Annotated in this window: 54 protein-coding genes and 4 pseudogenes (2 of these 58 cut by a window edge); 34 read left to right on the top strand and 24 right to left on the bottom strand. The window is 70.6% G+C overall.

The features are described 5' to 3' along the window. The 4 genes in view from ATK36_RS05930 to mrf are tightly spaced (each overlapping or abutting the next) and all read right to left on the bottom strand, a layout consistent with a single transcriptional unit that may run on beyond the window. Window positions 1-562, bottom strand: partial view of a GTP-binding protein gene (locus ATK36_RS05930; RefSeq protein ID WP_098510173.1) — the 5' portion only. It extends 533 nt beyond the left edge of the window; the window shows 562 of its 1095 coding nt (coding positions 1-562); it begins with the start codon at window positions 560-562; the stop codon falls past the left edge of the window. After that, a complete protein-coding gene (gene rpmF / locus ATK36_RS05925; RefSeq protein ID WP_098510172.1) occupies window positions 559-717 on the bottom strand; it encodes a 50S ribosomal protein L32 in 159 nt (52 codons plus the stop codon). The genes ATK36_RS05930 and rpmF overlap by 4 nt, the downstream gene beginning before the upstream one ends. Next, on the bottom strand, window positions 717-971 hold the full coding sequence (locus tag ATK36_RS05920; RefSeq protein ID WP_098510171.1) for a type B 50S ribosomal protein L31: 255 nt from the start codon (window positions 969-971) through the stop codon (window positions 717-719). The genes rpmF and ATK36_RS05920 overlap by 1 nt, the downstream gene beginning before the upstream one ends. Further along, window positions 968-2221, bottom strand: a complete 1254-nt coding sequence (mrf, locus tag ATK36_RS05915; protein WP_098510170.1) for a ribosome hibernation factor-recruiting GTPase MRF — start codon at window positions 2219-2221, stop codon at window positions 968-970. Before mrf ends, ATK36_RS05920 begins: the two co-directional genes overlap by 4 nt. 77 nt (window positions 2222-2298) lie before the next feature. On the opposite strand from mrf, the gene rpmB reads away from it, so the two are divergent. The 5 genes from rpmB to cobA all read left to right on the top strand — a co-directional run bounded on the left by rpmB (window position 2299) and on the right by cobA (window position 4601). Then, window positions 2299-2535 (top strand): 50S ribosomal protein L28, encoded by a 237-nt coding sequence (gene rpmB / locus ATK36_RS05910; protein WP_098510169.1) that lies wholly within the window; start codon window positions 2299-2301, stop codon window positions 2533-2535. Next, complete coding sequence (rpmG, locus tag ATK36_RS05905; protein ID WP_037805699.1) at window positions 2536-2703, top strand: 50S ribosomal protein L33; 168 nt, start codon at window positions 2536-2538, stop codon at window positions 2701-2703. It abuts the gene before it with no gap. Continuing rightward, complete coding sequence (gene rpsN, locus ATK36_RS05900; RefSeq protein ID WP_098510168.1) at window positions 2703-3008, top strand: 30S ribosomal protein S14; 306 nt, start codon at window positions 2703-2705, stop codon at window positions 3006-3008. Before rpmG ends, rpsN begins: the two co-directional genes overlap by 1 nt. After that, window positions 3005-3259 (top strand): 30S ribosomal protein S18, encoded by a 255-nt coding sequence (gene rpsR, locus ATK36_RS05895; RefSeq protein WP_098510167.1) that lies wholly within the window; start codon window positions 3005-3007, stop codon window positions 3257-3259. Before rpsN ends, rpsR begins: the two co-directional genes overlap by 4 nt. Window positions 3260-3371: 112 nt before the next feature. Continuing rightward, entirely contained in the window at window positions 3372-4601 is a 1230-nt protein-coding gene (gene cobA / locus ATK36_RS05890) for a uroporphyrinogen-III C-methyltransferase (protein ID WP_098510166.1), read from the top strand. Between the two features lie 460 nt (window positions 4602-5061). Here the strand turns inward: cobA and ATK36_RS05885 are convergent, their stop codons facing one another. Further along, complete coding sequence (locus tag ATK36_RS05885; protein WP_098510165.1) at window positions 5062-5937, bottom strand: alpha/beta fold hydrolase; 876 nt, start codon at window positions 5935-5937, stop codon at window positions 5062-5064. Window positions 5938-6076: 139 nt separating this feature from the next. Between ATK36_RS05885 and ATK36_RS05880 the strand changes: the two genes are divergently transcribed. Both ATK36_RS05880 and ATK36_RS05875 read left to right on the top strand, forming a co-directional pair. Further along, window positions 6077-6919, top strand: a complete 843-nt coding sequence (locus ATK36_RS05880) for a crotonase/enoyl-CoA hydratase family protein (protein ID WP_098510164.1) — start codon at window positions 6077-6079, stop codon at window positions 6917-6919. Between the two features lie 36 nt (window positions 6920-6955). Further along, window positions 6956-8662, top strand: a complete 1707-nt coding sequence (locus tag ATK36_RS05875) for an AMP-binding protein (protein WP_098510163.1) — start codon at window positions 6956-6958, stop codon at window positions 8660-8662. 10 nt (window positions 8663-8672) lie between these two features. Here ATK36_RS05875 and ATK36_RS31290 read toward each other — a convergent pair whose 3' ends face one another. Then, on the bottom strand, window positions 8673-9194 hold the full coding sequence (locus ATK36_RS31290) for a hypothetical protein (protein WP_245914357.1): 522 nt from the start codon (window positions 9192-9194) through the stop codon (window positions 8673-8675). 296 nt (window positions 9195-9490) lie between these two features. Here ATK36_RS31290 and ATK36_RS05865 point away from each other — a divergent pair, with 296 nt between their 5' ends. The 6 genes from ATK36_RS05865 to ATK36_RS05840 all read left to right on the top strand — a co-directional run bounded on the left by ATK36_RS05865 (window position 9491) and on the right by ATK36_RS05840 (window position 14151). Next, the gene (locus tag ATK36_RS05865) at window positions 9491-9697 is read left to right on the top strand and encodes a hypothetical protein (protein WP_098510162.1); all 207 of its coding nucleotides are present in this window, start codon (window positions 9491-9493) and stop codon (window positions 9695-9697) included. A 1395-nt stretch (window positions 9698-11092) separates the two neighbouring features. After that, window positions 11093-11680, top strand: coding sequence for a cardiolipin synthase ClsA (gene clsA, locus ATK36_RS05860; RefSeq protein ID WP_098510161.1), 588 nt, complete (start codon window positions 11093-11095; stop codon window positions 11678-11680). A 48-nt stretch (window positions 11681-11728) separates the two neighbouring features. Continuing rightward, window positions 11729-12112, top strand: a complete 384-nt coding sequence (gene gcvH / locus ATK36_RS05855; RefSeq protein ID WP_098510160.1) for a glycine cleavage system protein GcvH — start codon at window positions 11729-11731, stop codon at window positions 12110-12112. Between the two features lie 102 nt (window positions 12113-12214). Next, the gene (gene garA / locus ATK36_RS05850; protein WP_098510159.1) at window positions 12215-12682 is read left to right on the top strand and encodes a glycogen accumulation regulator GarA; all 468 of its coding nucleotides are present in this window, start codon (window positions 12215-12217) and stop codon (window positions 12680-12682) included. Further along, on the top strand, window positions 12679-13446 hold the full coding sequence (gene ftsR / locus ATK36_RS05845) for a transcriptional regulator FtsR (protein ID WP_170069610.1): 768 nt from the start codon (window positions 12679-12681) through the stop codon (window positions 13444-13446). The genes garA and ftsR overlap by 4 nt, the downstream gene beginning before the upstream one ends. Before the next feature lie 231 nt (window positions 13447-13677). Further along, window positions 13678-14151: a bifunctional nuclease family protein gene (locus tag ATK36_RS05840; RefSeq protein WP_098510157.1), complete on the top strand. Its 474-nt coding sequence runs from the start codon at window positions 13678-13680 to the stop codon at window positions 14149-14151. A 58-nt stretch (window positions 14152-14209) separates the two neighbouring features. Here ATK36_RS05840 and ATK36_RS05835 read toward each other — a convergent pair whose 3' ends face one another. Next, on the bottom strand, window positions 14210-14842 hold the full coding sequence (locus tag ATK36_RS05835) for a TetR/AcrR family transcriptional regulator (RefSeq protein ID WP_098510156.1): 633 nt from the start codon (window positions 14840-14842) through the stop codon (window positions 14210-14212). A gap of 287 nt (window positions 14843-15129) precedes the next feature. Between ATK36_RS05835 and ATK36_RS05830 the strand changes: the two genes are divergently transcribed. From ATK36_RS05830 to ATK36_RS33290, 3 genes and pseudogenes are all read left to right on the top strand, one after another. Continuing rightward, window positions 15130-15711: a MerR family transcriptional regulator gene (locus ATK36_RS05830; RefSeq protein ID WP_098510155.1), complete on the top strand. Its 582-nt coding sequence runs from the start codon at window positions 15130-15132 to the stop codon at window positions 15709-15711. Window positions 15712-15843: 132 nt separating this feature from the next. Further along, the gene (locus ATK36_RS05825; RefSeq protein ID WP_098510154.1) at window positions 15844-16350 is read left to right on the top strand and encodes a DUF4190 domain-containing protein; all 507 of its coding nucleotides are present in this window, start codon (window positions 15844-15846) and stop codon (window positions 16348-16350) included. A gap of 82 nt (window positions 16351-16432) precedes the next feature. Next, window positions 16433-16870 (top strand): annotated as a pseudogene (locus tag ATK36_RS33290) (MmyB family transcriptional regulator); the annotation flags it as partial. Between the two features lie 205 nt (window positions 16871-17075). Here the strand turns inward: ATK36_RS33290 and ATK36_RS05815 are convergent. Genes ATK36_RS05815 through ATK36_RS05800 form a run of 4 tightly spaced genes read right to left on the bottom strand, consistent with a single transcriptional unit; the run spans window position 17076 to window position 21612 of the window. Next, complete coding sequence (locus ATK36_RS05815; protein WP_098510153.1) at window positions 17076-18515, bottom strand: glycoside hydrolase family 3 protein; 1440 nt, start codon at window positions 18513-18515, stop codon at window positions 17076-17078. Between the two features lie 3 nt (window positions 18516-18518). Next, window positions 18519-19349 (bottom strand): carbohydrate ABC transporter permease, encoded by an 831-nt coding sequence (locus ATK36_RS05810; protein WP_098510152.1) that lies wholly within the window; start codon window positions 19347-19349, stop codon window positions 18519-18521. After that, on the bottom strand, window positions 19346-20323 hold the full coding sequence (locus ATK36_RS05805) for a carbohydrate ABC transporter permease (protein ID WP_098510151.1): 978 nt from the start codon (window positions 20321-20323) through the stop codon (window positions 19346-19348). The genes ATK36_RS05810 and ATK36_RS05805 overlap by 4 nt, the downstream gene beginning before the upstream one ends. Beyond that, window positions 20320-21612, bottom strand: a complete 1293-nt coding sequence (locus ATK36_RS05800) for a sugar ABC transporter substrate-binding protein (RefSeq protein WP_098510150.1) — start codon at window positions 21610-21612, stop codon at window positions 20320-20322. Before ATK36_RS05800 ends, ATK36_RS05805 begins: the two co-directional genes overlap by 4 nt. Window positions 21613-22158: 546 nt before the next feature. Between ATK36_RS05800 and ATK36_RS05795 the strand changes: the two genes are divergently transcribed. The 6 genes from ATK36_RS05795 (at window position 22159) to ATK36_RS05770 (ending at window position 28063) form a co-directional block, all read left to right on the top strand. Then, complete coding sequence (locus tag ATK36_RS05795) at window positions 22159-22524, top strand: YrdB family protein (RefSeq protein WP_098510149.1); 366 nt, start codon at window positions 22159-22161, stop codon at window positions 22522-22524. 92 nt (window positions 22525-22616) lie between these two features. Then, entirely contained in the window at window positions 22617-24206 is a 1590-nt protein-coding gene (locus tag ATK36_RS05790; protein WP_098510148.1) for a fatty acyl-CoA synthetase, read from the top strand. Window positions 24207-24407: 201 nt separating this feature from the next. Then, on the top strand, window positions 24408-25058 hold the full coding sequence (locus ATK36_RS05785) for a hypothetical protein (RefSeq protein WP_141544378.1): 651 nt from the start codon (window positions 24408-24410) through the stop codon (window positions 25056-25058). A 103-nt stretch (window positions 25059-25161) separates the two neighbouring features. Beyond that, window positions 25162-26070 (top strand): ABC transporter ATP-binding protein, encoded by a 909-nt coding sequence (locus ATK36_RS05780; RefSeq protein WP_098510146.1) that lies wholly within the window; start codon window positions 25162-25164, stop codon window positions 26068-26070. Between the two features lie 10 nt (window positions 26071-26080). Then, a complete protein-coding gene (locus ATK36_RS05775; RefSeq protein WP_098510145.1) occupies window positions 26081-26821 on the top strand; it encodes an ABC transporter permease in 741 nt (246 codons plus the stop codon). A gap of 3 nt (window positions 26822-26824) precedes the next feature. After that, a complete protein-coding gene (locus tag ATK36_RS05770) occupies window positions 26825-28063 on the top strand; it encodes a sensor histidine kinase (protein WP_098510144.1) in 1239 nt (412 codons plus the stop codon). A gap of 25 nt (window positions 28064-28088) precedes the next feature. Here the strand turns inward: ATK36_RS05770 and ATK36_RS05765 are convergent. Next, window positions 28089-28520: pseudogene (locus ATK36_RS05765) on the bottom strand (4Fe-4S dicluster domain-containing protein); the annotation flags it as partial. 29 nt (window positions 28521-28549) lie between these two features. Between ATK36_RS05765 and ATK36_RS05760 the strand changes: the two are divergent. From ATK36_RS05760 to ATK36_RS05730, 7 genes are all read left to right on the top strand, one after another. Next, a complete protein-coding gene (locus ATK36_RS05760) occupies window positions 28550-28861 on the top strand; it encodes a LysR family transcriptional regulator substrate-binding protein (protein ID WP_245914355.1) in 312 nt (103 codons plus the stop codon). A 145-nt stretch (window positions 28862-29006) separates the two neighbouring features. Beyond that, window positions 29007-30047, top strand: coding sequence for a dipeptidase (locus tag ATK36_RS05755; protein ID WP_098510143.1), 1041 nt, complete (start codon window positions 29007-29009; stop codon window positions 30045-30047). A 126-nt stretch (window positions 30048-30173) separates the two neighbouring features. Further along, complete coding sequence (locus ATK36_RS05750) at window positions 30174-30578, top strand: hotdog domain-containing protein (RefSeq protein ID WP_170069609.1); 405 nt, start codon at window positions 30174-30176, stop codon at window positions 30576-30578. Between the two features lies 1 nt (window position 30579). Then, window positions 30580-32055: a class I adenylate-forming enzyme family protein gene (locus tag ATK36_RS05745; RefSeq protein ID WP_098510141.1), complete on the top strand. Its 1476-nt coding sequence runs from the start codon at window positions 30580-30582 to the stop codon at window positions 32053-32055. Then, a complete protein-coding gene (locus ATK36_RS05740) occupies window positions 32042-32947 on the top strand; it encodes an ArgK/MeaB family GTPase (protein WP_098510140.1) in 906 nt (301 codons plus the stop codon). Before ATK36_RS05745 ends, ATK36_RS05740 begins: the two co-directional genes overlap by 14 nt. Continuing rightward, complete coding sequence (locus tag ATK36_RS05735; protein WP_211291795.1) at window positions 32935-34626, top strand: acyl-CoA mutase large subunit family protein; 1692 nt, start codon at window positions 32935-32937, stop codon at window positions 34624-34626. Before ATK36_RS05740 ends, ATK36_RS05735 begins: the two co-directional genes overlap by 13 nt. A 17-nt stretch (window positions 34627-34643) precedes the next feature. Beyond that, window positions 34644-35063, top strand: a complete 420-nt coding sequence (locus tag ATK36_RS05730) for a cobalamin B12-binding domain-containing protein (protein WP_211291794.1) — start codon at window positions 34644-34646, stop codon at window positions 35061-35063. A gap of 90 nt (window positions 35064-35153) precedes the next feature. Here ATK36_RS05730 and ATK36_RS05725 read toward each other — a convergent pair whose 3' ends face one another. From ATK36_RS05725 to ATK36_RS05715, 3 genes are all read right to left on the bottom strand, one after another. Further along, window positions 35154-36092, bottom strand: a complete 939-nt coding sequence (locus tag ATK36_RS05725; protein ID WP_211291793.1) for a GntR family transcriptional regulator — start codon at window positions 36090-36092, stop codon at window positions 35154-35156. A 159-nt stretch (window positions 36093-36251) separates the two neighbouring features. Continuing rightward, window positions 36252-38246, bottom strand: coding sequence for a S9 family peptidase (locus ATK36_RS05720; protein ID WP_098510138.1), 1995 nt, complete (start codon window positions 38244-38246; stop codon window positions 36252-36254). A 475-nt stretch (window positions 38247-38721) separates the two neighbouring features. After that, complete coding sequence (locus tag ATK36_RS05715; protein ID WP_098510137.1) at window positions 38722-40386, bottom strand: DUF885 domain-containing protein; 1665 nt, start codon at window positions 40384-40386, stop codon at window positions 38722-38724. Window positions 40387-40568: 182 nt separating this feature from the next. Between ATK36_RS05715 and ATK36_RS05710 the strand changes: the two genes are divergently transcribed. Then, a complete protein-coding gene (locus ATK36_RS05710) occupies window positions 40569-42029 on the top strand; it encodes an alpha/beta hydrolase (RefSeq protein ID WP_098510136.1) in 1461 nt (486 codons plus the stop codon). Window positions 42030-42056: 27 nt separating this feature from the next. On the opposite strand, the gene ATK36_RS05705 is transcribed toward ATK36_RS05710, so the two are convergent. Both ATK36_RS05705 and ATK36_RS05700 read right to left on the bottom strand, forming a co-directional pair. Further along, the gene (locus tag ATK36_RS05705) at window positions 42057-42731 is read right to left on the bottom strand and encodes a response regulator (protein ID WP_098510135.1); all 675 of its coding nucleotides are present in this window, start codon (window positions 42729-42731) and stop codon (window positions 42057-42059) included. Then, a complete protein-coding gene (locus ATK36_RS05700; RefSeq protein WP_245914353.1) occupies window positions 42728-43888 on the bottom strand; it encodes a sensor histidine kinase in 1161 nt (386 codons plus the stop codon). Before ATK36_RS05700 ends, ATK36_RS05705 begins: the two co-directional genes overlap by 4 nt. A 641-nt stretch (window positions 43889-44529) precedes the next feature. Here ATK36_RS05700 and ATK36_RS05695 point away from each other — a divergent pair. Continuing rightward, window positions 44530-44952 carry an SRPBCC family protein gene (locus tag ATK36_RS05695; protein ID WP_098510134.1) on the top strand — a complete coding sequence of 141 codons (423 nt, stop codon included), beginning with the start codon at window positions 44530-44532 and terminating at the stop codon, window positions 44950-44952. 54 nt (window positions 44953-45006) lie between these two features. Here ATK36_RS05695 and ATK36_RS05690 read toward each other — a convergent pair whose 3' ends face one another. Continuing rightward, window positions 45007-45597 (bottom strand): TetR/AcrR family transcriptional regulator, encoded by a 591-nt coding sequence (locus ATK36_RS05690; RefSeq protein ID WP_098510133.1) that lies wholly within the window; start codon window positions 45595-45597, stop codon window positions 45007-45009. Window positions 45598-45706: 109 nt separating this feature from the next. On the opposite strand from ATK36_RS05690, the gene ATK36_RS05685 reads away from it, so the two are divergent. Beyond that, window positions 45707-46825: an FAD-dependent oxidoreductase gene (locus ATK36_RS05685; protein ID WP_098510132.1), complete on the top strand. Its 1119-nt coding sequence runs from the start codon at window positions 45707-45709 to the stop codon at window positions 46823-46825. A 149-nt stretch (window positions 46826-46974) separates the two neighbouring features. Further along, window positions 46975-47679 (top strand): FadR/GntR family transcriptional regulator, encoded by a 705-nt coding sequence (locus ATK36_RS05680; protein WP_098510131.1) that lies wholly within the window; start codon window positions 46975-46977, stop codon window positions 47677-47679. 628 nt (window positions 47680-48307) lie between these two features. Here the strand turns inward: ATK36_RS05680 and ATK36_RS05675 are convergent. The 5 genes and pseudogenes from ATK36_RS05675 to ATK36_RS05655 form a co-directional block, all read right to left on the bottom strand. Next, window positions 48308-49672: pseudogene (locus ATK36_RS05675) on the bottom strand (aldehyde dehydrogenase family protein); the annotation flags it as partial. Beyond that, window positions 49669-51135, bottom strand: a complete 1467-nt coding sequence (locus tag ATK36_RS05670; RefSeq protein WP_098510129.1) for an APC family permease — start codon at window positions 51133-51135, stop codon at window positions 49669-49671. The pseudogene ATK36_RS05675 and the gene ATK36_RS05670, both read right to left, overlap by 4 nt. Before the next feature lie 139 nt (window positions 51136-51274). Continuing rightward, a complete protein-coding gene (locus ATK36_RS05665) occupies window positions 51275-52630 on the bottom strand; it encodes a glutamine synthetase family protein (protein WP_098510369.1) in 1356 nt (451 codons plus the stop codon). Then, entirely contained in the window at window positions 52627-53409 is a 783-nt protein-coding gene (locus ATK36_RS05660; protein ID WP_098510128.1) for an SDR family NAD(P)-dependent oxidoreductase, read from the bottom strand. The genes ATK36_RS05665 and ATK36_RS05660 overlap by 4 nt, the downstream gene beginning before the upstream one ends. Then, window positions 53393-54151 (bottom strand): gamma-glutamyl-gamma-aminobutyrate hydrolase family protein, encoded by a 759-nt coding sequence (locus ATK36_RS05655; protein ID WP_098510127.1) that lies wholly within the window; start codon window positions 54149-54151, stop codon window positions 53393-53395. The genes ATK36_RS05660 and ATK36_RS05655 overlap by 17 nt, the downstream gene beginning before the upstream one ends. A 223-nt stretch (window positions 54152-54374) precedes the next feature. Between ATK36_RS05655 and ATK36_RS05650 the strand changes: the two are divergent. Then, window positions 54375-55067, top strand: a pseudogene (locus ATK36_RS05650) (hydroxypyruvate isomerase family protein); the annotation flags it as partial. 85 nt (window positions 55068-55152) lie between these two features. On the opposite strand, the gene ATK36_RS05645 reads toward ATK36_RS05650, so the two are convergent. Beyond that, window positions 55153-56234, bottom strand: partial view of an amino acid permease gene (locus tag ATK36_RS05645; protein WP_098510125.1) — the 3' portion only. Its footprint extends 343 nt past the window's final position; the window shows 1082 of its 1425 coding nt (coding positions 344-1425); its start codon lies off the right edge, out of view; the stop codon is at window positions 55153-55155.

Raw genomic sequence — 56234 nt, 5'->3', positions numbered from 1 at the left:
CGGCGGGGGAGACCAGGTCGGTTTTGTTCAGCAGCAGCACATCGGCGAACTCGACCTGGTCCATCAGCAGGTCGCTGACGGTGCGCTCGTCGCCCTCGTACTGATCGATCCGGCGGTCCGCAAGGGACTCGCCGGCGGCCAGTTCGCGGGCGAAGTTCACCGCGTCCACCACCGTCACCATGGTGTCCAGCCGGGCACCGGTGAGCACCGGTGCACCGTCCTCGCCGGGGAAGGAGAACGTGGCCGCGACCGGCATCGGCTCGGAAATCCCGCTCGACTCGATGAGCAGGTGGTCGAACCGGCCTTCGGCGCACAGCCGCGCCACCTCGTCCAGCAGATCCTCGCGCAGGGTGCAGCAGATGCACCCGTTGGTCATCTCGACCAGCCGCTCCTCGGTGCGGGAAACCCCGTCCCGCACGAGGGCGGCGTCGATGTTCACCTCGCTCATGTCGTTCACGATCACCGCGACGCGCAGTCCCTCGCGATTGCCGAGGATGTGGTTGAGCAGCGTGGTCTTCCCGGCACCGAGGAATCCGGAAAGGACGGTGACCGGCAGGCTCACCGGCCGAGCCGCTGGAAGTGCTTGATCAGCTTGCGCGGCACCAGTTTCCGCTCGCCGTCGACCACGATCGGCACCAGATCCGGCACCGCGGCCTTCCACTGCGCGCGGCGGCTGCGGGTGTTGCTGCGCGAGGTCTTCCGCTTCGGCACGGCCATCAGCGCGCACCCCGCTTCCCGTAGCGGCGGTGGAACTTCTCCACCTGGCCCGCCGAGTCGACGATCCGCTGGTTGCCCGTCCAGAACGGGTGCGACCAGGCGCTGATGTCCACCACGACCAGCGGGTAGGTGTGCCCGTCGGACCAGTCGACGGTGCGGTCCGAGGTCGCGGTGGAGCGGGTGAGGAACGCGTCGCCGGTCGACGAGTCCTTGAACACCACCGGGTGGTAGTCGGGATGGATGCCGGGTTTCACTGCGTTTCGTCCTTCCGGTTGGCGGCATTGGCATGCCGTTCGATCTCGTCGGTCTCGGCGAAGTCCTCGCACGGGTCCTCGTGCCATTCCCCGAACGGATCGGGGTACGCACGCCAGGCGTCTTCGCCCTCAGCCAGCTCGGCGTCGGTGAGCAGCGCGCCATGCAGCGCGGCCTCGATCTCGTCCGGGCTCGCCTGGTCGGTCACCACCACGAGTTCCTGCGCGCGATCGCCGTACACCGGGTCCCAGCGCAGCGAGGCGAGCGTGCGGCGCTCGGGGGAGACCTCGGCCCAGTCCGGACCGGACGGCGAGGCGAGCCACGGCCCGGCGTGGCCGATGCCGAGGCCGCCGCCCGCGGACTCGATCCAGAACGCCACGTCCGGCTGGCTGGCCACCCAGGCGCGACCGCGGGTGCGGACCACGCCGTCGAGCAGCACGTCGATCGCGTCATGCAGGCGTTCCGGGTGGAACGGCCGCTGTGCGGTGAAGGTGTGCAGCTCGATGCCGCAGTCCGCCTGCAGCGGCGGCGCGCCGCGCAGCAGCGCGCCGTGCATGTCGGTGACCTCGCCCCGGCGGGCGTCGGCCGGGATCGCGGCGAACAAGTCGGCCACGTCGGTGCGGCCGAGTTCCACGCGGGGCACGCCGGGCGCGACGCGGTCCAGGACCGCGGCGGCTTTGGCCGCACGCCAGGCGTCGGTGGCGGCGCCGGCAAGCACGAGCACGTCCGCGGATTCGACCTGGGCGAGCGCGACCTGCGCGACGGTCCGCTCGTCCTCGGGGCTGCCCTGCAGGCCACGCTCGGCGAGCAGTTCGTCGCCGGTCGCGTCGGCGAGCCAGGTCGCGCGGTCCAGCACAGCGAACACCGCCTCGGGCTGGACGTCGTCGAGCACCGGCCGGTCGTCGACCAGCACATTGCTGATCGCCCAGCTCACCGGCTCGGGCTCCATCGCCTCGTCGAGCCGCACGACGATCCGGTCCACCTCCGGCATCCGGGCGAGCCGGCGCAGCAGCGGCAGCAGATCCTCGCGCAGCGTGCAGTTGACGCAGCCGTGGGCCAGCTCCAGCACGGTCAGCTCGTCGCGGGCGCCGAGCCGCAGCCGGCGGCGCACCACGCCGGAGGAGATCTCACGCAGGTCGTGGTGGACGACGGCGGTGCCGGGGCCGCCGTGCAGGAGCGCGGCGAGTTCGTCGTTCGGGGCCGGGGCGAGGCCGCTCACGAGCACGAGCGGCACACGCGGGGGAAGGGGCACTGGGACTCCAGGGGACGGATCGGGGTACAGTCGCAGCCTAGATGAAAACGAATGTCACTACCAAATCGGGAGGGTCCGTGTCAGCCGTGTGCCAGGTCACCGGCCGCAAGCCGGGCTACGGCAAGCAGGTCTCGCATTCGCACCGCCGCACCTCGCGGCGCTGGGAGCCCAATCTGCAGACCCGCCGCTACTTCGTGCCGAGCCTCGGCCGGACGGTGCGGCTGAAGGTGTCCGTGAAGGGCATGAAGACGATCGACAAGCGCGGCATCGACGCCGTGGTCGCCGACCTCGTGGCGAAGGGGGTGAAGTTCTAGATGGCCAAGAGCACCGACATCCGGCCGATCGTCAAGCTGCGCTCGACCGCGGGCACCGGCTACACGTACGTGACGAAGAAGAACCGGCGCAACAACCCGGACCGCATGGTGTTGCGCAAGTACGACCCGGTCGCGCGCAAGCACGTGGAATTCAAGGAAGAACGCTGATGGCGAAGAAGTCGAAGATCGCGAAGAACGAGCAGCGCAAGGTGATCGCCGCGCGGTATGTCCAGCGGCGGCGTGAGCTGAAAGCGGTGATCGCTTCGCCCGGTTCGTCCCCGGAGGAGAAGGCCGACGCGGTGGTCGCGCTGCAGCGGATGCCGCGGGACGCGAGCCCGACCCGGATCCGGAACCGCGACACCGCCGACGGCCGCCCGCGTGGCTACCTGCGCAAGTTCGGCCTGTCCCGGGTCCGGATGCGGCAGATGGCGCACAACGGCGAGCTGCCCGGCGTCTCGAAGTCGAGCTGGTGACCGCGATGCCGAAGCCGAACCGTGACCGCGTCCTCCAGCGTCGCCGCGTCAACCCGCTGCACGCCGCGAGGGTCAAGACGGTCGACTGGAAGAACATCGATCTGCTGCGGAAGTTCATCTCCGACCGCGGCAAGATCCGGGCTCGCCGGGTGACCGGCCTGACCCCGCAGCAGCAGAAACAGGTCGCCGTCGCGATCAAGAACGCTCGCGAGATGGCGTTGCTGCCCTACCCCTCCGCCGCCCGCGGCTGAGATCAAAGCCGTGAAGGGGTCCTTCACGGACTCAGAGTCCGTGAAGGGCCCCTTCACGGCCTTCTGCCGACCTGGGCGCGCGGGGGAGGAGGCGGCCAGGCAGACTTCGGGCATGGACGACCCGCACTACCTCTCCGGACTGCAGCTCGCCGGCCGCCGCGTCGTGGTGGTGGGCGGTGGCTCCGTCGCTCAGCGTCGCCTGCCGCGGCTCTTGCGCGCGGGCGCGCGCGTGGAGCTGGTCTCGCCGCACACGACGCCTGCAGTCGGCGCGATGGCCGACGCAGGCGAACTGGTCTGGCACGAGCGTCGCTACGCCGAAGGCGACCTCACAGCGGCCTGGTACGCGCTCGCGTGCACCGACGACGCCGAGGTGAACGCCGCGGTGTGCGCGGAGGCCGAGAAGGAGCGCGTGTTCTGCGTACGCGCTGACGAAGGCGTGTCCGGAAGCGCAGTGACCCCGGCGACCGGGCGACACGGCGGGTTGCTCTTCGGTGTGCTGTCCGGTGGCGAGCCGCTGCGCTCGGCCGCCGTACGCGACAGCATCCTCGACGGCCTCCACTCCGGCACCGTCGACGACGACCGTGTCCATGCGGCCACGACAGAAGACCTCCCCGGCGTCGCGCTGGTCGGCGGTGGTCCCGGTGATCCCGACCTGATCACCGTACGAGCGCGTCGGCTGCTCTCGCGCGCCGACGTGGTTGTCGCAGACCGTCTCGCGCCACGAGAGCTACTCGACGATCTGGCGCCGGAAGTCGAAGTCGTCGACGCGGCGAAGATCCCGTACGGGCGTGCGGCGAGCCAGGCCTTCATCAACAGCACGCTGATCGAGAAGGCCCGCGAAGGGAAGTTCGTCGTCCGGCTGAAGGGCGGTGACCCGTACCTGTTCGGCCGTGGCTTCGAAGAAGTACAGGCATGCGCCGAAGCGGGCGTACCGGTGACCATGGTGCCGGGCATTACCAGCGCCTTCGCCGTACCCGCCGTCGCAGACGTACCGGTGACGCACCGCGGCGTCGCGCACGAGGTCGTCGTGGTGTCCGGCCATGTCGCGCCCGGTGACGACCGTTCCCTCGTCGACTGGTCCCTGCTCGCCCGGATGCGCGGCACCATCGTGCTGATGATGGGAGTGGAACGGCTGCCGTTGTTCGCGAAGGCGCTCTTGGAGGGCGGGCGTCCGGCAGACACCCCCGTGGCGGTCATCGAGGACGGCACCATGCGTACACAGCGCGCATTGCGTTCCACCCTGTCCGACATCGTCGACGACGCGGAGGCCGCGGGGGTCCGCCCGCCCGCGGTGATCGTCTTCGGCCCGGTGGCCGGTCTGACCCGCGGTCAGGACGGGTAGCAGCGGAACGCGAAGTCGCGGACTGCCGCGGCCAGTGGTCAGGGTGTCGGCAAAGTCGGCGTGAGGGGCCCTGCGCAGACTGCGGAGGTCTGTGAAGGGGCCCTTCACGGACTCTGAGTCTGTGAAGGGCCCCTTCACAGACCCGAGACAGGTCCGGCACACACCACGAGGTGGTCGCGCACCTCGAACACCACTGCTTCACCCCCGGGCCGGGCGCAACCGACGAACAGGGCAGGCACCACCGATGATGACGCGGCAGCCACGGCACTCTGCTGATCACGGGTCCTCGACCGACTTTGCCGGGACCCTGCGGCCAGTGGTTGGGGTCGACGGGGCTGCGGGCGTGCAGGAACTGCGCGTCCGCGGCCAGGCTGTCGGCTGATCGGCGTGGAACGCGCTGCCCTTGTCCGCCAAGGCGCCGCTGGAAGGCGGACACCCCGGTCGCCGGCCCGACTCGCGGTCAGGACGGGTAGCAGCGGAACGCGAAGTCGCGGATCGCCGTGGTGAGCCGCTTCGGGTCGAACCGGAGTTCGATCGGGCTGCGGGCGCGCAGGAACTCCGCGTTCGGCAGGTCCGCGGCCAGGCCGCCGGCATCGCCGAACGGGTGGATCGGGTCGCCCTCGTGCCCGATCACCAGCGTTGGCGCGGTGATCTCGTGCCGGACCGACTTCGGCGGCGCGATCCGGCCGAACAGCACGCCGTGCAGCAGCGCGGCCATCGGCTCCGGCTCTTGCGACAGCGTGTCGGTGACCACGTCGACCCACTGGTTGCCGTGCGGCACCAGCTGCGCCGCGACCGCCACCCCGCGCACCGCCAGCGGCAGGAACCGCGCGGCGAACAGCAGCGGCGCGAAGGTGAGCAATCCGCCCACGATCGCGTTGTCCAGCACCGGCATCTCCACCACCAGCCCGCGCGCCCGCTCGGGCGCCAGGACCCCGGCCTCCAGCGCCACGTTCGCGCCGAGCGAGGTGCCGCCGAGCACCGCGTCCGGCACGCCGAGGTGATCCAGCAGAGCGAGCGCCTGTTCGCCGAAAGCGGGCATCGAGTAGCGCCACGACTGGGTCGGCCGGTCCGAATCGCCGTGCCCGAGCAGATCGAGGGTGACCACGCGCAGCCCCGCCCCGGCGAGTTTCCGGGCCAGCGGCGCGTGCATCCGCCGCGTGAACATGATCCCGTGCATCAGCACCACGACGCGGTCGCCGCGGCCGAACTCGGTGTAGCAGAGCCGGTGCCCGTCGTACCGGAACGAACCGGCCAGCTCGATCGGGCGGGACCGCCGGGGTACGCCGGGCACCGCACCGGGCGCGTCCTCGGCGGGTGCGGAAGCCTGGGTCATGCTCACCTCCCTCGCACCGGCACGGGCGGCCCGCGTCCGGTGGATCTCCAGGAAAGCATCCCGCGACCGCGTTGGCACGCTGTCAACCGGATGTCAACCGGGATGGTCCGGGGCGCCGCGGATGCGCCAAGATGACCTTATGAGCGCACCCGAAGCCCCCTGCTCCGGCCTGGTGTCCCTGGAAGTCCGCCTGGACGGCCCGGTCGCCGAGGTCACCCTGCTCGGCCCCGGCAAGGGCAACGCGATGGGCCCGGACTTCTGGCGGGAGCTGCCGGAAGTGTTCGGCGCGCTGGACGCCGACCCGCGGGTCCGCGCGATCGTGCTGACCGGTCAGGGCCGGCACTTCTCCTACGGGCTCGACTTGCCCGCCATGATGGGCCAGTGGGCGCCGCTGCTGGCCGGGGACGCGCTGGCCGGCCCGCGGACCGACTTCCACGCGGTGATCGGCCGGCTCCAGGCCGCCGTCAGCTCGATCGCGGCCTGCCGCAAGCCGGTGATCGCCGCGGTCTCCGGCTGGTGCATCGGCGGCGGCGTGGACGTGATCACCGCCGCGGACATCCGGCTGGCCGGCGCGGACGCCAAGTTCAGCGTGCGCGAGGTGAAGGTCGCCATCGTCGCGGACCTCGGCAGCCTGCAGCGGATCACCACCATCGTCGGCGAGGGGCACGCCCGGGAGCTGGCGCTGACCGGCCGCGACGTGGACGCCGCCCGCGCGGAGCGGATCGGGCTGGTGAACGACGTGTACCCGGACCAGGAGACGCTCCTGGCGAAGGCCCGCGAGCTGGCCGCGGAGATCGCCGCCAACCCGCCGCTGGTCGTGCAGGGCACCAAGCAGGTGCTCTCGGCCAACACCGAGCGCCAGATCGCCGACGGCCTGCGGTACGTCGCCGCGTGGAATTCCGCGTTCCTGCCCAGCAAGGATCTGCAGGAGGCGATCCAGTCCTTCCTGGAGCGGCGCGCGCCCGAGTTCAAGGGCGAGTAGAACAGGCGACAGGGCCGAGCAGCTGAGGAGTACGACGTGAGCGATGAGGCTTCGGCGGGCCACCGGGAGTTCCGGGAGGCACGCGACTACCTGCTGGCGCACCGGACGGACTACGACACCGCGTACCGCGACTTCTCCTGGCCGCAGCCGGCGGAGTTCAACTGGGCGCTGGACTGGTTCGACGTGGTGGCCCGCGATCCGGCGAACGCGCGGCGGTACGCGCTGTGGATCGTCGAGGAGGACGGCGCCGAGAACCGCTGGACCTACCCGGAGATGGCGGAACGCTCCGCCCGGGTGGCGAACTGGCTGCGCCGGCTCGGCGTGGCCCGCGGCGACCGGCTGATCCTGATGCTGGGCAACCAGGGCGAGCTGTGGGAGACCATCCTCGCCGCGATCAAGCTCGGCGCGGTGATCATCCCGGCCTCCACCCTGCTCGGCCCGGCCGACCTCGCCGACCGGGTCGCGCGCGGGCAGGCCCGGCACGTCGTGGTGCGCTCGGCCGACGCGGAGAAGTTCGCCGGCATCGAAGGCGACTACACGCGGATCGCGGTGGGCGACCCGGTGCCCGGCTGGCACGCGTACTCCTCCGCGTATGCCGAACCCGCGGAGTTCACCCCGGACGGGCCGACTGCGGCGGGCGACCCACTGCTGCTGTACTTCACCTCCGGCACCACCGCGCAGCCGAAACTGGTGCAGCACACCCAGGTGTCCTATCCGGTGGGCCATCTGTCCACAATGTACTGGATCGGCCTGGAACCGGGCGACGTGCACCTGAACATCTCCTCGCCCGGCTGGGCCAAGCACGCGTGGAGCAACGTGTTCGCGCCATGGAACGCCGAGGCGACGGTGTTCCTGTACAACTACACGCGCTTCGACGCGGTGGCGCTGATGGCCCAGATGGATCGCTGTGGCGTCACCAGCTTCTGCGCCCCGCCCACGGTGTGGCGGATGCTGATCCAGGCCGACCTCGGTGCGCTGCGCACGCCGCCGAAGAAGGTCGTCGGCGCCGGGGAGCCGTTGAACCCGGAGGTGATCGGCCAGGTCGAAAAGTCCTGGGGCGTCACGATCCGCGACGGTTTCGGGCAGACCGAGAGCAGCGTCCAGATCGCCAACACTCCCGGTCAGGACGTGGTCCCGGGTTCGATGGGCCGTCCGCTGCCCGGGTTCGTGGTGGCGCTCGTGGACCCGCTCACCGGCGAGCGCGCGGCCGAGGGCGAGATCTGCCTCGACCTGGCGCGCCGGCCGGTCGGCCTGATGTCCGGTTACGCCGCCGACGACGAGCGCACGTCGGCCGCGTTCAGCGGCGGCTACTACCACACCGGCGACGTCGGCTCGATTGACGAACGCGGCTACCTAACCTACGTCGGCCGCACCGACGACGTGTTCAAGGCTTCCGACTACCGGATCTCGCCGTTCGAGCTGGAAAGCGTGCTGCTCGAACACGAAGCGGTCGCCGAGGCGGCGGTGGTGCCGGCGCCGGATCCGATCCGGCTGGCCGTGCCCAAGGCCTACGTCGTGCTCACCGCGGGCCACGAACCGGACGCGGCCACCGCGCGCGAGATCCTCGCCTACGCACGGGAACATCTCGCGCCGTACAAGCGGATCCGGCGGCTCCAGTTCGCCGACTTGCCGAAGACGATCTCCGGCAAGATCCGCCGGGTCGAGCTGCGCGGCCGGGAGCAGGAGGGCCGGCGGCCCGCGGGCGAGTTCCGCGAGGAGGACTTTCCGGACCTGAAGTCCTGACCCCGCCGGGCTATTCGGCCGGCACCACCGCGGCCAATACGGTCTGCTCGCCCTTGCTGCAGGTGGTGCCGCCCTGGGCGGCGGGCGGGCCCGAGGTGCACAACCATCCGTCGACGGTCGCGTCCACCGCGGCGTTCGAGCCGGCACTCTGCCGCCCGGCGATCGTCGCGTGGAACTTCTTGACCAGCGACGTCGCGTCGGCACAGGAGACGCCGCTCGCCCGGCTGTCGTAGACGTAAAGCGTCAGCCCGCTGGCCGCGGTGATCGTGCCGCAGGTCCCCGGCGCCGGTGCCGGCGCGGGGGACGCCTTCCGCGGCGGGGCAGCGGATTTCGGAGCCGGCTGCTGTGCCGTCGTCTCCGCGGCCGCCGGCAACGGGGGAGGAGCGTGCGTACTCGGCGAGGGCGCGGCGCTGGCTGCGGACGACGTTGCTGTCGGTGGCGGTGGTGGCGCTGGATCCCCCGAACAGGCGGTGCACACGAGGGACAGCGCGGCCACGCACACCGGGCCGGACACGGACTTCGACAGGCGCACCGGGGTCCTTTCGCCGTGGGCTGCTCGGCGTTCATTGTCGCCCGTCAACGCTCCCGCGGCGCGCAGCGACACGGCACCGGCGCGCCCCGTCCCCGTCTACTGTGGACGGACGGGTCCGTTCCACATCGTGAAACCCGCTGGGGTTCCGGGGAATCGATCGGAGGAATATTCGGCCGGTTCGTTAACGCCGGGCTCCCCGCCGCCGAAATACCGGATGGACGCACCCGGTGCGCCCGGATCCCCGAAACCCGTCGCCGACGCGAGGATCGCGTCAGGAAGCACGAGCAGCGCACAGAATGAGCACCGAAGCCGCCACCGGCCCGGAGCCGGCCGAACCGCCCACCGCCCCCTGCAGCGTCGTGTGGTGCAGCGACCGCCCGTACGTCCTCGAATCCGGCCGCGGCCGCCCCCGCTGGGTCGGCTGCGACGACCGGGGCCGCCCCGAAGCCCTCAGCACCGCCCAGCTCCGCCGCCGCGGCTGGACGCACCGCCGGTCCCGCTGAGCATGCCGCACAGCCGAACTTCCTGCGCGGCTGAACGTGCTCGCGCGGCCGGTTCTCCTGACTTGCCGCACCGGATCCCGGTCCTCGGACGATCGGGTGCGGCCCCGGCGGATCCCGGGTTTGCGGATGGGCCGAATTTCCCGGGCTGGGCCGGATTCCGGTTTTGGGATGGTTGAAACTTCCGCGCGGCTGGGTTTCGCGGCCCCGGCCGGATCCCGGGTTTGCGGATGGGTCGAACTTCCCGGGTCGGGCCGGATTCGGGTTTTGGGATGGTTGAAACTTCCGCGCGGCTGGGTTTCGCGGCCCCGGCCGGATCCCGGGCCTCCGAGCGGCCGAGCGTCCCGGCCCGCGTCGGATCGCGGTTTTCGGACGATCGGGTGCCGCGGCGCCGGATCCCGGGTCTCCGGGCGGCCGGACATCCCCGGACGGCTTGGGTTCGGCTGGGCCGGATGCTGGAAGCCTGGACGAAGCCCGAAGCCCGAAGCCCGAAGCCCGAAGCCCGAAGCCCGAAGCCGGATGCCGCAAAGCCGGAAGCTCAAAGCCCGAAGCCGAAGCCGGCAGGGTGTCGGCAAAGTCGGTGTGAGGGGGCGCAGACCGCGGAGGTCTGTGAAGGGGCCCTTCACGGACTCAGAGTCCGTGAAGGGCCCCTTCACAGACCCGAGACAGGTCCGGCGCATACACCACGAGGTGGTCGCGCGTCTCGAACACCTCTGCTTCGCCTGCTGCCGGGCGTGATCGACGAAAGATGGCAGGCGCCGTCGATGATGACGCGGCAGCCACGACTCTCTCTGCTGATCACGAGTCCTCGACCAACTTTGCCGGAAGCCGGAAGCCGGAAGCTCAAAGCCCGAAGCCCGAAGCCGCATGCCGGAAGCCAATGGCCGTCTTACGGTGACTTGCCCTTCGCGGCCGACCTGCCCATCGTCGGCGGCCGGATCCGGTCGCGCAGGACTCCTCCGCCCTTGCTCACTCCAAGCGATCAGGATCGTACTGGCTGCGCACATTCCGTCCGGTCATCCCCGGATCGTCGGGTCCGTCGCGCTCGTGGCCGGTTCGCCCGGTACCGGGCGGTTCGGGCCTGCGGCCCGGCCTCGACGCCGGGCGGTGGCGTCGTCCCAGGGGCCGGTGCGAGCGGGCCGCTCGCACCGGGTGACCCCGCTTGGCCTGCTTCCGCCGCGACACCCGTCCCGTGCGCGCTGCCGACCCCACTTGGCCTGCGAGCCCGGCGCCGCGCCTGCACGTCCACCGGAGTCCCGAAGCCACCACCCCGACGCAAACCCCACCGCCGACCCCGCTCCTGCCCTCCGTGGGGCAGACCCCGGCCCCGGACTTACCAAGACCCACCCATCCCGTGGCGGCGAAACCCGGCGAACCGGGTGACTCTAGGCTTGGTCCGTGACCACGGCCCCCGAGACCGAGCCCTCCCTGCTGCGGCAGGCGCTGACCGTGCCCAACCTGCTGTCGCTGGCGCGGCTGGCCGGGGTGCCGGTGTTCCTCTGGCTGCTGCTCGGGCCGAAGGAGGACGGCTGGGCGCTGGCCCTGCTCATCTTCTCCGCACTCACCGACTGGCTCGACGGCAAGCTCGCCCGGTGGCTCGACCAGATGTCGCGGCTCGGCCAGCTGCTCGACCCGGCCGCGGACCGGCTCTACATCCTCGCCACGCTCGTCGCGTTCCTGCTGCGCGACATCATCCCGTGGTGGGTGGTGGCGCCGCTGGTGGTGCGGGAGCTGGTGCTCGGCGTGTGCGTGCTGGTGCTGCGCCGCCGCGGGTTCTCCCCGCCCGAGGTGACCTACATCGGCAAGGGGGCGACGTTCGTGCTGATGTACGCGTTCCCGTTCCTGCTGGTCACCCAGGGTGGCTCCACGCTCGCCGCGATCGCCCGCCCGATCGCGTACGCGTTCATGATCTGGGGCGGCGTGCTCTATGTCTGGTCCGGGGTCCTCTATGTGGTCCAGGCAGTGCGCGCGCTGCGCACCGCGTAGTGGAAGACTTACCCGGGACCGATTCCGGTACCAGGAAAGGGGAGGGCGTTGACGATTCCGGAGGAGCTGCGCTATACCGAGGAACACGAGTGGGTCGCGGTCCGGGACGGCTCGCTGGTGCGGGTGGGCATCACCGAGTACGCCCAGGGCCAGCTCGGTGACGTGGTGTTCGTCGAGCTGCCCGAGACCGGACGGCGGCTCGGCGCGGGCGACGCGTTCGGCGAGGTCGAATCGACCAAGAGCGTGTCCGAGCTGTTCGCTCCGGTGGGCGGCGAGGTGGTCGCGGTCAACGCCGCGGTGACCGACGCGCCGGAGCTGATCAACTCCGATCCCTACGGCGAGGGCTGGCTGGTCGAGATCCGGCTGGACGACCCGGCGGGCCTGGACGCGCTGCTGGAGGCCGAGGCCTACCAGGCACTCCTGCCCGGCTGACGGTTTCGGGGGAGCCGCGGGCCCCGGAACCGGGCAGGCACGGTACGTTGACCACCGCACGTTCTTGGTCGATGGCAACATCTTGTGTAGAGGAGAGCTCAGGTGAGCACGAACGACGGGCCCGGCGTTCCCCCGGAGCAGTCTCCGGAGCGGACCTCTGTCTTCCGGGCCGATTTCCTGGCCGACGTCGAAGCCCAGGAGTCCGGCCCGGCCGCGGAAGCCCCGGTACAGGGCGTCGACGCCCTGCCGCCGGGTTCCGCACTCCTGGTCGTCAAGCGCGGCCCCAACGCGGGGTCCCGCTTCCTGCTGGACCGCGACACCACCAGCGCGGGACGGCACCCGGACAGCGACATCTTCCTCGACGACGTCACGGTCTCCCGCCGGCACGCCGAATTCCGGCGTGAGGGCGGCGAGTTCGTGGTGATCGACGTGGGCAGCCTGAACGGCACCTACGTCAACCGCGAGCCGGTGGACCAGGCCGTGCTGGCCGGCGGCGACGAGGTGCAGATCGGCAAGTTCCGCCTGGTCTTCCTGACCGGCCCGGGCCAGGGGGGCCAGGGGGCGCAGTGACGGCGGCCGGCCGGCCCGGTCGCTACCAGGCCCGGCGCGAGGGGATGAGCATCGGGGCGGTGCTCGCGCAGCTGCGCGGCGACTTCCCCGATGTCACCATCTCCAAGATCCGGTTCCTGGAAGCCGAAGGACTGGTCCGGCCGGGCCGCACGCCCTCGGGCTACCGGCAGTTCGCCCCGGCGGACGTCGAACGCCTGCGGTTCGTGCTGTCCGCACAGCGCGATCACTACCTGCCGCTGAAGGTCATCAAGGAACAGCTGGACGCGGCCGACGCCGGAGCCGAGCCGGATGCGGCGGTCCCGGCCGTGCCGCGGCTGCCGCGCCGCCTGGTCCCGCTGGGCGATCCGAGCACGGCGGGACTGCCCGCGGCGGCGGACTTCGAGCCGGGACCGGACACCCGGCTGACCCAGGAGGACCTGCTGGCACAGGCCGGCATCGACGAGCAGGCGCTGGCCGAGCTGTGCCAGTACGGCCTGCTGCGGCCCGGTCCGGCCGGGTTCTTCGGTCCCGAGTCGGTGCTGATCGCGCGGACCGCGCGGGCACTGACCGAGTTCGGTATCGAGCCGAGACATCTGCGTGCCTTCCGCGCCGCGGCCGACCGCGAAGTGGGTTTGCTGGAGCAGATCGTGACCCCCGTGTACCGCCATCGCGACGCGGACGCGAAGGCCCGCGCCGACGAGTTGGTCCGGGAGCTGGCCGCACTGTCGGTCACCTTGCACACACTGCTCGTGAAAGCCGGGATCCGGAGCGTCGCCGGCGATTGAACCCGGCCCGGTGCCCGCCGGCGATGTGAGAAACGTTGCGCGGCGGTTGTCAATGACTGAATGTTCGCGCGTGCATGCCGTACCGTGAGAAGAGACGGTTTGCGCCGCCGCGAACCGAGAATGTCCGCCACTAGCGAGCACAGCGCCCGGATGACGGGTAGCGTCGGAACCAACGGCGCGAGAACGTCGCAAGCGCTGCAGCCCGTGTGCACGAGAGGGAGGCGAAGCCCGATGAGCGAGATGCGCGTCGTCGGCGTGCGGGTCGAACTGCCCGCCAATCAGCCGATCTTGTTGCTGCGGGAGACCGAGGGCGAGCGGTACCTGCCGATCTGGATCGGCTCGGTCGAAGCCACCGCGATCGCCTTGGAGCAGCAGGGAGTCCGACCCGCCCGGCCACTGACGCACGACCTGCTCAAGGAGGTCATCGGCGCGCTCGGCCGGGAACTGGAACAGGTCGTGATCACCGACCTCAAGGAAGGCACGTTCTTCGCCGAGCTGGTCTTCGACGGGGATGTCCGGGTGTCCGCGCGGCCCAGCGACTCGGTCGCACTGGCGCTGCGGATCGGGGTGCCCATCCACGCCGTGGACGCGGTGCTGGAGGAGGCGGGCCTGATCATCCCGGACGAGCAGGAGGACGAGGTCGAGAAGTTCCGCGAATTCCTCGATTCGGTGTCCCCTGAGGATTTCCGCGGCGCCGACACCTGAGCCGCCCGCCGGTGAGCGGGGCCTGGCTCCCCGCTCGCACCGGAGTATTTCCCGTGGATTACCGGACAGCCGTGGCGCGGTCGAACAGATCCGCGAGTTCCCGCCCGTACCGATCCAGATCGAGAGCCGGATCGGCGGCGTAGGCGGCCGCCACCCCGTCCACGGCCTGCGCGATCGACAGCGCGACCACATCGGCGGAGATGTCGCCGAAGACCCCTTCCCGTTTGCCCTGTTCCAGTTGCCGTTGCACGAATCCCGTGCGCACCTGCGTCAGCATCACGCCGGTCATCGACCAGCCGTCCCGATCCCCGGTGTGCGCACCCAGTTCGACGAGAACCTGTACGCACTGAGGGTAATCGCGGAGGAACGCTACGGAGGTTTCCAGGTATGCGCGCAGGTTTCCGCGCCGGTCGCCCGGGTCGATCCCCGTGCTGTGTTCGCTGAGGTATTGCGTTCTTGTTTCGACGACGGTGCTCAACACTGCTTGCAGGAGACCGGCTTTGTTCGTGAAGTGATACGAGATCAGTCGCGTGCTGCTGAGCCCGGCCCGCTCCTTGATTCGCGTGAAGGTGGTGCGCGCGTAGCCCTGCTCGGCGATCGTCGCGATCGTCGCCCCGATGATCTGTGCCCGGGTGGTGGCCTCGGTGATGCTGAGGCCGAGTTCGGCCCGGCTGTCCGGAATTACTTGCATGAGTAAAAAGTAACACCCCTGAGTAAGATTGTCGACGGGGTTGTGCGGGCGAGGGACGGAAGTGCTCTCCGATACGGCGAACGGGCCAACTCTCGATACGGCGTTGAGGTCCGCCGCGCGTCGCGTTGACCGGCTCGCGGCGCGGCCTTACCGTCGAAGGCGGTAAATCGCCACGATGTGATTCGCCGACCGCGAGCGGTCGTGGCCGATACTCCCCGGTCGATCCCGCTCCTGGGTCCGGCCGGCTGTGGTTCGCCGGCCGCCGGGTCGGGCGAGGGGAGGCTTGCGTGGTCGAGGCTGGTAGTCCGGAGAGGCCGCCTGTTCGTGCCGCGGACGGGGAGCAGGGTGAGCTGTTCCCCGACGCCTCGCTGCCCGACGAACTGGTTGGCTACCGCGGACCGGCGGCCTGTCAGATCGCCGGGATCACCTACCGTCAGCTGGACTACTGGGCGCGCACGAAGCTGATCGCGCCGAGCATCCGCACCGCGCACGGGTCTGGTTCCCAGCGGCTGTACTCGTTCAAGGACATCCTGGTCCTCAAGGTGGTCAAGCGGCTGCTGGACACCGGGGTGTCGCTGCAGAACATCCGGGTCGCGGTCGAGCACCTGCGGGTACGCGGGGTGCGGGATCTGGCCAAGGTCACGCTGTTCTCCGACGGCACCACGGTGTACGAGTGCACCTCGCCGGAGGAGATCGTCGACCTGCTGCAGGGCGGCCAGGGCGTGTTCGGTATCGCGGTCAGCGGGGCGATGCAGGAGATCAGCGGCACTATCCACGAGTTCCCCGCCGAACGCGCGGACGGTGGAGTGGTCGAGGCCGTCGTGCCGGACGAGCTGACTCAGCGTCGCAATTCCCGCCGCACGGGCTGACCTGCGCCGCCGTCCGGGGTCGCGCGACCGGCACGAATCTGTCACGGTCGTGGCGGTCGGTAACAATCGGGCGTCTCGGTCGATAAGGTTCGCGCCGGGGCAGCACGCCCGTGGCGGAAAGGGACCAGGACGATGAGCACGCCCGACGATCAGACCCCGCAGCACCCGCAGACACCCCAGTACCCCCAGGCCCCGCAGTACCCGCAACCCGCGCAGTATCCGGGGAACCCGGACGGGTCCTATCCCGCCCCGCCGCCCCCGGGGTACGGGCAGCCGGTGACGCCGCGCAACGGTTTCGGGGTTACGGCGCTGGTGCTGGGCATTCTGGCCCTCGTGCTGTGCTGGACCGTGTGGGGCGGCATCGTGCTCGGCGTCCTCGCGCTGATCTTCGGCATCCTCGGCATCAAACGCGCGAACCGCGGGGAGGCCACGAACAAGGGTATGTCGATCTCCGGTGTGGTCACCGGCTCGATCGGCCTGGTGATCGGCGTGCTGCTGGCCGTGCTGGTCGGGTCGATTTTCGCGAAGTTCGGCAATCAGCTGACCAATCTGCAGGACTGCCTGAACCAGGCGAACGGCGAGCGGACCAAGATCGAGCAGTGCCAGCAGCAGTTCACCGACGACGTGCGCGGTCGCTGAGGCGGTGCCGGGTCGCTGACCCGGCACCACGAGTCTTCGTGAATCTCCTTGTCCGGCAACGGATTCCGCGCTCATCGAGGGTGTTTCGCCGAAATTGCTGGACGGTCCGGTCAACGTCCTGCGGGTCGCCCTCCACCCGGACGGGGATGGCGCCGCACGTGCTGAATCTGGGGGAGTGGCGCGCGCACCTGCTAGGCCGGCTCCGCCGCCAGGTTGAGCAGACTGCCGATCCGGGGCTCGCCGAGCTACGCGGTTATCCGTGCGCGCAACCGGTTCCGGAGGTGGAGATCCCTGGTCCCGGCGACATCTTCGTGCCGTTGCGGTACCGCCGTCGTGGCAGGGAGCTGAGTTTTTTGGTACTGCCGCGACGTTCGGCACGCCCTTGGACGTGACCGTCGCGGAGCTGGTGATCGAATTCTGCTATTCTTTCGGCTGGGGGTCGCCGCGCAAAAGGTTCCCTTCACAGCCTTTCGGCTGGGGCATTTCGGGCGGGAAGTCGCCGGGCAGGGCGGTTGGGTGATCGACCGGCCGGGGCCGTTACGCTGCGGGGGTGACCACGACTCCTCCCGCGCTGCGCGGCTTCGTGCAGGGATCGCAGATCCACTGCTGAATGTGTCGATTCGCGGCCGGCTCCCGGATGTCGGGTGGGGCCTTCGTCTGGTCCACTATGGACTCTCGATCGAGGGTGCCGCGTGGCCGGGTGGCGACCACGTGAGGCGCCTCGTTCAGGCCAGATACTCCGCAGCCGCGCGCAGGCTCACGAACGACCCGCTGAACGTATCGATCCGCGGCCGCTCCCCGGAGGCCGGGCCGGGTGCCCCGGTCTCCACTCGAATGTAGTCTACAGTGGACAGCCGGTCGAGGAGTTCCCGCACTGCCGGGTGCCGGTGTGCTTCCCGGGTGACCACCACGACGCTCGGCCACGATGCGGCCTCGGCGAGCACCTGCTCCGCATCGCCGGGGCCGACGGTGAGTGCCCGAGTGCCGGGGACCAGCTCGGTCAGGTGTGGTCCCAGGCCCCACGGCATCGGCCCGGCCGCGAGGGTCGGGTCGGTGCGTACGTCGAGGACCAGCGGTGGTCCGGCGAGGGCGGGTGTGCCGGTGATCCGCAGTGCGGCGCGAGCGGCTGCCATCCCCAGCGTGTGGTCGACCGGGCGTAGCGGGGCGGCGGACGGGGAGGTGCCCAGCGAGGCCGTCCGGGAGGCTGCATCGGCGAGGCGTTCCTCGGGCAGGGTTCCCTCGGCGACGGCTGTCACGATCGTTGCGGTGACCCGGTCCAGGGTGGCGACGTCGAACGCGGCGCCACCGATGCACAACGCGTCCGCCCCGGCGGCCAGCGCCCGTACCGCGGCGTCGCCCAGCCCGTCGTGCCTGCCGTAGGCGCCGGAGATGGCACCCATCTCCAGGGCATCCGTGATTACCGCACCGGTGAAGCCGAGTTCGCCCCGCAGCACCTCGGTGAGCGCGGTCCGGTTCAGCGTCGCCGGGGCCTCGCCCCAGTCGGGGATCACGAGGTGGCCCGACATCACCGAGCGCACACCCGCCTGGATGGCCGCGGCGAACGGGACCAGCTCGATGGAGCGCAGTTCCTCCGGCGTCCGGGGGAGGACGGGGAGCGTGACGTGCGAATCCTCGGTCGCCGCGCCGTGGCCGGGGAAGTGCTTCGCGCAGGCTGCCACGCCGTACTTTTGCAGCCCTGTCACGTACGCCGCGACGTGCGGGGCGGCGGTCGCCGGATCCGTGCCGAACGCCCGTACACCGATGATCGGGTCTTCCGCGGCGAGCGTCAGGTCGGCGCACGGGGCCAGGTTCACCGTCACCCCGCACGCGGCGAGCCGTTCGCCGAGCGCCGCCGCGACGGACGTGGTGAGTTCCGGGTCCCCGGTGGCGCCGAGCGCGAGCGGGCCGGGCACGAAGGAACCGGTGGCGACGTCCAGCCGGGTGACGTCGCCGCCTTCCTCGTCGATGCCGACCACGACGTCCTCGCGTTCGGCGCGCAGGGCGGAGGTGAGCGCGGCGACCTGCTCGTCGTCGACCACGTTGCGGCCGAACAGGATCACCCCGCCGAGGCCGTCCGCGAGCCGCCGCAGCAGCCACTCCGGGGCGGTCGTACCGGCGAAACCGGGCAGCAGCACGGCTTCGGCCCAGCTGCGGAGGTTCGGCATCGGCTATCCCTTCACCGCGCCGGCGGTCATGCCGGACACGAGTTTTCGTTGCACGATCAGGAAGAACACCACCGCGGGGATCGCGTAGACCACCGACGCGGCCATCACTCCGCCCCAGTCCACGGAGAACGCGGTGCGGAACGAGGACAGCCACACCGGCAGCGTCTGCTTCGCCTGGTCCCGCATGAACACCAGCGCGAACAGGAACTCGTTCCACGCGGTGATGAAGCTGAACACCGAGGTGGTGACGAGCCCGGGACCGAGCAGCGGCAGGGTGACCCGGCGGAACGCGCCGGTCCGGCTGCACCCGTCGATCATCGCGGCCTCTTCGAGATCGTAGGGGATCCCGTTGACGAACCCGTAGAGCATCCACACGGTGAACGGCAGTGAAGTCGCGAAGTACACCAGCAGTAGCGAGGGCAGCGTGTTCAGCAGCCCGATGTCGCGCATCAGCAGGTACATCGGGATGAACAGCGCGGACAGCGGGGCGAGCTGCGCGACCAGGACCAGCAGCAGGAACCCCTTGCGCCCGCGGAAGCGGAACCGGGCCAGCGGAATCGCCGCCAGCACCCCGACCACCAGCGCCGCGAGCACCGCGCCGAGCGTGACGATCAGGCTGTTGCCGAGATAGGTCAGGAAGCCGGGCTTCGTCAGCGCCGAAGCGAAGTTCGACAACGTCGCCGACGAGGGGAGCAGATCGAATTTCGGCGACAGGATCTCGCCCGGCGTCTTCAGCGCGGTGGTGAACATCCAGTACGTCGGGAACAGGAACACCAGTGCGACGAGCACGCCGAGCACGGACAGCGTGATCCGCTGGGCCAAGGACTTTCTCACGCGAGTTCACCGTCCTTGCTCCGCACCAGCAGTTGCACGTACCGGGCGGTGACCGCCAGCAGCAGCACCAGCATGATGGTGGCGATCGCCGCGGCCGAACCGAAGTGGCTGCCCGCGATGCCCTTGAGATACTGCAGGATGGCCAGCGTGGTGCTGGCGCCGTCCGGACCGCCTTGGCGGATCGCCCAGACCTGCGCGAACATAGTGAAGTCCCACAGCAGGGACAGGAACGTGACCATGGTCAGGATCGGCCGGATCACCGGCCAGGTCACCGCGCGGAAGGTCTGCCACGGCCCGGCGCCGTCGATCCCGGCCGCCTCGTACTGCTCGCGCGGCACCCCGAGCAGCCCGGCGTAGAGCGTGAACGCGACGAACGGCACCGCCTGCCAGAGCACCAGCAGGCCGATCACGACCAGGGTGCTGGTGCCGCTGGCGAACCAGGAGTAGCCGATGAACGAGTGGAACCCCAGCTTGTCGAGCGTCTTGTTGAGGATTCCGTACTGCTGGTCGAAAATCCATTGGAACACCGTCGTCGTGGAGATCACCGGCACCGCCCAGGCCAGCACCAGCGAGATCTGCACGACGATCCGCACCACCGGGTTCAGATGGCGCATGAGCACCGCGATCAGCAGGGCGATCAGCAGCGTCGTGGCCACCAGCGCGGCCGTGAAGACGACGGTGCGGACGGTGACCGTCCAGAACTCCGGATCGGTGAGGGCGTCGGTGTAGTTCTGCAGGCCCACCCAGATCGCCTTGCCGGTCACCAGTTCGCGCAGGTCGAGCTTGCGCAGGCTGATGCCGAGCATCTGCACGGTGGGCCAGCCGAGCAGCACCAGCACCGCGGCGAGGGCGGGCAGGAGCAGCAGATACGGGGTCAGCTGGCCGCGGCTCCACACTCGTTTCACGAGACCGACGCGAGCCGCTGCCGGCGGGGGCGGCCCCGCCGGCAGCAGTGCGTCCTTCGTCGCGGTCATCCGCCGATGATCTTGTCGAGCGCGGTGTTCGCGTCCGCGGTCGCCTGGTCCAGGCTCTTCTTTCCGGTCAGGTACGCGGTGAGCATGTCCTTGATCGGGTTCTGCCCGGATTCGACTTCACCCCACTTCGGGCTGGCCGGCACCGTGCGGCCGTTCTTCGAGGTCTGCGCCATCACCGCGCCGAGCGGGTCCTTGGCCAGCGCGGCGACGTCGGTGGAGGTGCCCGGCACGGTGCCCGCCGCGGCCATCTGCGTCATGTACTTGGCGCCGGTCAGCAGCTTCAGGTAGTCCTTGGCCAGGTCGATGTGCTTGCTGTTGACCGGCACGACCAGGTTCGAGCCGCCGAGGAACACCGGGGCGCCGGCCCCGCCGGTGCGCGAGGGGATCGGGAACGCGCCGGTCTTCGCGGTGATGCCCGGATCGGTCTTCGCCGCGGTCGGCAGCTCGCTCGGCGTGCCGATGAACATCGCGACCTTGCCGCCGCCGTAGATGCCGGCCTGCTGCGGGTTGGCCTCGTCGTTGTCCTTCGGTGCGGTGGTGCCCGAGGCGTCCACGAGCTGTTTGTAGAATTCGAGGCCCGCCTTCGACCCTGGACTGTCCAGAGTGGACTTGAAGCCCTTGCCGCCGGACTTGGCGACCTCACCGCCGTTGTCCCAGATAAGCGACAGCAGTGCGTACCAGTTCTGGCCCGGCAGGTAGAGCGGCTGGAAGTCCTTGTCACTGCCGAACTTCGCCTTCAGCCTGGCGATCGCGTCGAGCCATTCCTGGTTCGACGCGGGCGGCTTGGTGATGCCCGCCTGCTCGAACATATCCTTGCGGTAGATGACCTCCCGGCTCGCGGCGTAGAAAGGCACGCCGTAGGTCTTGCCCTCGTACTCGCCGGAAGCCTTGAGCCCAGCCAGCCACTGGGCACCGTTGAGGTTCGCCACGTCGCCGGTGAGGTCCTGCAGCACGCCCTGCGCCTCGAACGCCGGCGTCTGCGTGCTGCCGACCTCGATCACGTCCGGCGGGGTGTCGCCGGCCAGCGCGGTGGTCAGCTTCTGCTGGATCCCGTTCCACTGCTGGACTTGGTAGTCGACCTTGACGCCCGGATGGGCTGCTTCGAACTCCCGGTTCAGCTCCTGGGTGAGACTCTCCGGCGCGGAGCCGGTCATCAGCCAGACCGTCAGCGTGCCACCCTGTCCACCGCCCGGTGCCGCGGCGTCCGGACTCCCGCCGGAGCCGGCGCACCCGGCGGTCGCGAGCGTGATGGCGGCGGCCCCGGCCGCCAGCTTGAGCCAGCGCTTCACTCGTCCCGTCCTTTCGGAGCAGGCCACCCCGGGCCGCTCTGCCGAATGGTGTAGACCAATATGGAGAGAGTGGTCCGGACCACAGTCGGTGTCAAGGTGATTGCCAAGATGTTGCGAAGCCGGGCGCCGGGGTGACGCTGGGTGGTCGGCCGGTCACTTCGAATGCCGGGAAAGCCGCTGGTCAGCCGGAGGCGACGGGGCGTGGGCAGGAATTGACGGGATGGGGGCGGGGTCCAGGGGAGAATGTCGGGGAGGCGGTCCGGTGGTCCGGGGTGGTCCGGTCGGTTGCGCATCGTGAAATCCGGGAGGCGGCTGCCCGGCCCTTGGCCACGGCGCCGCCGTGGCCAAGGGCCGGGCGCCGGCGCGCCAGGTGGATCGTGAGGGAATCCGGTTGGTACGTACTGCGGCGCGGAATACCAGCTTTTCGGCTGGGGGTCGCCGCGCAAAAGGTTCCCTTCACAGCCTTTCGGCTGGGGCATTTCGGGCGGGAAGTCGCCGGGCAGGGCGGTTGGGCGATCGACCGGCCGGGGCCGTTACGCTGCCGGGGTGACCACGACTCCTCCCGCGCTGCGCGGCTTCGGCGGCTTCGTGCTGGTCATCCGGTTCTGCACCGAGCTGGCGCTGCTGGCCGGGCTCGCGGTGGCGGGTGCCCGGCTCGGCGGGGGCGTGCTGCTCGATGTGCTGGCGGGGGTCCTGTGGCCGGCGCTGGCCGCAGTGATCTGGATGTTCGTGGTGGCGCCCAAGGCGAAACGCCGGGCGCCGGAGCCGACGCGGTTCTTCCTTGAGGTGGCGTTGTTCGGCGTTGCCGCGCTCGGACTGATCGCCTCGGGGTTGCTGGTGGCCGGGATCGTGCTCGGCGCGGCCGGGATCCTGGTGGCGGCCGCGGTCCGGGTGTGGGCGAAGGACGGCTGAGCCGCCTCGATCTTCCCGGCCGTTCCGAGGGGGGCCGGTGCGGTGATCACCGGCAGGTTGCGCTGGTCCGGGCAGTGGATGAGACTCCGGCTATGCCCAGCCAGTACCGCGCCGAGACGACCGAAGCCATCGAGCACGCCCGGCAGCACGCGGTCGGCGACATGGTGCGCCGCGCTGCGCTGCGTCATCCGGACCGGATCGCCGTCGTGGCGGGGGAGTGGCGGGTCACCTACCGGGAGTTCGACGCGTCGGTCAACCGGTGTGCGCATGCGCTGGCTGCGCGCGGCCTCGTCAAGGGTGACCGGCTCGCCTTGTTGAGCCACAACAACCGGGAGTTCGCGGTACTGGTGTTCGCCGCCGCGAAGCTCGGGCTGGTGCTGGTGCCGGTCAACTTCATGCTCGGCGCCGAGGAGATCGCCTACATCCTCGGTCACGCCGACGTCTCCGGGCTGATCGCGGAGGATGCGCTGCTGGACACCGCTGCGGCCGCGCTGGAGCGGGCGGGCAAGACCGGCGTGCTGCGCGCCCGGATCGGCGGTTCCGGCGACGGCTGGGCGAGCGTCACGGACTGGATCGACGGGCCGGGCGACGAATCGGCGCCGAACGTCCTCGTGGCCGACGACGATCCGCTGCGCCTGATGTACACCTCCGGGACCGAATCGCGGCCGAAAGGGGTGCTGCTGTCCAGCCGTTCACTGCTCAGCCAGTACGTTTCGTGCGCGCTCGACGGCGGCATGTCCGGCGACGACATCGAGGTGCACTCCCTGCCGCTCTACCACTGCGCGCAGCTGGACTGCTTCTTCTCGGTCGACGTCTACCTCGGCGCGACGAGCGTGATCCTGCCCGGCCCGGATCCGGCGGCGCTGCTCGCGGCCGTGGCGCGGGAACGGGCGACGAAGCTGTTCGCCCCGCCGACGGTGTGGATTTCCCTGCTGCGCCACCCGGCTTTCGATGAAACCGATCTGTCGAGCCTGAGGAAGGGCTACTACGGGGCGTCGCCGATGCCGGTTGAGGTACTGCGGGAGCTGGCGCGCAGGCTGCCGGACGTGCAGCTGTGGAACTTCTACGGACAGACCGAGATGGCGCCGCTGGCCACCATCCTGCAGCCGCACGAGCAACTGGCGAAGGCGGGTTCGGCCGGCCGCGCGGCGCTGAATGTGGAGACGCGGATCGTCGACGACGAGGGCCGCGCCCTGCCGCCCGGCGAAGTCGGCGAAATCGTGCACCGCAGCCCGCACGCCACGCTCGGCTACTACGAGGACGAGGAGAAGACGGCCGCCGCGTTCGAGGGCGGCTGGTTCCACTCGGGCGACCTCGGCGTGCTGGACGCCGAGGGCTATCTGTCGGTGGTGGACCGGAAGAAGGACATGATCAAGACCGGCGGCGAGAATGTCGCCAGCCGCGAGGTGGAGGAAGCGCTCTACCTGCTTGACGGGGTGGCCGAGGTAGCGGTATTCGGGGTGTCGCATCCGCACTGGATCGAGGCGGTGACCGCTGCGGTGGTGCCGCGCGAAGGCGTGACGCTGACCGAGGAGGCGGTGCTCGCGCACACCCGGGAGCACCTGGCCGGGTTCAAGTGCCCGAAGTACGTGGTGTTCGTGGCCGCGTTGCCGAAGAACCCCAGCGGCAAGATCGTGAAGCGCACACTGCGGGAGACGCACGCGGGGCTCGCAGGGCAGTGACCGGCGCTCACTCGGTCTGCGCGCCGGGAGCCTGAAGTCTGTGAAGGGGCCCTTCACAGACTCAGAGTCCGTGAAGGGCCCCTTCACAGCCTTGGCCTACGTGCGCCCGTTCGGCAGCCGTGGTTTACAAGGTAGGTGGACGGTCCCTAGGATCTGGCCGCCGGTCGTGCCGTGCGGGTGTTCCGGCGGCTGGAGGTCGGGATGGCCGGCACGGAGCCGGGTGAGGCCGGTGATCTGGAGTCCGTCGCGCGCCTGGTGCGGATGTCCGAGACGGCGCCGATGCCGCGGATCGACGGTGCGCCTCGCGCGCAGCGGCCCGTGACGGACGGTCCGGCGGTACCGGAGGGTGTGTTCGGCGGGGCGCTGGACGACCGAAGCGGCTCCGCGGCCGCGCAACTGGCCGCGGCAGGCGGCCCGGCGACGGCGGAGTTGTCCGGCCTTGACGAGCTGCTCGACGGAGCCAGTGCGGAAACGGCCCCGTCGGTCGGGCGTCGTCCGGTGCGATCCCTGATCGTTGCGGGGGCGGCAGTGGTTGCGTTCGGTGGGCTGGGTGTGTGGGCGCTGTGGCCGTCCTCGGCCGGGGACGCGGCCGGGGAGCCGGTGCCACCGCCGGCCGTGCCGTCGTCCGCTCCGCCGACAGCGATCACCACACTCACCGCGAGTCCGGTGCCACCCCCGGCGACCGCCGACGTGCCGGACAGCACGATTCGCGCCACCAGCAAGGAAACAGCCCCGCCGAGCCCGCCGCCGGTCACCTCACCGGCAGAGAATTCCGACGACGTCCCCCCGGGTTCCTACCAGCGGCAGCGAAACGACCACCGGAAGCCACCACACCGGCACGGGCAGGAATAGCGCCGCATCCACCGATCAGTGGATGCGCGGATCCACCACCTGCCCCAGCGTTCCGGCCGGGCAGTCGATCCGGGGACCGGGGTCGCGCGGCAGGCTCGGGGGCATGGCGATCATCGAGGTGGACGGCCTCGTCAAGCGCTACGGCGAGCACACCGCGGTCAACGGGGTGAGCTTCGCCGTCGAGCCGGGCGAGATCTTCGGGATTCTGGGCCCCAACGGGGCAGGCAAGACCACGACCGTGGAATGCGTGGAGGGGTTGCGCACCCCGGACGGCGGCAGCATCCGGGTGTGCGGGCTCGACCCGCACCGCGAGGAGGGTGAGCTGCGCGAGCTGGTCGGCGTGCAGTTGCAGGAAAGCGAGCTGCAGGAGAAGCTGCGGGTCGGCGAAGCGCTGGAGCTCTACAGCTCGTTCTACCGCGACCCGGCCGACTGGCGTGAGCTGGCGGGCCTGCTGGGCCTCGGCGACAAGCTCGGCACGCAGTTCCGGCGGCTGTCCGGCGGGCAGAAACAGCGGTTGTCGATCGCGCTGGCCCTGCTCGGCAGCCCGAAGGTGGCCGTGCTCGACGAGCTGACCACCGGGCTCGATCCGCAGGCGCGCCGGGACGTGTGGGACCTGATCGAGGGCATCCGCGCCCGGGGCGTGACGATCCTGCTGGTCACGCACTTCATGGAGGAGGCGGAACGGCTCTGCGACCGGCTCGCGGTGATCGACTCCGGCCGCGTCGTCGCGCTGGACACGCCGGCCGGGCTGGTCGCGAAGGTGGACGACCGGCAGCGGATCCGATTCCGGCCGTCCGCACCGCTGGACGACGCGCTGCTGACCGCGCTGCCCGAGGTCGAGTCGGTGCAGCGCGCCGGCGGCCGGGTCGTGGTCACCGGCACCGGGAACCTGCTGCTCGCGGTGACCACCACGCTCGCCCGCAACCAGCTCACCGCCGCCGACCTGAGGGTCGAGCAGACCACGCTGGACGACGCGTTCGTCGCGCTCACCGGCCGCCCCGTCGACGTCTGAGGAGATTCGCATGTCCGCGTTGTCCCGGCTCACCGCCACCGAAACCAAACTGTTCTTCCGCGAGCCGGTGATCGTGTTCTTCGCGCTCGCGTTCCCGCCGCTGCTGCTGGTGGTGCTCGGCCTCGTGCCGTCCATGCGGGAGCCACAGGCCTCGCTGGGCGGCGGCACCATCCTCGGCCTGTACGTGCCGATCGTGATCGCGTTGGGGCTGGCCATGTTCGCGTTGAACGGGTTGTCCCAGCTGTTCGCCACATACCGGGAAAAGGGTGTGCTGCGCCGGATGCGCACCACGCCGGTGAAACCCGGGGCGATGCTCGGGGCGCAAGTGCTGATGTCCCTTGTGCTTTCGGCCGGCACGATGGTAGTGGTCCTGCTGATCGGCCGCTTCGCCTTCGACGTCCCGCTGCCCGGCCAGGCCGTCGCCTACGTGCTCGGCTATCTGCTCGTGGCGCTCGCGCTGTTCGCGATCGGGCTGTTGATCGCGTCGATCGCGCCGAGTGGCAAGGCCGCGGGTGCGATCGGCACGCTGGTGTTCTTTCCGCTGATGTTCTTCGCCGGGTTGTGGCTGCCGCGCGACAGCATGAACCCGGTGCTGCGCACGATCAGCGATTTCACCCCGCTCGGTGCGGGCGTGCAGTCATTGCAGGACGCCACCGCCGGGCACTGGCCGCAGCTGCTGCACCTGGCCGTCCTGCTGGGGTGGGCGATCGTGGCCGGCGGGCTGGCCGCGCGGTATTTCCGTTGGGAGTGAGGGGTGGGCGTCGAGCCTGAGCCGGTGCCGCGTCGCGGGAGGCTGGGGGACAGCGTGATCCTGCGGCTGATCCCGTACTTCCTCCTCGCGGTCGGCGTGGCCGTGACGCTGGAGCCGGCCGGTGAGGGTCCGGCACCGGTGGCCCTCGCGCTGTCCGCGGCGACCGTGCTGTGGCTGCTCTGGTTCGACACGCACCCGCAATGGCACGAAACCGCTGCGGTGATGGGGGTCTACTACGCCGGGCTGGCGTCGCTGACCGCGGGGCTGGTGGCGATCGCGCCCTGGTACGGCTTCTTCGCCTGGGTCGGCTATCCGCTCGCGTTCCGGTTCCTCAAGGGCCGCTGGATGTACGTGGGCGCGTCGGTCACGGCGGTGACCTCGGCGCTGGCGGTGCTGGGTGGGCTCAGCGCCGTTCGCGCCGAGGGGCTGTGGTGGGAATGGCTGGGCGTCAGCCTGGTTTCGATGGTGTTGTCCGGGGCGCTGTTCCACTTCTTCCACGTCGCCGGGGAACGCGAGCTGCACGAGGCCAACCGCCAGCTGGAGGACGCGCTGGCGGAGAACGCCGGTCTGCACGCCCAGCTGCTCGTCCAGGCCCGCGAGGCCGGCGTGCAGGACGAGCGGCAGCGGACGGCGCGGGAGATCCACGACACCCTGGCGCAGGGCCTGGCCGGGATCCTCACCCAGGTCCAAGCCGCGGAACAAGCGCTCGACGAACGCCCGGCGGCGCGCCGGCACCTGGCGAACGCGCGGGAGCTGGCCAGGGAGAGCCTCGGCGAGGCCCGCCGGACGGTGCTCGCGGTCGAACCGGCCGTGCTCGCGGACGCACGGCTCCCGGACGCGATCGGCGAGGTCGCCCGGCGCTGGGCGGACGTGAACGACGTGGCCGTCGCACTGACGACCACCGGCGACGCCCGCCCGATGCACGCGGAGGTCGAGGTAACGCTGCTGCGCGCCGCGCAGGAGGCGCTGGCGAATGTGGCCAAGCACGCGCAGGCCGCCCGGGTCGGGTTGACGTTGTCCTATATGGAGGATCTGGTCACCCTGGACGTCCGCGACGACGGCGTCGGCTTCACCCCCGGTGCGACGCGGTCCGCCGCGCCCGGCACCGGCGGCCTCGGCTTGGCCGGGCTGCGGCGGCGTGTGCAACGCTTGGCGGGCAGGCTGGAGATCGAGTCCGAACCCGGTGGCGGCACGGCGATTTCGGCGACGGTGCCCGCGATTCCGGCGGGCACGGGCGAATGAACCTGCCCGTCCACCGCGAGCCCTCTCACCGCCGGGAACGGCTCGCGCGCAGGAACTCGCGGTTCAGCGCGGCGATGCTGCTCAGCGGAATCCCCTTTGGACAGGACGCCACGCACTCGCCGGTATTCGTGCACCCGCCAAAGCCTTCCGCGTCCATCGTCTCCACCACGTCCAGCACGCGGTGCGCGCGTTCGGGCCGGCCCAGCGGCAATGCGTTGAGGTGAGCCACCTTGGCGGAGGTGAACAGCATCGCGGAACCGTTGGGGCAGGCCGCGACGCAGGCACCACAGCCGATGCAGGTCGCATTGTCGAAGGCGAGGTCGGCGTCCGCCTTGGGAACCGGGGTGGCGTGCGCCTCGGGGGCGCTGCCGGTGGGCGCGGTGATGTCGCCGCCGGCCTGAACGATCCGGTCAAACGCGGAACGGTCGACCACGAGATCCTTGACCACCGGGAATCCGCCGCGGCTACGACCTGAGGGAGACGACGGTGAACGCTTGCCTCGGGGAGGGGTTCGAGCCGCTGTTCGCGATCGAAGGCGGCGAGATGGACGCGGTGCTGGAGCTCGTCCAGGCCGGGCTGGGACTGGCGGTGGTGCCCAGCACGGTGGTGGGCACCCGGTTCCGCCGCACGCAGGTCACCGAACCCGGCCTCAGCCGGGTCGTTCGCTTGGCCTACCGCCGCGACGTGGAGCATCCGCGCGCGGTCCGGGCTTTGCAGGAGGCGATCCTGCATTTCCTCGCAGGCGGCACCGCGAGACTCCCGCCCGGAACCCGATCTCTGGTCGGCGCGTCGCGGTGAATACACCGATCGTTCGGCCTGCTCCGGCACCGTGCGCGCACCCCCGGGTGGTTCTTGCGCCCGGGGGTGGCCCAGCCTAGCTTGAGCCTATGGATATCAGACATTCTCTGTCTTACCATCGCGGGCCGTCCACGGCGGGTGCCCGATGACCGAGCTGCACCGGAACGCGACGGTCGTCGATCTGCACAACGACCTCATCCTGCTCGTGGACCACTTCGACCGCCGGGGCAAGCCGGGGCATTTCGCCGAATTCTGGCTGCCGCAGCTGCGCGCGGGCGGGGTCAAGGTGCAGGTGCTGCCGATCTGCCTGGAGGACCAGTTCCAGTCCGAGGGCGGGCTGCGCCGGACCCTGTTGCTGGCCGAGCGGATCCACCGGCTCGCCGAGGAGCACCCCGCCGACGTCCGGATCTGCCTGACCGGCGCCGAGGTCGACGCCGCGGTGGCGGCCGGGCGGATCGCGTTCGTGCTCGCGCTGGAAGGCGCGCACGGGCTGGGCCAGGATCCGGAGCTGATCCGCACCATGGGCCGGGTCGGGGTGCGGGTGGTCTCGCTGGCCCACCTCGGCCGGACCTTTCTCGCCGACGGCAGCGGCCTCGACGATTTCTCCCGTGGCGGGCTCACCCCGCAGGGCATCGAGGTGCTCGACGAGATGGAGCGGCTGGGCATCGTGTTCGACGTCAGCCACCTCGGCGTGGCCGGGGTGGACGACGTGCTCGCCCGGGCGAGCCGTCCGCTGCTGGCCACCCACTCCGGCTGCCGGGCGGTCGCCGACGTGCACCGCAACCTCTCCGATCAGCAGGTGAAGGCCATCTCCGACCTCGGCGGCGTGATCGGCGTGGCGGCGGCCATCCCGCCCTTCATCGATCCCGCACGCCCGACCGCGGCCCGGGTCGTGGACCACATCGAGCACCTGGCCTCGGTCGGCTCGATCGACGCGGTGGGGCTGGGCCCGGACTTCGTCGACGATTACTTCGACGAGGTGTTCGGCGGCTGGCAGGCCCCCGGCCTCGGACTCACCCCGGACTGGGAGGTCGCCGAGATCCAGCGGCCCGCGGATCTGCCGAAGCTGACCGACGAGATGGTCTCGCGCGGGTTCAGCGACGAGGACGTCCGGAAGGTCTTGGGTGGCAACGCGATGCGCGTCCTGCGCACCGTGATGGGGGTGCCCGGGCGGCCTGCCGAGTAGGCCGATCCGGCCAGGTCGGTGAGGTGTGCGGAAACTCGGCAGATATGGCCTAGTCATATGGGTCGATATGGCTTAACCTGGGTCCCGTGCCGGGGCAGGGTCGTCCCGGCCGGGGAGAGGAGTCCCATGGTTCAGCCGAACTCCACCGAGTACGACGCCTTCATCCGGCTCCGCTTGGCTCCTGCCGACGCGCGGTATGCCGGCGACCTGGCCGCGGGCTCCAAGGCGATGGAGATCTTCGCCGATCTGGAGACCGAGATCGCCCTGCGCGAGGGCGGCGACGAAGGCCTGTGCGCGGCCTACGATTCCGTGCAGTTCCTGGCACCGCTGCGGGTCGGCGATTTCGTCGAAGGCGTCGCGAAGGTGGTCCGGCGCGGCCGCCGCAGCCGCACCATCGAAGCGAAGATCTACAAAGTACTGGGCGTCGACGACAAGGGCGTCCGGAACCTGACCGAACCCGTCCTGGCGGCCACGGCGGAGGCGACCATCGTCGTCGCCACCGTCGATCGCACGGCACCCGGGGAAGCCTGAGGTGGCCGTCGCGGCGGATTCCGTCGTGGCGTGGGTGGGTGCGGTGGCGCGGGCGCACGCGGGCTCGCCCGCCCTCGTCGGCGATCAGGTGGTCTGGACCTATCGGGACCTGTGGGACAGAGCGGGCGAAGTCGCCCGGCTGCTGCTGCGCCGCGGGCACCGGATGGGCGATCCGGTCGGCCTGATCGGCGCGAACGAGCCCGCCTACGTGGCCACCTACCTCGGGATCATGCGGGCCGGTGGAATCGCGGTACCGGTGAACGCGATGCTCGACGCGGGCACCGCGCAGCGTCAGCTGGCCTCGGTGGCGCCCAAACGGGTCTTCGCCGGGCAGCTCGGGGATCCGGTCCGGGAAACGCTGGCAGAGCACTTCGAGCTGCTGCCGATGGACCCGGGCGCCGATCCGGAGCCGACGGGCGCGGGCAGGCTGCCCGAGGTCCGGCCGGAAGCGGTGTGCACGATCATGCTCACCAGCGGGTCCACCGGGCTGCCCAAGGGCGTCATGCACACCCAGGCGACCATGCTGCACGCGGTCCTGCAGCTCACTTCCGCGTTCCCGTTCTGCGCCGACGACCGGTCGGTGGTGTTCCTCCCGCTGCACGCGTGCATCCCCGAACAGGTCCTCCCAGTGCTCTGCACGGGCGGTTCCCTGGAGATCCTCCCGGGATTCGACGTCGACCGCGTGGCTGACGCCTGCACCCGCGCCACCACCTTCGACGCGGTGCCGACCATCCTGAGCCGGCTGCTCGAACACGCGCCGCTGGGCAAGCTCGCCCACCTGCGGTGGGTGCTGTTCGCCTCCGAGCCGATGCCGGTGCCGCTGCTGGAGCGCTGGTGGGACGAGCTGCCCGGGGTGGAGACCCACCAGCTGTACGGGATGACCGAGGTGCTGCCGCTGAGCGCGGCCCCGCATCGGCTGCTGCGCGAAGAACCGGGCACGGTCGGCTATGCCTTCCCCACCACGCGGCTGGTGGTGGATGCCGAAGGCGGCGGGGAACTGCTCGGCGCGAGTCCCGCCCGGATGGCCGGGTATCACCGGGACGAGGTGGCCACGAAGGCGGCGCTCGCCCCGGACGGCGCGATGCGCACCGGGGATCTCGGCCGGATCGACGAGCGCGGGCTGGTGCACCTGACCGGGCGCAGCAAGGACATCATCATCTCCGGCGGATTCAACATCGCGCCGGTGGAGATCGAGGCGGTCGCCGCCCGGCATCCGGCCGTGGAACGCGCGATCGTCGTGGGGATCCCGAGCCCGCGGTGGGGCGAGACACCGGTGGTGGTGGCGGTGGCCCGGCCGGGTCACGCGCTCAGCGCCGCGGAACTGCTGGCGCACTGCCGGGCCGGGGTCGCGAAGTATCAGCGGCCGAGCGGGGCGGGGCTGGTGACGGCCTTCCCCACCACCGGGATCGGCAAGGCCGCCAAGGACGCGGTGAAGCGGATGATCATGGACGGGACGATCGACCTTGTTCGAATCTGACGAAATCGACGCGCTGGTCGAGAAAGCGCGCACCGGGATGTGGGCACCACTGGCCCGTGCGGTGACCGTGGTGGAGAACAGCCCGCCGTGGGAGGTGTCGGTGCCGCGGGCATCGCGGCCCTGCCACATCGTGGGCATCACCGGACCGCCGGGCGCGGGCAAGAGCACCCTCACCGGACGGCTGATCGAGTCCTTTGTGGACGTCGGCGAACGGGTCGCGGTGCTGGCCATCGACCCGTCCAGCCCGCTCAGCGGCGGCGCCGTGCTCGGCGACCGGATCCGGATGGAGACCCACCTGGCCGGACGGCCGGGGGTGTTCGTGCGCAGCCTCGCCAGCCGCGGCTCGCACGGCGCGGTCGCCGGGGCCACCCGCAACATCGCGCGGCTGCTGGAGCTGTCCGGCCTGTTCGACGTGGTGCTGATCGAGACCGTGGGCGCCGGGCAGACCGAGGTCGCGATCGTCGAGGTCGCCGACACCGTCCTGCTGGTCACCGTGCCGGGGCTGGGCGACGCGGTGCAGACGATCAAGGCCGGGCTGATGGAGATCGCGGACTCGTTCGTGGTCAACATGGCCGACCGGCCCGGAGCCGCGGAGACCGCGCGGCACCTGCGGCTGGCGGCCGGCCGGGCGGACGCGGTCTACAAGACCGTGGCGGTGGACGGCACCGGGGTCGACGAACTGCGGACCGGCCTGCAGAAACGCTGGCAGGCACTGCTCGACGGCGGCAGGCTCGCCGCCGAGCGGGCGGAGAAATGGGGCTCGGACGCGGCACTCGTGGCCGAGGCGTGGGTGGGCGACTGCGCGGCGTCGATCGCGCTGGACCCGCACGAACCGATGCAGAACGCCGTGGAACGGATTTTGAAGGAGGCGGTGCGCCGATGGACATCATGACCGGTAACGGAGACCAGCGCTGGGACGAGCACGTCGAGCAGTGGCGGCGCGAGCGCGTCGCCGCCGACTACGAACGGATCCCGCCGCGGCGGGCGGAGTTCCGGACGTCCTCGGGGACGAAGGTCAAGGACGTCTACACCAGCGCCGACATCCGGGACAGCGACCCGGAGACCGACATCGGGCTGCCCGGGGAGTACCCCTACACCCGTGGCGTGCACTCCACGATGTACCGCGGGCGTCCGTGGACCATCCGCCAGGTGGCGGGGTTCGGCCAGGCCGAGGACACCAACAACCGCTACAAGTACCTGCTGGACGCCGGCCAGACCGGGCTGTCCACCGACTTCGACCTGCCCACGCTGCTCGGCTACGACTCCGACCACGAGGTGTACCGGCGCGAGGTCGGCCGGATCGGCGTGGCGGTGGACACCGTGGTCGACATGCACGCGCTGTTCGACGGCATCCCGCTGGACCGGATCTCCACCTCGCTGACCATCAATCCCTCCGCCGCGGTGCTGCTGGCGATGTACCGCGTGGTGGGCGAGGAACGAGGGTTCCCCGGGCACGTGCTGACCGGCACCACGCAGAACGACATCCTCAAGGAGTACATCGCCCAGAACGAGTTCATCTTCCCGCCCGAGCCCTCGGTGCACCTGGTGGTGGACACCATGGAGTACGGCGCGGACGTGATGCCGCGGTTCAACCCGCTCAACGTGTGCGGCTACCACATCCGCGACGCCGGGGCGACCGCCGTCGAAGAGGTCGGGCTGACCCTCAGCAATGCCTTGTGCTACATGGAAAAGGGCATCGAACGGGGGATCGACCCGGACCGGCTCGCGCCCCGGGTGTCGTTCTTCTGGAACGTGCACAACAACTTCTTCGAGGAGGCCGCGAAACTCCGTGCGGCCCGGCGGTTGTGGGCGAGGCTGACCCGGGAACGGCTCGGCTGCAAGGATCCGCGGTCCTGGCTGATGCGCGCGCACTGCCAGACCTCGGGGGTTTCGCTGACCGCGCAGCAGCCCTACAACAACGTCGCCCGCACGGCGATCCAGGCGATGGCCGCGATCCTCGGCGGAACCCAGTCCCTGCACACCAACTCGCTCGACGAGGCGCTGTCCATCCCGTCGGAGAGCGCGATCCGGATCGCGGTGCGCACCCAGGCGATCATCCTGCACGAGACCGGCGCGGCCGACGTGGTGGACCCGCTCGCCGGTTCGTACTACGTGGAAACGCTGACCAACCAGATCGAGGAGGAGGCGCGCTCGCTGATCGAACGCGTCGACGGGATGGGCGGCATGATCGGCGCGGTCGAATCCGGCTACGCCGCCCAGCTGATCGCGGACTCCTCCTGGGAGCAGCAGACCCGGATCGAGAGCGGCGACACGGTGGTGGTCGGGATGAACGACTACATCGACGAGAACGAGCAGCTCGACATCGAGATCGACCGGCCCGTGCCCGGCGTGATGGAACGGCAGATGACCCGGCTCGCCGAGGTCAAGCGCACCCGGGAAGGGCGGCGGGTGAGCGCCGCGCTCGGCGCGATCGAGAAGGCCGCCCCGGACCTGCACCACAACCTGATGCCGCTGATCGAGGAAGCCGTGCGGGCCCGCGCGACCGTCGGCGAGATCTGCGACGTGCTGCGCGGCGTGTGGGGCCACCACCAGCCGTCGACCGTCTTCTAGAGAGCAGGAGCAACGACATGAAGTCACCGGTGAACCGGCAGGCCCCGATCAAGGTCGTGATCGCCAAGCCCGGCCTGGACGGCCATGACCGCGGGGCGAAGGTGGTCGCGCGGGCGTTGCGCGACTCCGGGATGGAAGTGGTCTATACCGGCATCTACCAGACCCCGGAGTCCATTCTGCGGGCCGTGGTGCAGGAGGACGCGGACGTGCTCGGCTTGTCCAGCCTGTCCGGCGCGCACCTGGAGTACGCGAAGGAGCTGTGCCAGCTGTTGCGCGACAACGGCCGGGACGACGTGCTGTTCCTGGTCGGTGGCACGGTGCCGCCGGAGGACGCGGACACCCTGCGCGGCTACGGCGTGCACGAGGTCTTCGGCCCCGGCACCCCGACCTCGGCGCTGGTCGAGTTCATCACCTCGAACGCCAACCAGGGCCGCTGACCCCGCCCGTGCCCCGCAAAGCTGTGAAGGGGCCCTTCACGGACTCAGAGTCCGTGAAGGGCCCCTTCACGGACCGCGGGTGCGAGGGGGTCAGGAAGCGGCGAGGCGGTCGGGGGTTTCGCGCTTGGCGGCCTGCATGTCGCGTACCACCTCGTTGACCATCCGGATCGACGCGGTGTCGAGGACGTTGCCGAACTCGATCACCTCGATCCGGCCTTCGAGCCGTTCCTTGATTTCGGGCACCTCGTTCGGCACGACCACCAGGTCGATGCCGGCCAGATCGCGGTCGGTCACGCCTTCGAGCACGCGGACGTTCTCGATGCCGGAGTCCAGCAGGGAATCCCGGACGGTGACGGCCTGCTCGTCGGTGCGGTACCAGATGCCGACCGTGCCGGTGCGGGCCGCGGCGGCGATCCGCACCAGGGTCTGCACGTGCGGGGCGACCACGATGGCCACCACCTCGGCCGGCTGCCGGCGCATCAGCGTGCGCACCTCGGCGAGGTGGAAGAAGGTGGTCAGCACCAGGTCGGCGGGCTCCTCGGCGGCGGTGAACTCGCCCAGCACCAGCGGCGTGACCCGCATCCCTATGTGCTGCTCCAGCTCGCTGGCGAAGTACTTCGCCCGGTCGGAATTGCACTCGACGAAGGAGATCTTCAGCTGGTCGTCCTCGGCGCGCAGCGCGAGGTTGAGCACCAGGGACTGGATCTCCACCGCGGACATGCCCAGCTCGACGCATTCGCGGATGGCGCCCTGCAGCACCTCGCGGGCCTTGCCGCGCTCCGGCGTGCCCTCCGGCTCGGCGGCCGGGCCGACCACGATCGTGCCGCTGCGCCCGCGCCCCTCGACCAGTCCGAGCTCGGCCAGCTCGGCATAGGCGTGCGCCACCGTGTTGCGGTTGATGCGCAGGTTGTCGGCCAGCATCCGGGCACTGGGCAGGGCCTGGCCGGGGGCGAGATCGCCGGCCTCGATCATGAACGACAGCTGGGTGACGATCTGCCGGTAGATCGGCACATCCGAACGGCTGCTCACCTGAAGCTTGTCGACCACTGCCCTGCTTCCCTCTGTGTGTGCTTCGCGACTGTGCTTCCGGACCTTGGCGGAAAGACCCCTGAAGGAAAAAAATACACCATCAGGCCCGGTCGAGCTTACGTCCCATCATCTGGGCCATATCGAGCCCAGCTCGGGAGGTCACGGCGTGCTGCCGGGGACCGGGAATCCGAGGTGCCGGGAGAACCAGCCGAGAATGCGCTCGGCCACGTCGAGCACGTGCTCGCGTTCGGTCATTCCGTGCCCGGCACCCTTGTAGGTGACGAATTCCGTTTCGCAGCCCACCGCGGCGAGGGCCTGGTAGAACTCCTGCGCCTGGGTCACCGGGCAGGCGAGGTCGGCGTCGCCGTGCAGCAGCAGGGTCGGCGTGCGGCACTTCGCGGCGTGGAACACCGGGGAGCGGTCCAGATACGGACCGGACGGGTCGTAGGGGGTGCCGTCGAGGTAGATCTCGTCGAACCGGCCGAGGTTCGAGGTGTGGTGGAAGCTCAGCCAGTCGGTGATGCCGGAGATCGGGATCGCCGCGGCGAACCGGTCGCTGCACGCGGCCGCCCAGGCGGACATGAACCCGCCGTAGGAGATGCCGACGATCCCGGCCCGCGCCGGGTCGGCGATCCCGGCCGCGGCCAGCGAGTCGACCCCGGATTCCAGATCGCGCAGGTCGCCGCCGCCCATGTCGCCGAGGTTGGCGGCCATGAACTCCCGGCCGCGGCCGGTCGAGCCGCGCGGGTTGGGCAGCAGCACCGCGCAGCCGGCCTGGGCCAGCAGGATCCCGTCGCCACGGTGTGCACCCGCGGCGAACACCGAGGTCGTGGCGTTGGTGGGACCGCCGTGCGGCACCACGACGAGCGGCAGGGGAGTCTCGTACCCGCTTTCGGGCAGGAGCAGGATCCCCTCGATCTCGACGCCGTCGGAGGACTTCCACTTGTGCACGCTCTCGCGGACCTTCGCCCGTCCGGCGAGCGCGGTGTTGAGGCTGGTGAGCGCACGCCAGTGCGGCGGCTCGCCGGACCGCTGACCGAGTTGCCGGAGTTCGGGCGGCTCGTTGTGCGCCTGGAATCCGGCGACGATCGTGGTGCCGTCGAGACTGCAGGTGGCGGCGGTCAGGTAGGTGCGGCCGAGGGTGCCCAGGCCGCGCCAGCGCTGGTCGAGCTGCCAGCCGGTCTCCGCCGGGCGGAAGAATCCGCAGGCGGTCTCGACGGAGGCGACGCCGACCCAGAAGAGCCGGCCGTCGGCGGTCCAGCGCACCCGGGTCAGGTCGGCCTCGTGCTCGGGCCGGGTGACCGTTCCGGTGTCCAGGTCGAGGATGGTCAGCGAGCCGGCCAGCAGGGCGCGGTCGCTCTGCGGTGCCTCCAGGAACGCGATCGAGCGCCCGTCCGGGGAGACCGCGGGGGACTGCAGCTGCCAGGACGGGGTGTAGACGATCTTGGCGGTCGCGTCCGCCAGGTCGATGGTCGCGAGTTCCGCGTCGTACCAGCCGCTTTCGGTCGGATCGGCGGACACCACCGCGGCCAGCGGGCCCTGCCCGGCCCAGCCGATCTCCCAGACCGTCCGGTCGTCCGGGCTGACCTGCCGCACGGTGCCCGAGGGCAGCCGCACCCAGTGCACGCGCCGCCGGACGGTGGCCGGCCTGCGCACGAGGAACGAGGCGCCGGCCTCCTCCGGCGGGACGAACCGGGTGCCGCCGCGGATGTTGCCGGCGTCGGACCCCTCGTCGGCGGTCAGCACCACCAGCCCCGACTCGTCGGCCGCCCACACGATGTCCTCGACGACGCCGGGCACCGCGTCGATCTTCCACGGCTCGTTCGTGCCGTGCGCGTCCAGCGGCGCGATGTAGAGCCGCCACAGCCCCGGCTGCTCCCGGTCCGAGGCGAAGGCGAGGAACCGCCCGCTCGGCGAGATGCGGGGTGCCTGGTCGGCTCCGGCGCCGGAGGTGACCGGCGCGGCCGGTTCGTCCCCGCGGGCCAGCCAGATCGCCGACCGGGCTGGCTCCCCACGCTCTGGTGCCGGCCCCTGCACCACGCACGCCCGCAGCAGCCCGTCCCGGGAGACCTGCGGATCGGTGACGGACCGCAGGGCCGCGAGATCGGCCGGGGTCAGCGGTCCGGACGGGGCGCCGGGCTCGGGGTGGGCCATGGAATCCTCCACAGGTCGTCGGACGGCCAGGCAGGGCCGAGGCGCCAACTTTGGCCTAGCTAGGTAGACCAATAGGTCGATCCCGGCCCCCTGTCGGCACAAGTTTAAGGCATAATCCAGCAAGGTGGCGCTGAGATATTTAACCAAACCGCTAGGCGTTGACAGCCCTCAGGGTCAGTCAATATTTACGGCCTGTCAAACTAGGCCAATTGCCGGTACGGCGCGTGCCGGATGGTGCTGCGCACCGGGCAGAGCGAACGAGACCTCCGTGCGCGCGAGTGCGGGCACCGCAGGACCGTGAGCACCACCAGGACCACCGCGCCGAAGGCCGGAGGAGAGGTCCGTGCCGGGTATCCCGAGACCCGGCCGCGCCGGGTGTGGAGGTCTGTGAAGGGGCCCTTCACGGACTCTGAGTCTGTGAAGGGCCCCTTCACAGACCTGAAACCGGTCCGGCGCCGGGTCCGCGCCTCGGCGTTCAGCTTGCGGTGCGCTCGATCCAGCGGTCCACCACGGAGTTCAGCACCGTCATCGGCAGCGCGCCCTGGGAGTGGAGCACGTCGTGGAAGGCCCGGATGTCGAAGGCGGCGCCGAGCCGGTCGGTGGCACGCTTGCGGGCGCCCTCGATCTCCAGCCGCCCGATCATGTACCCCAGTGCCTGTCCCGGCCAGGAGATGTAGCGGTCGACCTCGTTGATGATGGTCCCCGGGGTCAGCGCGCTGTTGGCGAGCATGAAGTCGATCGCCTGCTGCCGGGTCCAGCCGCGGTGGTGCATTCCGGTGTCCACCACCAGCCGGCAGGCCCGCCAGGAGTCGAACGAGACCATCCCGAAGCGGGCCAGATCGCCGCTGTAGAGCCCCATCTCGTCGGCGAGCCGCTCGGAGTAGAGGCCCCAGCCCTCGCCGAAGGCGGGCAGGTAGAGGTAACGGCGGAACTCCGGCAGGTGGGTCAGCTCCTGGCTGAGCGCGAACTGCAGGTGGTGGCCGGGGACGCTCTCATGGAAGGAGAGCGTCTCGTACTCGTACCGCGTGCGGGTCTCCGGCCGGTAGGTGTTGACCTGGAACTGGCCTGGGCGGCTGCCGTCCCCGGCCGGCGGCACATACTGGCCGGGCACCGCGGTCGGGGCGAGCACCTCGTCGATCGGCGTGACCGTGCACGGGGTCCGGTAGACGCGGCCGAACCAGTCGCCCACCACGCTCTCCGCGCGGGCGAGCAACCCGCGGGTGTCGGCGAGGATCTGGTCGTCGGTCTCGTAGCGCAGGCCGGGGTCGTTGCGCAGCCGGTCGACGATGGTGTCGAAGTCGCCGGTGCCGAACACCTTCTTGCCCAGCGCGGCGTATTCGTCCCGCAGCTGGGCGCAGATGTCCAGGCCGAGCTGGTGGATTTCCTCCGGGTCGCGGTCGGTGGAGGTGTGCGCGGCGACCGCGCGGGCGTAGAGGGCCGGACCGTCGGGCAGGTGGAGAACGCCGCTGTCGTCGTCGGAGCGAGCCTTGTCCCGGACCGGGCCGGCCAGCGTTTCCAGCAGCGCCGCGATCGCCGGGCGCACGGAGTCCACGACCAGCGCGCGGGCCTCGCCCTCGATCCTGGTGCCGCGGACGGTCCGCACGATCGAATCGTCGTCCGGCGAGGTGGAGAGGTAGCCGGTGTACTGGTCGATGGCCTGGGTCAGCCCGCGCTGGGTGGGGACCTGACCGCTCGCCGCACCGGCCAGCGCCCGCTCGCCGACCTGGGCCAGGTATCCGGCCGAGCGCCGCAGCCGGGTCAGGTAGTCCTGTTCCTGCTGCGGGGTCTTGACCGCGGTGTTCGCCAGCGCGGTGAAGACCGCGGTGATCGGCGAGGTGTGCCCGGCCAGCGCGAACTCCGCGTGCCGGTCGGTCAGCGGGGACGCGGTCGAGTGCGCGGTGTGGATCAGCACGTCCCGGGTGATCTGGTCGTCCTCGGAGAGGGTGTCCGCCGGGATCGCCTCGGCCCGCCCGGCCAGCGCGAGCAGCCGGTCCGCGGCCGCCGCTTCGCCGTCCGCGCTCAGGTCGGGCACCTGGTCGTCGTAGCCGGGCAAGCCGAAGACCGAGGCGCTGAACGGATCGGCGGAACTGATGGCCTCGAGGAATTCGGCGGCGAGGGCGTCGATCGGGGACGGGCTCATGGGTGCTGCCTCCCTGGCGGTGGACGGGAAGGCTCGACTGTAACACCGCTCGAACCAGTGTAATAGGCCAAATTGCGGACCAGGAGACCGGGTTATTTCTGCCGGGAGAGCTACCGCGGCAGGCCGGATCTCTGTCTCGCGGCCGATGCCGGTGGGCCGGCGAGGTCGCTAATTTCGGCGGTATGAAAAGAGAACTGTGCGTCCTCGGCGGTGTCCTGCTCGCCGTCGTGCAGACGGTCTCGGCCGGCCCCGGGCAGAAGATCTCCTGGCACCACTGCGCCACCGACACGGCACTCGACGCGGTGGGCGCGCGATGCGGGGAGGTGCGGGTGCCGTTGAACTACGCGGAACCCGGTGGCCGGAAGATCACCGTGGCGCTGGCTCGGCGTCCGGCGTCCGATCCGGAGCGCCGGGCCGGGACCCTCGTGGTCGAGGAAGGCGGCCCCGGCCCGTCGCGGCAAGGGGTGGCGACGATGGTGCGGCAGGCACCCGAGATCGCCGCCCGCTACGACCTGGTGGGCATCGACCCGCGGTTCTTCGGCGGCAGCACGCCACTCGACTGTGGCTGGCCGACCGGGGAGTACGTCAGCCTGGCGCAAGCCGCGCCCGTGGACCGCGCCTCTTTCGACCGCACCATCTCGGCGGCGAAAGCACTGGCCGCGCGCTGCACGAGTCACCGGGATGTGTTGCCGTACGCGGGAACGCGATCCATCGCCCGTGATCTGGACGTGGTCCGCGCTGCGCTGGGGGAGGAGCGGATCTCGTATCTCGGCTGGTCGTACGGCACCTACTTGGGCGCCGTCTACACCCAGATGTTCCCGGACCGGACCGACCGCGTCGTGCTCGACAGCGCGATCGCGCCGAATGCGTACGGTCCCGCGCTGATCAGGGAAACGGCGTCCGCGGATGCCGCGGCGCTGCGAGACTGGGCAGCGTGGGCGTCCCACCACAATGGACAGTACGACCTCGGCGCGACGGCCACCGCGGTCGTGCGGACCGTACTGGACATCCAGCGTGCCGCCGCCCGCGGGCCGCTCGAAGTCGGCGAACACCGGATCACCGCCGACCGGATTCCCGGGCTGTTACTCACGTCCGACGACACCGATGAGTCTTACGCCGAACTCAGCGCACAGGTCCGCGTGCTCCGGGACGCGGCTCGCGGCCTGCCCGCCCGGCCGACGGCCGTCCAACAGGAAAAGCTGGCGCTCTACACCGATACCACGGTGACTCGGGACTTCTGGTTCAGCGCGTCGACGGCGAACGCCTGCGCGGACCGTGCCGCTTCGCGCGATCCGGAAACCTACTACGCCGACATCCGGGCACACGCGGCCACCGAACCGTTCTACGGCCCGCTCGCACGTCACCTCACCGCTTGCACGTTCTGGCCGGTCGCGCCGTCCGAACCACCGACCCGCATCGGCAACGATCGTTCGGTTCTCATCGTCGGCGCGACCGGTGATCCGGTCACTCCGTATCCCGGGCAGCAGGAACTGCATCGCGCGCTGCGTGGCTCCCGGATGGTCACGCTCGCCTCCTCGTTCCGGCACGGCGTGTATGGGTACGCGTCGTCCGCCTGCGTAACCGATGCGGTGGGTGAGTATCTGCTCGGCGGTGTGCTGCCTGCCGCTGATCGGTTGTGTTGAGTCGGTTTCGCTTGGTGACCACCATCGTCACCGGTCCGGCGTGCCCCGTTCGCCGGGCCGGACCACGCCCGATTCATACGCGAGCACAACGGCTTGCGCCCGGTCGCGGATGCCGAGCTTCGTCAGGACGTTGCTGACGTGGGTCTTGACCGTCCCCTCGGCGACGGTGAGCCGGGCCGCGATCTCCGCGTTCGACCGGCCGCCGCCGAGTTCGGCGAGGATCTCCCGTTCCCGGGCGGTCAGCGTGGCGACCGCGCGGACCGCGGATTCGTCGAGCGGCGGCGCCAGCCGGTTCAGCAGACGGCGGGTCGCGGAGGCGGCGAGCACGGCGTCGCCGTCGTGCACGGTGCGCAGCGCGCCGAGCAGCTGTTCCGGCGGGGCATCCTTGAGCAGGAATCCGGTCGCTCCGGCGCGGATCGCGGCCAGCACGTGCTCGTCGAGGTCGTAGGTGGTGAGGATGAGCACCTTCGGCGGGCCGGGCAGTGCGGTGATCCGCCGGGTCGCCTCGATACCGTCGAGGACCGGCATCCGCACGTCCATCAGTACCACGTCCGGCCGCAGCCGCGGCACCTGCTGGACGGCGTCCAGCCCGTCGCCCGCCTCGCCCGCGACGATCAGATCCGGTTGCGCGTCCAGCACCATCCGCAGTCCTGCACGGACCAGCGCCTGATCTTCGACCAGCAGCACCCGGATGCGGTTCATGGGGACACCGGGATACTGGCCCGCAGCACGGTTCCGCCGCCCGGGGCCGTCCCCAGCCGCACTTGCCCGCCATAGGCGGCGGCACGTTCGCGCATCCCGAGCAAGCCGTACCCACCGGTCGTTCTATTGGGGAGCCCGGGACCGGTGTCGCGCACCTCGATCTCCAGCCGTGCGCCGTCGGCGTGCACTGCGACCTCGGCCCGGGCGGACGGCCCGGCGTGCCTGCGCACGTTCGTCAGTCCTTCTTGGACGATCCGGTACGCGACCAGTCCGAGGCCCGGCGGGACCGGATCTTCCGGCGGACTGAAGGAGAACCGCACGTTCTGTCCACCGCTGCGGGCCTGTTCGATCAGCCCGGGCAAGTCCGCGAGTCCAGGCTGTGGGGTCGGTGAATCGGCCCAATCCGGGTCACGGAGCACGCCGAGGATCCGGCGGGTCTCGGCGAGTGCTTGCCGCGCGTGGTCGCCGATCGTGCCCAGCGCCCGCCCTGCGGTTTCGGGCGCCGACGCGAGGGCGTAGCGGCCGCCGTCCGCCTGGGCGATCACAATGGACAGAGTGTGCGCCACGACGTCGTGCATCTCCCGGGCGATCCGGTTGCGCTCGGCCAAAACCGCCCGCTCCGCCTGTGCGGCCGTCTCCGCCCGGCGCGCCCGATGCAGCGCCCCGAGCGTCCAGGCCGCGACGACCGTGCCTGCCAGGAAACCGCCGAGGAGCAGGTGCGCCCACCAGGGCGCGGGCACCAGCGGCCAGCTCACCCCGCCGAGCACCGCACCGGCCACCCCGGCCGCCAATGCCGCCCGCTGCGTCCACAGTGGACCGTAATACGCGCAGGCGTACACGGCCATCGGGACGGCCACGTCAGCCGGAACAGCGCCGACATCGTGCCCGACGAGCAGCCATTGCCCAAGCGCCAGCAGGAATGCCGCCCCCGCGCACCCCGCCGGACTGCGGCGGCGCACGACGAGCGGGAGCGGAAGCACCGCGGAGAAGATCAGAAACCCAGGCGGGGCCGCGAGTGCGAGACCCCAGGCGAGGCCACCCGCCGCAATGAGCCCGGCTATACCGGCGTCCACCAGGGACTGGTGCCCGCGCAACCAGCCGTATGCCCGTTCACCCAGCACGGAGTCACGGTAGCCGAACGGCGAGCGTCTGCGCATCAGCCGACGGGTGGACAAGCCCTATGCCGCGCGGCATACGGCTGGGATGGAGAAAGGCTGTGAAGGGTCCCTTCACGGACTCTGCGTCCGGGGTTCCGGCGAAGTTGGCCGGGGGCCCGGCGGCGGGCGATGCGGAGGTGTGTGCGACCACCTCGTGGCGTGCGCCGGCGCGGTTTCGGGTCCGTGAAGGGGCCCTTCACGGACTCAGAGTCTGTGAAGGGCCCCTTCACGGCCCTTCACGGACCTCCACACCGACTTTGCCGACACCCTGGCCAAAGCTGTGAAGGGACCCTTCACAGCTTTGCCCCCCGCGGGGCCGAGTCCGGAGGCGCGGGGGAGGCTCAGACCGCCCGCTTGACCATCACGGCGAGTTCGACCGCCTGGCCCTGGCCGTAGCTGGGGGCGATGCTGCCGACCGCTTCCCAGCCTTCCTAGCCGAGGCCGTTGAGGTCGCTCTCGATCTGGCTGTAGCCGAAGCCCTTCATCCGGAGCTTGTAGGTCAGCACCCGGTATTCCCCCTGCGCGGCCAAGGGCCGGCTACGTTCGATTGTCCTGTTCGGGCAGGACGATACCCACGCCGGCGTTGGCCCGCCTGCCGGGTCCGGACCGGGACCCGGTGGTATGGCGGCATACTGGCCGGAATGGAGTATCGGATCGAAATGCCGCTGACGGCCGGCGCCGAGCAGGCGTGGGACGTGCTGTCCGCGCTACCGGCGTGGCCGCGGTGGACGCCGACGGTCGAAGCGATCGAGACCGATCTGGAGCGGCCCGCCCAGGGGGCGGTGGTGCGGATCAAACAGCCCCGCCGGGCTGCGGTCCGGTACCTGATCGACCTTGTCGAGCCGGGCCGCCGCTTCCGGTGGGTCAGCGATCGCGGTGGGGTCCGGCAGGTCGCCGACCACATCGTCGTCCCGGCCGCCGACGGGTCGTGCACCGTGGTGCTCGGCTTCGCGATGACCGGGCCGTTCGGCCTGCTGCTCGGGGTGCTCGGGGCGGGCAAGATCCGCGCCATGGTGAATGCGGAGGCCGCGGCCTTGCGTGCCGCGCTTTCCCCTTCTGGCTGACCCGATTCCGCGGGAATCAGGCGGAACGAACCACCCCGGTCCACAATGGACGGATCATCGGGAGTCGCCGTGCGCGGCGTCCCAGCCGTGGGTCAGCAGGTCGAACATCGCGGTGATGGCAGCCGCCGGATCGGGCCGGCCGCGGGTGAGTGACGGGATCTCCAGCGCGAACCGGGCCAGCGCCAGACACGCCGGATCATCGTGGGCCGCACCGGTTTCGGCGGCGATCGTGGCGGCGAGGGTGTCGGTGTGGCGGGTCCACATGCGGTCGGCGTACGCGCGCAGGGCCGGGGTTGCCTCAGTCAGGGCGGTGAATTCCGCGTACCGCGGGTCCGCCGAGAGCGGCAGCCAGCTGGACAGCACGTGCGCGCGCAGGGCATCGGGGATGCCTTGCCCGGCAGGCCGGTCCCGCACCGCGGCGACGAGTGCCGCCTCCCGGTCCGAATCCTGGTCGAACACCAACGCTTCCTTGCCGCTGAAGTGTTTGAACACGGTCGTCGTCGACACGTCCGCGGCATCCGCGATGGCGCGGATGCTGACCTCGTCGTAGCCGTGCTCGAGGAACAGGTCGAGCGCCGCGTCGGCGATCGCCTGCCGGGTGGCGGCCTTCTTGCGTTCGCGGCGCCCGGGCGCGGAGGTGGTCACCCCGGCAGTCTAAACCGAAGGTGGCCCGAAGCAAAAAGTGTACTCATTGCACTTTGTGGTCGAGTCTGCTTTTCTGGTGAGGACACCCAGCGACGAAAGGGGAGCGTCCATGACCTCACCAGCACCACACCGGGCGAGAATCAGCATCGCCGGCGCCGGTCCGGCCGGGCTGACCTGCGCCCGGATCCTGCAACGGCACGGCATCGCGGTCACCGTGCACGACCGCGACCCCGGGCCGGACGCCCGCGATCAGGGCGGCACGCTCGACCTGCACCCCGACGACGGCCAGGTCGCCCTGCGTGCGGCCGGTCTGCTCGACGAGTTCCACGCGTTGTCCCGGCCCGAAGGGCAGGAGCTGCGCCAGCTCGACCCGAGCGGCGCCGGCCTCCTCTTCCACCACGTCCCCGAGCCGGACGAGAGAAGCAAACCCGAGATCGACCGCGGACAGCTGCGTGCGTTGCTGCTGCGTTCGCTGGAGCCCGGCACGGTGCAGTGGGGCCGACAGCTGGCGCACGTCGGCGGGCCCGTGGACGGGCCGCCGGTGCTGCACTTCGCGGACGGCACCACGGCCGAGGCGGATCTGGTGATCGGCGCCGACGGTGCCTTCTCCCGGGTGCGCCGGGCGGTGTCCCCGGCGGTGCCGGAGTACACCGGGGTGAGCTTCGTGGAGGCGTGGTTCTCCGGCGTGACCGACCGGCATCCGGAGATCGCCGAGCTGGTCGGCCAGGGCAGCGCCGCCGCGGCCGACGGCGAACGCGGGATGTTCGCCCAGCGCAACAGTGGCGACCACATCCGCGTCTACCTCATCCGGCGGACACCGGCGGACTGGATGTCCAGCACCGGGTTGCCCGCCGAAGGCATCCGGGAACTGCTGCTGGAAGAGTACGCACACTGGTCGCCCAGGCTGCTGCGGTTGATCACCGACAACGACGGCCCCTATGTCGATCGCCCGATCTTCGCTCTCCCGGTGCCGCACACCTGGGACCATCACCGGTCGGTGACCCTCCTGGGCGATGCGGCGCATCTGATGCCGCCACTCGGCGTCGGCGTCAACCTCGCCATGCTCGACGCCAGTGAACTCGCGCTCGCCCTGGCGAACGCCGCCACGGTCGAGGATGCGATCCGCGGCTACGAAAAAACGATGCTGCCACGCTCGATCGAAACGGCGGCCGCGCTCGAAGGCGCCGCCGCGGATCTGCTCGACGGCAGCGGGTACCCGGAGTCCTGAATCTCCCGCGTATTCCCGGTACCGAGGCCGCGCGAGGCGGTCTCAAAGGGACGGTCGGGGTGGCGATCCCGCCGCCCGCGTGGAGCGGACGGGTGATCTGGAGGACAGGAAGAGTGGCCGCGGCGCGGTTTGGCTCTAATGTGGTACCTATGGACTTCGAGTTGACCTCGTCGACAGTCAGCGAGGACATCGCGCGGCGGGTGCGCACGCTGATCCACTCCGGGGAGCTGGGGCCGGGGGACCGGCTGCCGCCGGAGCGCGAGCTGTCGGAGCGGATGGGGGTCGGACGGGTCAGCCTGCGCGAGGCGATCCGGCTGCTGCAGGCGGGTGGTTACGTCGAGGTCCGGCGCGGCGCGACCGGCGGCACCTTCGTCACCGAGCTGAACCGGCCCTACGACGACTGGGTCCGCCAGATGCGCAGCCGGGTGGACGAGCTGGGCGACATCCTCGATCTGCGCATCGGCCTGGAGTCGCGGGCGGCCGCGCTGGCCGCCGGGCGCCGGACGGAGGCGCACCTGGCCGCCCTCGCCACCAGCATCGCCCAGCTGGCCGACGCGGACAGCCGCACGTCGTTCCGGGCGGCCGACGCCGCATTCCACAGCACCCTGGCCCGGGCCGCGCGCAACAAGCGCCTGGAAACCGCGATAAGCCAGGCCCGCGGCGAGATGTTCGTCCCGGTCGACCGGCTCGTCTACACCGAGCTGGTGGAGACGAGCCGGGCCGGGCACACCGCGGTATACGAGGCGGTCCGCGACCGCAACGCGGGGCTGGCCGCGAGCGCGATGGAGGCACACCTGGAGCAGACCCGCCTCGAACTGCACGAGGTGGTGTTCGGCAACGGCGTGCGCAGCTGACGCGCGCCCGGGACGGGCGGGGAGGTCCCGTACCGTGCGTGGCCGTTTCCCCTGGTGAGGCGGCTACTTCACCAGGGTGCCCGCCGGGTGTCGGCAAGGTCGGTGTGAGGGGCCTGCGCCGACCGTGGAGGTCTGTGAAGGGCCCCTTCACAGACCCCGAGACAGGTCCGGTGCACAGCGCGAGGTGGTCGCGCGTCTCGAACGCCTCCGCTTCGCCCGCTGCCGGGCGAAATCGACGAAGATGGCAGGCGTCGATGATGACGCGGCAGCCACGGCTCACTCTCTGCTGATCACGGGTCCTCGACCAACTTTGCCGGGACCCTGGACTCTGACCCGTAAATAGGTACCAAATCACCCTCTTGGGGCGCGTGGTTCCTATGGGACTGCTGAGGCACTCCCTATTTGCACCCCGAACCAGGCGCCCCAGCGGGGCACAAAGACTGAGTCCGTGAAGGGGCCCTTCACAGACCTGAAACAGGCCGGCGCACACCATTGCCGGGACCCTGAGGGGAACGAGGGGTCAGATCGGGAAGGCCGGATTGTCCACGCCGACGATCCGCGCGCCCCGGAAGAACCGCAGCAGCTCGGCGTCGCCGTGCGCGCCGGTGCCGCTGCCGCCCCAGAACCCCTGCGTCGACTCGGGGTGCAGGTCCAGCACGCTGGTGCCGTTGATCTTGACCTCTCCGCAGTCCAGCTGCGCGCCCAGGGCGAGGGCGGCGTCCAGATCGGCGCCGAACACATACCCGGCCAGCCCGGTGTGGCAGCGGTTGGCCAGTTCGACCGCTTCGCGGTCGCTGTGCGTGCGGTGCAGGGTCAGGACCGGGCCGAAAAGCTCGTCCAGCGTGTCGCCGGGGTCCGCGTCGTGCACGACCGCCGGGGCGTGGAACCAGCCCGGCAGATCGGGCAGGCCGGTGGTGCTCGTCGCGGTCGCGCCGTGCTGCGTCAGCCTTTTCACCGCGTCGGCGACCCGGTCGAACTGCGGGCGGTTGGCCTGCGGTCCCATCGTCGACGTCGGGTCGAGACAACTGCCGAGACGGATCGTCCGCAGCTGGTCGAGGATCGCGTCCCGCAACGCGTCGTGCAGCTCCGCCGGGACGAACACGCTGCCGGGGCTTTCGCACCATTGCCCGTTGAGCTTGGTGAAGCCGGCGACGAGCGCGTCCGCGGTGGCGGCCACGTCGGCGTCGGCTCGCACCACGACCGGGTTGTTGCTGCCGAGTTCCAGCTGCAGCGCGGTGCTGTGCCCGGCGGCGGCGCGGGCGATCTCGGCCCCCGCCACCCGGCCCCCGGTGAAGGCGAGCGCCCGGATCCGCGAGTCCTGGGCGAGCAGCTGCCCGGTTTCGGAGTCGCCGTGCACGAGCTGGAACAACGCCGGGGGCGCCTCGGCGTCCGCGATGGCCCCGGCCAGTACCTCGGCGAACAGCACCGGCCCGGACGGCGCCCAGCCGGACGGTTTGGCGATCACCGGTGCCCCGGCAGCGAGCGCGAAGGCGGTCTTCTTCGCCACGGTGAACGTGGACGCGTTCCACGGGGCGATCACCGCTGTCGGCCCCCACGGAAGGTGCAGCAGCCGCACCGGTCCGGTCGAACCGGAAAGGCTCTGTTCGCCGGGCTCGGCGGCCAGGCGGGTCGCCGCGGCGCGGAACACGTCCGGCAGTCCGTCGGCGAACATCCCGGTGACCGTGCGGACGACCCCGCTGGTGAGCGAATCTGCCGCGGCGATCTCGTCGAGCCGTGCTTCGAGGGCCGCGGCGACCCGCCGCAGGAAGGCGATCCGGTCGGTGATCGGGCTGGTGCGCCAGGAACCCTTGCGGTGCAAGGATTCCGCTGCGGCGATCGCCCGGTGCACCGCGTCCGGGGCGGTCTGCGTCCGAGCCTGCAGCGGCTCCCCGGTGTCCGGGTGGCACAGGGGCGCCTCCGGCAGCTCCGCGGGGACGGACCACTGCCCGTCGATGAGGTCGCGCTGAGCGGGCAGGGTGACGGTGGTGGTCACGGAGTCGGGTCCTTCGCGGTCGACGGGACGGGGGATTCGGTTCCGGTGGGTTCGTCGGTGGTGTCGGTGAGCAGTTGCGCGGCCGCGATGAGGCCCTCGCGCCGGGTCCGCCACAGCACGAGCGAGAGCACCAGGCCGAGCACGAGCCAGCCGGCCACGATCGCGGCGGCGAGGTTCAGCGGCCAGACCGGGAACGGCCAGACCGTGTAGTACAGGCCGACGAGCAGGATCGCGCTCGCCAGCACCGGCAGGAGCACGTGCTTGACCGGATGCCATTCGGCGCGGAACCGGGTGCGGAACAACCGGATCACCGAGAGGTTCCCCAGCACGTACACCACGATCACGCCGAGCGTGACGAACAGCCCGACGAAGCTGAACGCCCCGGTCGGCGTGAGCCAGGACCCGACGCCGAGGCAGACTGCGACGTTGAGCAGGGTGGTCGCGGTGAGCGCGGCGACCGGGGTCCGGTGCTTCGGATGCACCGCGGCCAGCCGCCGGGGCAGGATTCCGCTGCGCCCCAGCGTGTACAGCACCCGCGCGCCGGCATTCTGCCCCGCCAGCGCGGACGCCAGCGACGAGTTCAGCAGGGCCAGCGCGAGCAGCAGCCACGCCCAGCCGGAGAACCGGTCGGCGAGGGCGAAGAACGCGTTTTCCCCGGCACCGATGTCCGCGAGCGAACCGGTGCCCCAGCCGACCACCATCGCATAGCCGGCCAGCACCCACACCGCGCCGACCGCGATGATCGAGATCACCACGGTGCGGGGGATGGCCCGCCGCGGGTTCGCGGTCTCCTCGGCCAGCGGCGCCGCCGATTCGAAACCGGTGAACAGCAGGACGCCGAAGGCGAAGGCGAGAAACACCGTGTTCGTGCTCGATCCGGTGCCGGACAGCCGGAACGGATCGAAGGTGAACGCCGCGGATCCCGTGCGCACCAGCAGGAACACCGCGAACGCCACGATGATCAGGCTCTCCGCGATCCCGACCGCGACGGTCAGCCGGGCCGAGGGCTGGATCCCGCGCACCGTGGCGAAGTGCACGATCGCCAGCAGGACCAGGACGATCACCCACCACGGCAGGTGGAAGCCCAGGTTCTGCTCGATGACCGGTTCGAGAATGCCCGCGGTGAACAGCGTGGCGATGGTCGGGATCAGCGGGTCGTAGAGGAAATACGCCCACGCGGTCACGAACCCGGCCCGTTCGCCGAGGCCGTGACTGACGTAGCTGTAGTACCCGCCCGAAGAGGGCAGCTTGCGGGCGAGCATCGAGACACAGAGCCCGGTGAGCAGAATGGCGACCAGCGCCATCAGCAGGATCAACGGGACCGCGGCGCCGACCAGACCGGCCAGCTGCGGGCCGATGACGATGATCCCCAGCGCGGGGCCGAGATGGCTGACCGCCTGGAAGATCACCTCGCCCTGGCCGAGAACTCCCTTGTGCAGACCGGAAACGTCGTTGTTCGCCATGACTGACCACCTGGGGTGTGGGGACTAGATTCTGTTTCCTAAGCGGCGAAGCCGCTTGCTGTGGGCCGTGAACCGGCACCGCTGCGGGGTCTGAGGTTCCGCTACCCGCACCGCTGTGCAAGTCACTTCGAACCACTCCCTAAATGCTTTCGAAGTACCGTTCCCGGTCCCAATCGCCGACCGAGCGGAGGAAGACCCGCCATTCGTTGCGGGCGACGTCGGCGTAGTGCTTGGCGACGTCCTTGCCGAAGGCCGCGGCGGTGAAGGCGCTGCGGTCGAATCGCTCTGCCGCCTCGGCCAGAGTTTCCGGCAGGCCGGTGTCCTGCCCGGCGTAGGCGTCGCCGAGGCTGGGCTCGCCGGGCTCGGTGCCGTGGGACAGGCCGTCCCGCATGCTCGCCAAGACGGCGGCGGTGGCCAGGTACGGGTTGACGTCCGCGCCGGGTAGCCGCATCTCCAGCCGGTTGGCTTCGGGGGCACCGGTGATCAGCCGGCAGGTGGTGGTGCGGTTGTCGAAGCCCCAGGTCAGCCCGTTTCCGGCGAAATCGGTGCTGAGCAGGCGGCGCATCGAATTGATCGTCGGCGCGTACCAGAGCATCAGGTCCGGGGTGTGCTGGAGCAGACCGCCCACGGCGTGCCGCAGGGCGGGCGCGACGGTGCGGGCCGCCGCCGGGTCGTGGAACGGGTGCCCGCCCTCGGCGTCCTCGATCGACGCGTGCAGGTGGCAGGACGAGCCCATCCCGTCGGTCAGCGGCCGGGCCATGAAGGTGGCCGTCATCCCGTGCGCGCGGGCGAGTTCCTGGATCGCGCTCTTGTACAGCACGTGCCGGTCCGCGGTCTCCAGCGCGTCGCCGTATTCGAGGTTGATCTCCCACTGGCCGAGGCCGTATTCGGCCTGCGCCACCTCGACCGGGATCCCGCTCGCCTCCAGCGCCCGGCGGACCGTGCGGAAGAACGGTTCCAGCGCGTTGCCCGGCGCGATCGCGTAGTCCGAGCGCGCGAGAGTGGTGGGGGAGAGGTCGTGGTACCCGGCGCGGCGCAGCTCGTCCGGGGTGCCGTGGTAGAGGTGGAATTCCAGCTCGGTGGCGGTGTGCGCGGTGAGCCTGTCGCCCCGTAGCCGCCGGATCTGTTCGCCCAGCACGCTTCGCGGGGCGATCGGCAGCGGCTCGCCGGTGTGCTCGTCGACCGAATCGGCGAGGCAGATCGCGGTGTCCTCCAGCCAGGCCGCCCGGCGCAATGTGCCGAGATCGGGCCGCAGCCGGAAGTCGTGCCAGCCGGTGTGCGCGCCGGCGAAGTCGACCTGCAGCTCGTCCAGATCCTGTGTGACGTCCCAGGCGTACACGCAGGTGCACACGTGCAGCCCGGCTTCGCCTATGCGGCGGAACGAACGCACCGGCATCCGCTTGCCGAACAGCTTGCCGTAGAGGTCGACGCCGGCGACCACGACCGTGTCGATGCCCAGGGCGTCCAGTTCGGACAGTTCGAGCGGGCCGGTCATCGCGCCAGCCACCCGCCGTCGACCGGCAGCTGCGCGCCGCTGATGTAGGAGGCGTCGTCGGAGAGCAGGAAGGAGACCGCGGCGGCGATGTCGTCGGGGGTGCCCAGCCGCTGCACCAGCAGCCGCGATTGCATGGTCTCCAGCACCTCGGGCGAGTTCAGGTCCAGGCCGGGCAGGAAGTTGGTGGGCACCGGGCCGGGCGCGACCGCGTTGACCCGGACCTGGTGGCGCGCCAGCTCCACGGCGAGGGCCTTGGTCAGCATCTTGACCCCGCCCTTGGACGCGTTGTAGTGCACCTGCGCGAAGCCCTGCGAGGAGACCACCACCTCGGCCTCCACAGTGGACAGATTGACCACCGCGCCGCGCTGGGCCTTGCGGAAGTAGGGGATGGCCAGCTGGGTGACCACGTAGACGCCCTTGAGGTTGACGTCGAGGACCAGATCCCATTCCTCGTCGGTCAGCTCCTCCAGCGAGGACATCGTGATCAGGCCCGCGTTGTTCACCAGGTAGTCGAACCGGTCCCAGGCCGCGGCGGTGGCCTCGAACGCGGCCTTCACCGTGGCGCGGTCGCGCACGTCCGCGGCCAGCCCGAGCGCGGTGCCCCCGGCGTCCTCGATCGCCTTGGCGGTCTCCACCGCCCGCGCGTGGTCGAGGTCCACACAGGCGACCCGCGCGCCCTCGGCACCCAGCCGGCGGGCGATTCCGCGGCCGATGCCGGATCCGGCACCGGTCACGAACGCGACCCGGCCCGCGTGGCGTTGCTCAAGCGATGGCGACATGATCCCTCTCCCTGGAATGCGGTTCGCGGCGGTCTCGCCGCGCCCGGTCGACGAGCCAGAAGAACAGCGGATCCGGCTCGTCGAACATCTCCGGATGCCATTGGACACCGAGCACCGGCGCGTGCTCGGCTTCGATCGCCTCGATCACGCCGTCCGGCGCCCGGCCGATCGCACGGAGGCCTTCGCCGACCTCCTCGACCGCCTGGTGGTGCAGGCTGTTGACGAAGATTCCCGCGCCGAACAGCGAGTGCGGCACCGACCCGGCGGTGAACGCCACCGGATGCGCCCGGTGGTTGCGCGGATAGCCGAGGAAACTGTGCCCCTCCCCGGCATCCGGCGGCAGGTGCGGCACGAGCGTGCCACCGCGGGCGACGTTGATCAGCTGCGCGCCCCGGCAGATGCCGAGAACCGGGAGCCCGCTCGCCCACGCCGCGTCGAGCAGCGCGAACTCGAACTCGTCCCGGCGCGGCTCGGCCGGTCCGGCCTGCGGCCCCGGCGTGCGCCCGTAACCGCGGGGGTCGAGATCGGCTCCCCCGGACAGCACCAGCCCGTCGAGCCGCCCGGCCACCCCGGCCGGTTCGCTCTCGGCGCTGAGCAGCACCGGGACGCCGCCGGCGGCGGCCACCGAACGCGCGTAGTCGGCGAAGAACACCTCCACGGACGCGTCTTCGACCACCTGCGGGAACCCGGGCCCGGCGAGCTGCCGGCGCCCGCTGATCCCGATCAGAGGCTTATGGAACATAGGAATGAGATTAGAACCTTTGACCGCCCGGGTCAAACCCCTTCTGCCGAGTTCTGCCGAGTTCGCCCGGGGAGGCAGGTTCCTGTCGAAAGCTGTGAAGGGGCCCTTCACGGACTCAGAGTCCGTGAAGGGCCCCTTCACAGCCTGCTCGGGAGGCGGGGGATCACCTGGCGACGGTGGTCGATGAGGTCTCGGCCCAGCTCCGGGTGCACGGCGCCGGAGCTGGCCGTTCGACAGTGCCGACCCGGGGCCTGCCGAGGTGGCCGGGTTCGTGCGGTCGATCGAGCGGGCCGGGGTGCAGCTGACCGGGCTCAACTTCTACGCGGGTGACCTGGCGGCGGGGGAGCGTGGGGTGGTCTCCTGGGTCGGCCGGGAGGCGGAGTTCCGGGCTGCGCTGACGATCGCTCTCGGGATTGCTGAGCGGCTCGGGTGTCGAAGCTTCAATGCGTTGTATGGCAACCGAATTCCTGGCGTTCGACCGTCCGAACAGGACGATCTCGCGCTGGTTCAGCTGCGTGCGGCGGCGGAGGCGGCGGCCGGGATTGGTGCGCAGCTGGTGATCGAGCCGCTGTCGGGGGTGCCGGACTATCCACTTCGGACGGCCGCCGATGTGCTGGCCGTGCTCGACCGGGTCGGGCTGGAGAACGTGCGGTTGCTGGCTGATCTGTACCACCTGGCGGTCAACGGCGACGACCTCGGCGCGGTGATCGCTGCGCACACGCCGCGGATCGGGCACGTGCAGATCGCCGACGTCCCGGGGCGGCACCAGCCGGGTACCGGGCAGTTGGATCTGGCCGGATGCCTGGAGAAACTGCAGGCGGCAGGTTACCGTGGCCACGTCGGAGTGGAGTACGAACCGGATGGATCCACAGTGGACTCACTGGCGTGGCTGCCGCGGGAACGGCGGGGCTGCTGAGGAGCTGCACCGGCCGCGGGGTGGTGGGGCGTCGGGTCAATCAACCCCTCGGGAACCCCCTCCCAAAGACCAGCACTCCCGACGATCATCCCACCCCACGCCGACGCAGATGCCTCCGCACAAGCGGCCAGAACGCCGCGATCACCGCGAGCGACACGATGCTCGTCCACACCTGGGTGCGAGCGTCGTCATCGGTCAGGAGCATGACTGCGACGATCGCGACGACGCCGGTCACGGTCAGGATACCCAGCCACGGGTGGAGCCACATCCGCAGTTTCAGCCCGGCGCGCTGCTCGGGCGTCATCTTCTGCCGCATCCGCATCTGGGTGCACGCGATGAAGGTGTAGACGAACAACGCGACCAGGCCGGCGGAGTTCATGACGAAATCGAAGATGCCGGAATCCGGCGCGACGAAGTTGACGACGACCGCGACGTAGCCGCCGATCGTGGACGCCAGCACGGCCACGGCAGGTACGCCCGCCTTGCTCTTGCGCGCCACGAAGCGCGGCGCGAGGCCCTGTTCGGCGAGTGCGGAGAACATTCGGCCCGCCGAATACAACCCTGAATTGAGCACAGAACAGGCGGCGGTGAGCACCACCGCGTTCATCACCAGCCCGGCGCCGGGCAGCCCGAACAGCGCGAAGGCGTGCGCGAACGGCCCTTCCTGCTGGGGATCGGGCAGCTCGTTCCACGGCACGATGGTGACGATCAGCAGCACCCCGCCGACGAAGAACAGCAGGATCCGCCAGATCACCGTGCTTACCGCCTGCCGCACGCCCCTGGCCGGGTCCTCCGATTCGGCCGCGGCCATCACCGCGATCTCGGTACCGAAGTAGGAGAAGATCACGATCGCCACCCCGCTGAGCACGGGCCACCAGCCGCTCGGCGCGAATCCGCCGTGTGCCCAGAGGTTGGGGAGCGCGAAGTGCGCCTTCGGCCAGAGCCCGAACGCGAACAGCGTGCCTACGCTGAGGAATACGACGATCGCGGCGACCTTGATGCCGGCCAGCCAATATTCGACTTCGCCGAAGGAACGGGCGGACACGAGGTTCGTGGTGGTGAAAACCAGCAGCAGCACCACGGAGAACACCCATTGTGGCACGGCCGGGAACCAGCCGTTGAGCACCGAGCCGCCGACCACCGATTCGAACGCGATGACGCCGATCC

This window comes from Amycolatopsis sulphurea (assembly GCF_002564045.1).
In the GTDB taxonomy this organism is placed as follows: domain Bacteria; phylum Actinomycetota; class Actinomycetes; order Mycobacteriales; family Pseudonocardiaceae; genus Amycolatopsis; species Amycolatopsis sulphurea.
The sequence above is the reverse complement of the archived record's forward strand: the minus strand, read 5'-3'. Positions and strand labels throughout refer to the sequence as shown.

Coding starts and splice junctions, on each gene's coding strand:
- ATK36_RS05750 (WP_170069609.1), top strand. CDS start 30,174: ATGGTTCAGCCGAACTCCACCGAGTACGACGCCTTCATCCGGCTCCGC.
- ATK36_RS05825 (WP_098510154.1), top strand. CDS start 15,844: ATGAGCACGCCCGACGATCAGACCCCGCAGCACCCGCAGACACCCCAG.
- ATK36_RS05695 (WP_098510134.1), top strand. CDS start 44,530: ATGGAGTATCGGATCGAAATGCCGCTGACGGCCGGCGCCGAGCAGGCG.
- ATK36_RS05710 (WP_098510136.1), top strand. CDS start 40,569: ATGAAAAGAGAACTGTGCGTCCTCGGCGGTGTCCTGCTCGCCGTCGTG.
- rpmF (WP_098510172.1), bottom strand. CDS start 717: ATGGCCGTGCCGAAGCGGAAGACCTCGCGCAGCAACACCCGCAGCCGC.
- ATK36_RS05775 (WP_098510145.1), top strand. CDS start 26,081: ATGTCCGCGTTGTCCCGGCTCACCGCCACCGAAACCAAACTGTTCTTC.
- ATK36_RS05670 (WP_098510129.1), bottom strand. CDS start 51,135: ATGGCGAACAACGACGTTTCCGGTCTGCACAAGGGAGTTCTCGGCCAG.
- ATK36_RS05840 (WP_098510157.1), top strand. CDS start 13,678: ATGAGCGAGATGCGCGTCGTCGGCGTGCGGGTCGAACTGCCCGCCAAT.
- ATK36_RS05655 (WP_098510127.1), bottom strand. CDS start 54,151: ATGTTCCATAAGCCTCTGATCGGGATCAGCGGGCGCCGGCAGCTCGCC.
- ATK36_RS05705 (WP_098510135.1), bottom strand. CDS start 42,731: ATGAACCGCATCCGGGTGCTGCTGGTCGAAGATCAGGCGCTGGTCCGT.
- ATK36_RS05885 (WP_098510165.1), bottom strand. CDS start 5,937: ATGACCCAGGCTTCCGCACCCGCCGAGGACGCGCCCGGTGCGGTGCCC.
- ATK36_RS05730 (WP_211291794.1), top strand. CDS start 34,644: ATGAAGTCACCGGTGAACCGGCAGGCCCCGATCAAGGTCGTGATCGCC.
- ATK36_RS05835 (WP_098510156.1), bottom strand. CDS start 14,842: ATGCAAGTAATTCCGGACAGCCGGGCCGAACTCGGCCTCAGCATCACC.
- ATK36_RS05665 (WP_098510369.1), bottom strand. CDS start 52,630: ATGACCGGCCCGCTCGAACTGTCCGAACTGGACGCCCTGGGCATCGAC.
- ATK36_RS05880 (WP_098510164.1), top strand. CDS start 6,077: ATGAGCGCACCCGAAGCCCCCTGCTCCGGCCTGGTGTCCCTGGAAGTC.
- ATK36_RS05785 (WP_141544378.1), top strand. CDS start 24,408: ATGGCCGGCACGGAGCCGGGTGAGGCCGGTGATCTGGAGTCCGTCGCG.
- ATK36_RS05680 (WP_098510131.1), top strand. CDS start 46,975: ATGGACTTCGAGTTGACCTCGTCGACAGTCAGCGAGGACATCGCGCGG.
- ATK36_RS05755 (WP_098510143.1), top strand. CDS start 29,007: ATGACCGAGCTGCACCGGAACGCGACGGTCGTCGATCTGCACAACGAC.
- ATK36_RS05790 (WP_098510148.1), top strand. CDS start 22,617: ATGCCCAGCCAGTACCGCGCCGAGACGACCGAAGCCATCGAGCACGCC.
- ATK36_RS05780 (WP_098510146.1), top strand. CDS start 25,162: ATGGCGATCATCGAGGTGGACGGCCTCGTCAAGCGCTACGGCGAGCAC.
- ATK36_RS05805 (WP_098510151.1), bottom strand. CDS start 20,323: ATGACCGCGACGAAGGACGCACTGCTGCCGGCGGGGCCGCCCCCGCCG.
- ATK36_RS05735 (WP_211291795.1), top strand. CDS start 32,935: ATGGACATCATGACCGGTAACGGAGACCAGCGCTGGGACGAGCACGTC.
- ATK36_RS05720 (WP_098510138.1), bottom strand. CDS start 38,246: ATGGCCCACCCCGAGCCCGGCGCCCCGTCCGGACCGCTGACCCCGGCC.
- ATK36_RS05715 (WP_098510137.1), bottom strand. CDS start 40,386: ATGAGCCCGTCCCCGATCGACGCCCTCGCCGCCGAATTCCTCGAGGCC.
- ATK36_RS05700 (WP_245914353.1), bottom strand. CDS start 43,888: ATGCGCAGACGCTCGCCGTTCGGCTACCGTGACTCCGTGCTGGGTGAA.
- ATK36_RS05865 (WP_098510162.1), top strand. CDS start 9,491: ATGAGCACCGAAGCCGCCACCGGCCCGGAGCCGGCCGAACCGCCCACC.
- rpsN (WP_098510168.1), top strand. CDS start 2,703: ATGGCGAAGAAGTCGAAGATCGCGAAGAACGAGCAGCGCAAGGTGATC.
- rpmG (WP_037805699.1), top strand. CDS start 2,536: ATGGCCAAGAGCACCGACATCCGGCCGATCGTCAAGCTGCGCTCGACC.
- ATK36_RS05660 (WP_098510128.1), bottom strand. CDS start 53,409: ATGTCGCCATCGCTTGAGCAACGCCACGCGGGCCGGGTCGCGTTCGTG.
- ATK36_RS05685 (WP_098510132.1), top strand. CDS start 45,707: ATGACCTCACCAGCACCACACCGGGCGAGAATCAGCATCGCCGGCGCC.
- cobA (WP_098510166.1), top strand. CDS start 3,372: ATGGACGACCCGCACTACCTCTCCGGACTGCAGCTCGCCGGCCGCCGC.
- ATK36_RS05815 (WP_098510153.1), bottom strand. CDS start 18,515: ATGCCGAACCTCCGCAGCTGGGCCGAAGCCGTGCTGCTGCCCGGTTTC.